The sequence below is a fragment of the Patescibacteria group bacterium genome (assembly GCA_041667185.1).
GTDB lineage: Bacteria > Patescibacteriota > Patescibacteriia > SG8-24 > SG8-24 > JBAYFM01.
Genome location: JBAYFM010000004.1, coordinates 57,672 through 99,527 on the forward strand (window position 1 = coordinate 57,672; position 41,856 = coordinate 99,527).

50 protein-coding genes, 3 tRNA genes and 1 pseudogene (1 of these 54 cut by a window edge) are annotated in these 41,856 nt (G+C 60.5%); 10 read left to right on the plus strand and 44 right to left on the minus strand.

All coding sequences use genetic code 11. From position 1 onward, the window contains the following. The 6 genes from WCT10_02105 to WCT10_02130 form a co-directional block, all read left to right on the plus strand. Window positions 1-824 carry the 3' portion of an LCP family protein gene (locus tag WCT10_02105; protein MFA6603617.1) on the plus strand. Its footprint begins 613 nt before the window's first position, so the window shows 824 of its 1,437 coding nt (coding positions 614-1,437); its start codon lies beyond the left edge, outside the window; its stop codon occupies window positions 822-824. Window positions 825-854: 30 nt separating this feature from the next. Next, complete coding sequence (der, locus tag WCT10_02110) at window positions 855-2,219, plus strand: ribosome biogenesis GTPase Der (GenBank protein ID MFA6603618.1); 1,365 nt, start codon at window positions 855-857, stop codon at window positions 2,217-2,219. A gap of 15 nt (window positions 2,220-2,234) precedes the next feature. After that, on the plus strand, window positions 2,235-2,807 hold the full coding sequence (pth, locus tag WCT10_02115; GenBank protein MFA6603619.1) for an aminoacyl-tRNA hydrolase: 573 nt from the start codon (window positions 2,235-2,237) through the stop codon (window positions 2,805-2,807). 86 nt (window positions 2,808-2,893) lie between these two features. Continuing rightward, window positions 2,894-3,982 (plus strand): DNA-processing protein DprA, encoded by a 1,089-nt coding sequence (gene dprA, locus WCT10_02120; GenBank protein MFA6603620.1) that lies wholly within the window; start codon window positions 2,894-2,896, stop codon window positions 3,980-3,982. A 78-nt stretch (window positions 3,983-4,060) separates the two neighbouring features. Then, entirely contained in the window at window positions 4,061-6,295 is a 2,235-nt protein-coding gene (gene topA / locus WCT10_02125) for a type I DNA topoisomerase (GenBank protein ID MFA6603621.1), read from the plus strand. A 59-nt stretch (window positions 6,296-6,354) separates the two neighbouring features. Further along, entirely contained in the window at window positions 6,355-7,905 is a 1,551-nt protein-coding gene (locus WCT10_02130; GenBank protein MFA6603622.1) for a RelA/SpoT family protein, read from the plus strand. Window positions 7,906-7,975: 70 nt separating this feature from the next. Here the strand turns inward: WCT10_02130 and WCT10_02135 are convergent, their stop codons facing one another. Continuing rightward, window positions 7,976-8,857 (minus strand): ParB/RepB/Spo0J family partition protein, encoded by an 882-nt coding sequence (locus WCT10_02135; protein MFA6603623.1) that lies wholly within the window; start codon window positions 8,855-8,857, stop codon window positions 7,976-7,978. A 7-nt stretch (window positions 8,858-8,864) separates the two neighbouring features. Beyond that, on the minus strand, window positions 8,865-9,635 hold the full coding sequence (locus WCT10_02140) for an AAA family ATPase (protein MFA6603624.1): 771 nt from the start codon (window positions 9,633-9,635) through the stop codon (window positions 8,865-8,867). Window positions 9,636-9,731: 96 nt separating this feature from the next. Here WCT10_02140 and WCT10_02145 point away from each other — a divergent pair. After that, a tRNA-Leu gene (locus tag WCT10_02145) sits at window positions 9,732-9,815 on the plus strand. 440 nt (window positions 9,816-10,255) lie between these two features. Here WCT10_02145 and WCT10_02150 read toward each other — a convergent pair. Next, window positions 10,256-10,741 (minus strand): hypothetical protein, encoded by a 486-nt coding sequence (locus WCT10_02150; GenBank protein MFA6603625.1) that lies wholly within the window; start codon window positions 10,739-10,741, stop codon window positions 10,256-10,258. A 159-nt stretch (window positions 10,742-10,900) separates the two neighbouring features. Further along, on the minus strand, window positions 10,901-11,407 hold the full coding sequence (locus tag WCT10_02155) for a hypothetical protein (protein MFA6603626.1): 507 nt from the start codon (window positions 11,405-11,407) through the stop codon (window positions 10,901-10,903). Between the two features lie 170 nt (window positions 11,408-11,577). On the opposite strand from WCT10_02155, the gene WCT10_02160 reads away from it, so the two are divergent. After that, complete coding sequence (locus tag WCT10_02160) at window positions 11,578-11,799, plus strand: hypothetical protein (GenBank protein ID MFA6603627.1); 222 nt, start codon at window positions 11,578-11,580, stop codon at window positions 11,797-11,799. 158 nt (window positions 11,800-11,957) lie between these two features. Here the strand turns inward: WCT10_02160 and WCT10_02165 are convergent, their stop codons facing one another. Next, window positions 11,958-15,800, minus strand: a complete 3,843-nt coding sequence (locus tag WCT10_02165; GenBank protein MFA6603628.1) for a delta-60 repeat domain-containing protein — start codon at window positions 15,798-15,800, stop codon at window positions 11,958-11,960. On the opposite strand from WCT10_02165, the gene WCT10_02170 reads away from it, so the two are divergent. Continuing rightward, a complete protein-coding gene (locus WCT10_02170; GenBank protein MFA6603629.1) occupies window positions 15,799-15,921 on the plus strand; it encodes a hypothetical protein in 123 nt (40 codons plus the stop codon). The two genes, WCT10_02165 and WCT10_02170, sit on opposite strands and share 2 nt — an antisense overlap. Window positions 15,922-16,647: 726 nt before the next feature. On the opposite strand, the gene WCT10_02175 is transcribed toward WCT10_02170, so the two are convergent. Next, window positions 16,648-16,722 (minus strand) — tRNA-Met (locus WCT10_02175). A gap of 145 nt (window positions 16,723-16,867) precedes the next feature. Between WCT10_02175 and WCT10_02180 the strand changes: the two genes are divergently transcribed. Then, window positions 16,868-17,113: a hypothetical protein gene (locus WCT10_02180; GenBank protein ID MFA6603630.1), complete on the plus strand. Its 246-nt coding sequence runs from the start codon at window positions 16,868-16,870 to the stop codon at window positions 17,111-17,113. Window positions 17,114-17,312: 199 nt separating this feature from the next. On the opposite strand, the gene WCT10_02185 is transcribed toward WCT10_02180, so the two are convergent. From WCT10_02185 to WCT10_02370, 38 genes and pseudogenes are all read right to left on the minus strand, one after another. Next, window positions 17,313-17,387 (minus strand) — tRNA-Met (locus WCT10_02185). Between the two features lie 36 nt (window positions 17,388-17,423). Further along, entirely contained in the window at window positions 17,424-18,650 is a 1,227-nt protein-coding gene (locus WCT10_02190; protein ID MFA6603631.1) for a glycosyltransferase family 1 protein, read from the minus strand. Window positions 18,651-18,653: 3 nt separating this feature from the next. Further along, window positions 18,654-19,160 carry a small multi-drug export protein gene (locus WCT10_02195; protein MFA6603632.1) on the minus strand — a complete coding sequence of 169 codons (507 nt, stop codon included), beginning with the start codon at window positions 19,158-19,160 and terminating at the stop codon, window positions 18,654-18,656. 8 nt (window positions 19,161-19,168) lie between these two features. Then, window positions 19,169-20,119, minus strand: coding sequence for a serine hydrolase (locus WCT10_02200; GenBank protein MFA6603633.1), 951 nt, complete (start codon window positions 20,117-20,119; stop codon window positions 19,169-19,171). A 15-nt stretch (window positions 20,120-20,134) separates the two neighbouring features. After that, a complete protein-coding gene (gene scpB / locus WCT10_02205; protein MFA6603634.1) occupies window positions 20,135-20,803 on the minus strand; it encodes an SMC-Scp complex subunit ScpB in 669 nt (222 codons plus the stop codon). 4 nt (window positions 20,804-20,807) lie between these two features. Continuing rightward, window positions 20,808-21,530 (minus strand): ScpA family protein, encoded by a 723-nt coding sequence (locus tag WCT10_02210; protein MFA6603635.1) that lies wholly within the window; start codon window positions 21,528-21,530, stop codon window positions 20,808-20,810. A 3-nt stretch (window positions 21,531-21,533) separates the two neighbouring features. After that, window positions 21,534-22,118, minus strand: a complete 585-nt coding sequence (locus WCT10_02215; protein ID MFA6603636.1) for a YbaK/EbsC family protein — start codon at window positions 22,116-22,118, stop codon at window positions 21,534-21,536. Window positions 22,119-22,140: 22 nt separating this feature from the next. Then, a complete protein-coding gene (aspS, locus tag WCT10_02220; GenBank protein MFA6603637.1) occupies window positions 22,141-23,526 on the minus strand; it encodes an aspartate--tRNA ligase in 1,386 nt (461 codons plus the stop codon). Window positions 23,527-23,560: 34 nt separating this feature from the next. After that, a complete protein-coding gene (gene asnS / locus WCT10_02225; GenBank protein ID MFA6603638.1) occupies window positions 23,561-24,853 on the minus strand; it encodes an asparagine--tRNA ligase in 1,293 nt (430 codons plus the stop codon). A gap of 200 nt (window positions 24,854-25,053) precedes the next feature. Further along, entirely contained in the window at window positions 25,054-25,812 is a 759-nt protein-coding gene (recO, locus tag WCT10_02230) for a DNA repair protein RecO (protein ID MFA6603639.1), read from the minus strand. A 10-nt stretch (window positions 25,813-25,822) separates the two neighbouring features. After that, window positions 25,823-26,236, minus strand: coding sequence for a Holliday junction resolvase RuvX (gene ruvX / locus WCT10_02235; GenBank protein ID MFA6603640.1), 414 nt, complete (start codon window positions 26,234-26,236; stop codon window positions 25,823-25,825). Window positions 26,237-26,240: 4 nt separating this feature from the next. Continuing rightward, the gene (gene map / locus WCT10_02240; GenBank protein ID MFA6603641.1) at window positions 26,241-27,032 is read right to left on the minus strand and encodes a type I methionyl aminopeptidase; all 792 of its coding nucleotides are present in this window, start codon (window positions 27,030-27,032) and stop codon (window positions 26,241-26,243) included. Between the two features lie 259 nt (window positions 27,033-27,291). Beyond that, complete coding sequence (locus WCT10_02245) at window positions 27,292-27,906, minus strand: hypothetical protein (protein MFA6603642.1); 615 nt, start codon at window positions 27,904-27,906, stop codon at window positions 27,292-27,294. 86 nt (window positions 27,907-27,992) lie between these two features. Then, complete coding sequence (locus WCT10_02250; protein MFA6603643.1) at window positions 27,993-28,649, minus strand: adenylate kinase; 657 nt, start codon at window positions 28,647-28,649, stop codon at window positions 27,993-27,995. Between the two features lie 10 nt (window positions 28,650-28,659). Next, window positions 28,660-29,577 (minus strand): presenilin family intramembrane aspartyl protease, encoded by a 918-nt coding sequence (locus WCT10_02255; GenBank protein MFA6603644.1) that lies wholly within the window; start codon window positions 29,575-29,577, stop codon window positions 28,660-28,662. Continuing rightward, a complete protein-coding gene (locus WCT10_02260; protein MFA6603645.1) occupies window positions 29,522-29,764 on the minus strand; it encodes a hypothetical protein in 243 nt (80 codons plus the stop codon). Before WCT10_02260 ends, WCT10_02255 begins: the two co-directional genes overlap by 56 nt. Window positions 29,765-29,834: 70 nt before the next feature. Further along, entirely contained in the window at window positions 29,835-31,109 is a 1,275-nt protein-coding gene (gene secY, locus WCT10_02265; protein ID MFA6603646.1) for a preprotein translocase subunit SecY, read from the minus strand. Between the two features lie 85 nt (window positions 31,110-31,194). Then, window positions 31,195-31,638 (minus strand): 50S ribosomal protein L15, encoded by a 444-nt coding sequence (gene rplO / locus WCT10_02270; GenBank protein ID MFA6603647.1) that lies wholly within the window; start codon window positions 31,636-31,638, stop codon window positions 31,195-31,197. 11 nt (window positions 31,639-31,649) lie between these two features. Beyond that, entirely contained in the window at window positions 31,650-32,234 is a 585-nt protein-coding gene (gene rpsE / locus WCT10_02275; protein MFA6603648.1) for a 30S ribosomal protein S5, read from the minus strand. A 23-nt stretch (window positions 32,235-32,257) separates the two neighbouring features. Further along, on the minus strand, window positions 32,258-32,650 hold the full coding sequence (gene rplR / locus WCT10_02280) for a 50S ribosomal protein L18 (protein ID MFA6603649.1): 393 nt from the start codon (window positions 32,648-32,650) through the stop codon (window positions 32,258-32,260). 11 nt (window positions 32,651-32,661) lie between these two features. Next, the gene (gene rplF / locus WCT10_02285) at window positions 32,662-33,213 is read right to left on the minus strand and encodes a 50S ribosomal protein L6 (GenBank protein MFA6603650.1); all 552 of its coding nucleotides are present in this window, start codon (window positions 33,211-33,213) and stop codon (window positions 32,662-32,664) included. A gap of 31 nt (window positions 33,214-33,244) precedes the next feature. Further along, a complete protein-coding gene (gene rpsH / locus WCT10_02290) occupies window positions 33,245-33,637 on the minus strand; it encodes a 30S ribosomal protein S8 (protein MFA6603651.1) in 393 nt (130 codons plus the stop codon). A gap of 109 nt (window positions 33,638-33,746) precedes the next feature. Beyond that, a complete protein-coding gene (locus tag WCT10_02295) occupies window positions 33,747-33,932 on the minus strand; it encodes a type Z 30S ribosomal protein S14 (protein ID MFA6603652.1) in 186 nt (61 codons plus the stop codon). Between the two features lie 9 nt (window positions 33,933-33,941). Beyond that, complete coding sequence (rplE, locus tag WCT10_02300; protein MFA6603653.1) at window positions 33,942-34,499, minus strand: 50S ribosomal protein L5; 558 nt, start codon at window positions 34,497-34,499, stop codon at window positions 33,942-33,944. Window positions 34,500-34,508: 9 nt separating this feature from the next. Continuing rightward, complete coding sequence (rplX, locus tag WCT10_02305) at window positions 34,509-34,832, minus strand: 50S ribosomal protein L24 (GenBank protein MFA6603654.1); 324 nt, start codon at window positions 34,830-34,832, stop codon at window positions 34,509-34,511. A gap of 11 nt (window positions 34,833-34,843) precedes the next feature. Next, a complete protein-coding gene (rplN, locus tag WCT10_02310; protein MFA6603655.1) occupies window positions 34,844-35,215 on the minus strand; it encodes a 50S ribosomal protein L14 in 372 nt (123 codons plus the stop codon). A 4-nt stretch (window positions 35,216-35,219) separates the two neighbouring features. Further along, entirely contained in the window at window positions 35,220-35,474 is a 255-nt protein-coding gene (rpsQ, locus tag WCT10_02315; GenBank protein MFA6603656.1) for a 30S ribosomal protein S17, read from the minus strand. Window positions 35,475-35,495: 21 nt separating this feature from the next. Next, window positions 35,496-35,708, minus strand: coding sequence for a 50S ribosomal protein L29 (gene rpmC / locus WCT10_02320; GenBank protein ID MFA6603657.1), 213 nt, complete (start codon window positions 35,706-35,708; stop codon window positions 35,496-35,498). A 21-nt stretch (window positions 35,709-35,729) separates the two neighbouring features. Next, window positions 35,730-36,143: a 50S ribosomal protein L16 gene (gene rplP, locus WCT10_02325; protein MFA6603658.1), complete on the minus strand. Its 414-nt coding sequence runs from the start codon at window positions 36,141-36,143 to the stop codon at window positions 35,730-35,732. Between the two features lie 24 nt (window positions 36,144-36,167). After that, window positions 36,168-36,893: a 30S ribosomal protein S3 gene (rpsC, locus tag WCT10_02330; protein MFA6603659.1), complete on the minus strand. Its 726-nt coding sequence runs from the start codon at window positions 36,891-36,893 to the stop codon at window positions 36,168-36,170. A 135-nt stretch (window positions 36,894-37,028) separates the two neighbouring features. After that, a pseudogene (gene rplV, locus WCT10_02335) lies at window positions 37,029-37,358 on the minus strand (50S ribosomal protein L22). A 12-nt stretch (window positions 37,359-37,370) separates the two neighbouring features. Continuing rightward, a complete protein-coding gene (gene rpsS / locus WCT10_02340; GenBank protein MFA6603660.1) occupies window positions 37,371-37,715 on the minus strand; it encodes a 30S ribosomal protein S19 in 345 nt (114 codons plus the stop codon). Window positions 37,716-37,719: 4 nt separating this feature from the next. After that, a complete protein-coding gene (gene rplB, locus WCT10_02345) occupies window positions 37,720-38,550 on the minus strand; it encodes a 50S ribosomal protein L2 (protein MFA6603661.1) in 831 nt (276 codons plus the stop codon). A gap of 1 nt (window position 38,551) precedes the next feature. Further along, window positions 38,552-38,983 (minus strand): 50S ribosomal protein L23, encoded by a 432-nt coding sequence (rplW, locus tag WCT10_02350; protein MFA6603662.1) that lies wholly within the window; start codon window positions 38,981-38,983, stop codon window positions 38,552-38,554. 13 nt (window positions 38,984-38,996) lie between these two features. Then, window positions 38,997-39,623, minus strand: a complete 627-nt coding sequence (gene rplD / locus WCT10_02355) for a 50S ribosomal protein L4 (protein ID MFA6603663.1) — start codon at window positions 39,621-39,623, stop codon at window positions 38,997-38,999. A gap of 1 nt (window position 39,624) precedes the next feature. Continuing rightward, window positions 39,625-40,257 (minus strand): 50S ribosomal protein L3, encoded by a 633-nt coding sequence (gene rplC / locus WCT10_02360; GenBank protein ID MFA6603664.1) that lies wholly within the window; start codon window positions 40,255-40,257, stop codon window positions 39,625-39,627. Between the two features lie 345 nt (window positions 40,258-40,602). Next, window positions 40,603-40,947 (minus strand): 30S ribosomal protein S10, encoded by a 345-nt coding sequence (rpsJ, locus tag WCT10_02365; protein ID MFA6603665.1) that lies wholly within the window; start codon window positions 40,945-40,947, stop codon window positions 40,603-40,605. Window positions 40,948-40,986: 39 nt separating this feature from the next. After that, window positions 40,987-41,856 (minus strand): elongation factor Tu (locus WCT10_02370; protein ID MFA6603666.1); only part of this gene is annotated, 870 nt, incomplete at its 5' end.

Genomic DNA, 41,856 nt, shown 5'->3' on the forward strand with positions numbered 1-41,856 from the left:
ATTATCCGACGGCCGACCATGGCGTGCAGACGATCTCTTTCACCGCCGGTTGGCAGAACCTGAGCGGCGAAGAGGCTTTGAAATACACCCGCTCGCGGCACGGCAACAATGGCGAAGGTTCGGACTTCGCCCGCGCCAAACGCCAGCAAAAAGTACTGGCCGCCATCAAAGAGAAAGCCATGACCTTCCAGGTGATCAAGAATCCGGCGATGGTCAGCAATCTTCTGGCCAGCCTGCAATCGAACATCGCCACCAATCTCCAGGTCGGAGAGATCCTGCGCTTGGCCAAATTCGGCCGCTCCGTCGATCCCGCGACGATCGTCCACAAAGTCATCGATGATCGTCCGGGTTCGCCGCTCGTCGCCAGCCAGTACGGCGGCGCCTACGTGCTCGTACCCAGGAACGACGATTGGACCGGCCTGCGCGAGCTGGCGGCCGACATCTTCTCTTCCGAGACCGACCTGAAGATCGAGAATCAGCCGGCCCGGACCGCGGCTGCGGCTGACGCGCCGAATGAGGCCAAACCGCGCATCGAGATCCTGAACGGTTCCGGCGAGACCGGACTTGCGCGCGACGTGGCCGGAAAACTGACGGCCCTGGGCTTCACCGTGGTCCGGATCGGCAATGCCGACACCTTCGCTTTCGAGAAGACGCTGGTTTACGACCTGACCGACGGAAAAATGAAAAGTTCGATCACTAATCTCAAAGAAGCGCTGAACAACACGCGGATCGACACCAAGCCCTCGCAGCGCCTGATCCCTGCCGATCGGACCGGCATCGATATTGTCGTCATCCTGGGCAAAACTGACCCTAAGGAAAGTTGATACGAGGCGTTGCGCCTTAACCCCAAGCTTATGGACACCAGACTGAAGATGACGCCCGTCGTAGCTATCGTCGGCCGCCCGAACGTCGGCAAATCGACGCTGTTCAACAAACTCCTCGAGCGGCGGAAAGCCCTGACCTCGCCCGAGGCCGGCACGACGCGCGACCTGAACTACGGCCATTTCCACTGGCGCACTTTGACGATGACCGCCATCGACACCGCCGGCCTCGACCTCACGGACAAAACGTCCACTGAGGAAGGCCTCAAGCGCCAGGCGCGCGCCGCCATGACCAAGGCCGACATCATCATTTTCGTCACCGACGTCACCGACGGCATGCTGCCCCAGGATAAGGCCCTGGCGAAAGAACTGCAGAAGACCAAAAAGACCGTGCTGCTCGCCGCGAACAAAGCCGACAATCCGAGAAAACGCAGCCTGGGCGAGTCGCCGGACTGGCTCAAGCTCGGTTACGGCGCGCCGACGCCGATCTCGGCCGCGAGCGGATCGGGCATCGGCGATCTGCTCGACCTCGTCGTTGACGACCTCAAGGCCCGCGGACTCGAATCGAAGCCGCTGCCGCCGATCGACGCGCGGGTGGCGATCATCGGCCGCCCTAACGTCGGCAAATCCACGCTCCTGAACACGCTCGCCGGCGAAGAGCGGGTGCTCGTGAGCGAAGTCCCGCACACCACGAAAGAACCGCAGGACACGCTGCTCATCTATGAGGACGAGGAACTCGGCCAGCAGAACATCCTGCTCGTCGACACGGTCGGCATCCGCAAGCGCGGCAATGTCGGTCCGGGCATGGAAAAAATCGGCGTCAGCCTGAGCATCGACGAACTGGAAGCCGCTGATGTCGCTCTGCTCGTGATCGACGCGACCCAAGGAGCCAGCCTGCAGGAAAAGAAACTGGCCGGCGTCATCGAGGAGAAGACTCCAGCCATGGTCGTCCTGGTCAACAAGTGGGATCTGGCCGAGAAGCGCAAACTCGGCGATGCCGACGACTACCGCAAATACCTGCAGCGCGAACTCCCCTTCATCGCCTGGGCCCCGATCCTCTTCACTTCGGCCCTGACCGGCAGCAAGACCAGCCGCATCCTGCACGCCGCTCTCCAAGCCTCGATCGAACGCAGCCGCGAGATCGACACGCCGGCGCTCGACGCTTTCGCCGCCCGGCTGAAAAAAGTGCACCACTCCACTTTCGCCCGCGGCGCCAGCCTCCCCAAGGTCTACGGCCTGACCCAGGTCAGCACCCGCCCGCCGACCTTCATGCTCGTGGTCAAAGACAAGGAGACCCTGCATCCGAACTTCGTGCGCTTCGTCGAGAAACTCCTGCGCCAGGAGTTCGGTTTCGCCGGCACGCCGATCCGGGTGCTGGCCCGCCAGATCAGCAAATAAGATCCGCATCCGACTATGGCCAAACTCATCGTCGGCCTGGGCAATCCCGGCGAAAAATACGACCGCACCCGGCATAACGCCGGCTTCCGCGCGGTCCGCGCTTTTCATACCCTGCACGCGCTCGACCTCGGCAACTGGTCGTCGAAATTCGGCGGCCTGGTCGCTGAAGGACGCGTGGGCGGCGAGAAAGTCGTCCTGCTCCTGCCGCAGACCTTCATGAACGAATCGGGGCGGGCGGTCCGGGAAGCGTTCGATTTCTGGCATCTCAAGACCGAGGATCTGATCATCGTTTACGACGACCTGGACCTGCCGCTCGGCGCGCTGCGCCTGCGCGAAGAAGGTTCGGCCGGCGGACACAAAGGCGTCGCTTCGATCATCGAGCATCTGAAAGACCCGCGGCTCGCCCGGGTGCGCATCGGCATCGGCACCGAACGCTCGCAGACCGTGCCGGCGGCGGATTACGTGCTGGAAAAATTCTCCGGAGCCGAGGAGCCGGCGATAGCCGAGGCGATATCGCGCGCCGCGGCGGCTCTCGACCGGATCATCGAACGTGGCATCGTTCCGGCCATGAACGAATTCAACGGCTGATGCGGAGACGCGGCCGGGATCGCCTAACGGAGGCGGTCCTTTTCGATTTGACAGCTTTTCAGACTCCGGCTATCGTGCCGCCCGCTATGGACCGAGCAGCCGCGGGATTCATCGCCGCCGCCATCAGGACCGGATCGCTGAAGCCGCCGGAGCTGTTGACGCTGCTTGTCGGGCTCGACAGCCCCGAAGCACTCTGGTCGGCGGCGCCGGAGCGGATGATTGGACTCGGGATCGCCCCGGCGGCTGCGCTGGCCTTCGCGCGATCGCGGCCAGCGGCTGATCCAAAAAAGGAAGCGGATGAACTCGCCCGACACGATGTCGCAGCGGTCGCTTTCAATGAATCCGAATATCCGTCGCAGCTCCGACAGATCTTCGACCCGCCAGCTATTCTTTTTTACCGCGGCCGGCTGGCGGCTCTCCGCGGTCACCTGCCTGTGGCTGTGGTCGGCACCCGGGGCATGACCGAATACGGAGCCCGAGCGGCGCGGCTGTTCACTCGCCAACTCGCGACCGCCGGCTGCACCATCGTGAGCGGCCTGGCGCTCGGCGTCGACGCGGCCGCACACGAAGCCTGCCTGGAGGCCAACGGCATTACCGTGGCCGTGCTGGCTTCCGGAACGGATCGTCCCAGCGTCGGTCCGCGGACCAATGCCGGACTGGCCGAAAGGATCGTCAAAGCCGACGGCGTCGTGGTCTCCGAATATCCGCCCGGCACGATCTCCTGGAAAGATAATTTCCTCAAACGCAACCGAATCATCGCCGGACTCAGCCGCGGCGTCGTAGTCATTGAGGCGGCGGAGCGGTCCGGAGCGCTCGTCACCGCCCGCCTGGCGCTGGAACAAGGACGCGACGTCTTCGCCGTTCCCGGACCGATCTTCAGCCCTAAGTCCTTAGGCTGCAACCGCCTGATCCAAACCGGCGCCTCGCCATTGATTACGATCGAGGATATTTTCCAAGTCTACGACTTAAAGATAAGTACTCCTGCGGTCGCCAAGCAAACCATCATCGACCCGGCACAAAAGGCGATCTTCACATCCCTGGCGGCGGGGTCGGCCACCACCGACGAACTGGCCGTCAAAACCGGCCTGACGCCACCGGAAGTCCTGGCCGCTGTCTCCGCCCTGGAGCTAGCCGGACTGGTCGCGACGCATTATAATAAGGTAGTTCGCAATTGACAGGTCGGCACCAGGACGGCTACCCTGTCAAAATACTGCGCCGCTTCGCGGCCGCGGCTGAATCATCATGACTCTTTTATGGGAACCAAACTCGTCATCGTCGAGTCGCCGACCAAAGCCAAGACCATCGCCAAATTCCTGGGCAAAGGCTTTAAAGTCCTGTCCTCTTTCGGCCACATCCGCGACCTGCCGAAAAAAGAGATCGGCGTCGACACCGAGAACGGCTTCAAGCCGCGCTACGTCATCCCGACCAAATCGCGGAAGACCGTCAACGAACTGAAGAAAGCCGCGAGCACGGCCGACGAGGTCTTCTTCGCTTCCGACGAAGACCGCGAAGGAGAAGCGATCGCCTGGCATCTTCAGGAAACGCTCAAAGTCGATCCGAAAAAGACGCGGCGCATCAGCTTCCACGAGATCACCGAAGAAGCCCTGACCAAGGCTATGGCCGAGCCGCGGGAGATCGACATGAAGATGGTCGACGCCCAGCAGGCCCGCCGCATCCTCGACCGCCTCGTCGGTTATGAGCTCTCCCCTTTCCTCTGGAAGAAGGTCGCCCGCGGCCTCTCGGCCGGACGCGTCCAATCCGTGGTCGTGCGTCTGCTCGTCGAACGGGAGCGCGAGATCCTGGCTTTCAAGCCGCAGGAATACTGGTCGATCGAAGCCTTGCTCGGGAAGAAAGACGCCGCGGCCGAAGACGGTTTCACGGCCAAATTGCTGCGCCGCGACGGGGAAACGATCGACAAGATGGCCCTGACCGACGCCGCGGGCGCGCAGCAGATCGTCGACGCCGTGACCGGCGCCGCCTGGAAGATCGCTTCGGTCGAGCGCAAGACAACCTTCCGCAGCCCGCCGCCGCCTTACACCACCTCGACCTTGCAGCAGGACGCCAACACCAAGCTCGGCTTCTCGGCCAAACAAACGATGATGCTCGCCCAGCAGCTCTACGAAGGCGTGGAACTCGGCGCCGAGGGTCCGACCGGTCTCATCACCTACATGCGCACCGACTCGGTCAACCTGGCCGATAAATTCATCGAGGAGGCCCGGTCGTTCATCGGCCGGACGCTCGGAGCCGACCTGGTGCCGGAAACGCCCCGGAAATACAAAGCCAAGTCCAAACTCGCCCAGGAAGCGCACGAAGCCATCCGCCCGACCGACGCCGGACGCCGGCCGGAGGACCTGGACGGCAAGCTTGACGACCGCCAACTGAAACTCTACGAACTGATCTGGCGGCGCGCCGTAGCCTCGCAGATGACCGACGCCGAACTCGCCATAGTGGCGGTGGACATCGACGTCGCCGGTCCGGCGGTCTACACTTTCCGCTCGAACGGCACGACGGTCACGAAGAAAAGCTTCATGATGCTCTACGACTCCGAGGTCAAAGAAGCGCGGCTGCCCGAACTAACCGAAGGTGAAACGCTCGTACCGCGCGAGATCACGCCGAAGCAGCATTTCACCGAACCGCCGCCTTTCTACTCCGAGGCCGCCCTGGTCAAGACTCTCGAAGAGAACGGCATCGGCCGCCCTTCGACATACGCTCCGACCATCTCGACGGTCATCGACCGCGGCTACGTCCAAAAAGACGGCAAGCGCCTACGCCCGACCGAACTGGCACTGCTCGTGAATGACCTGCTCGTGAAACATTTCCCGGACATCGTCGACTACAAATTCACGGCGAAAATGGAAGACAACCTCGACGAGATCGCCGAGGGCGGCAAGGACTGGGCGCCGATCATCGCCGACTTCTACGGTCCGTTCAAAGCCAACCTGAAGGTCAAAGAGACCGAGATCTCCAAGAAAGATGTCGCTGAACAGACGACCGACGAGAAATGCGAGAAATGCGGTAAACCGATGATCATCAAGTACGGCCGCTTCGGCCGCTTCCTGGCCTGCACCGGCTTCCCGGCCTGCCGCAACTCTAAACCGCTTCCCGGCACTGAACCGGGCTCGACCGAGAAACGGACCATCGACGAGAAATGCCCGAATTGCGGGCTGGAGATGGTCTTCCGCCGCGGCCGCTTCGGCGAATTCATCAGCTGTTCCAACTATCCGACCTGCAAGACGACCAAGACCATCCTGAAGAAGATCGGGGTGACCTGCCCGGGCTGCGGCCAGGGCGACATGGTCGAAAAGAAGACCCGGACCGGCAAGACCTTCTACGCCTGCTCGCGCTATCCAGAGTGCAAACACGCCATGTGGTCGCGGCCGACCGGCGAGGCGTGTCCGAAATGCAAGGCCCTGCTGGTCTTCGCCAAAGCCGATGTCATCCGCTGCTCGAACAAGGAATGCGATTTTGAAAAGAAAGCCGAAAAATAGCCTGCTGACGCCCGGACGCGACGCTCGCGCCCGCGACGCCGCCGGCCCGAGGCGGCCCTATGCGCATCAGTCCCGACAACCTGATCAACCGGATCAAAGCCTATAATCCGCAAGCCGACGTTGACATGGTCCGGCTGGCTTTCGAATACGCCGAAGCCGCCCACGCCGGCCAGAAACGCCTCTCGAACGAACCCTACATCCTCCATTCGCTCCGCACGGCCGAGATCCTGGGCGACATGAAGCTGCCCGTGCCGATCGTGATCGCCGGTCTCCTGCATGACGTGCCGGAAGACACCGAAGTCACGCTCGCGGATATCCAGAAGAACTTCGGCGACGACGTCGCGTCGATGGTCGCCGGCATCACCAAGCTCGGCAAGATCAAGTACCGCGGCATCGACCGCTACGTGGAGAACCTGCGCAAGATGTTCGTGGCCATGGCTTCGGACGTGCGGGTCATCCTGATCAAATTCGCGGACCGCATCCACAACCTGGAGACCCTCGCCGCCCTGCCGCCGGCCAAGCGCCTGCGGATCGCGCTCGAGTCGCTCGAGATCTACTCCCCCATCGCCGGCCGGCTCGGCATGTACCAGATCAAGAGCCGCATCGAGGACCTGGCTTTCAAGCACGCTATGCCCAAGGAATACGAGTGGGTCCGCGATCTCACCCAGCGCGCGATCAAGATCAGGAAGAACTACATCGAGAAGATCCGCCTGCTCATGGCCGACGAACTGAAAAAAGCCAACGTGCCGGTCCTGAGCATCGAGGGCCGGGTCAAGCACCCCTATAGCCTCTACCTCAAGCTGCTCAAATACGACCGCGACATCGCCCGGATCCACGATCTCATCGCGCTCCGGATCATCCTGCCGGTCGTCGGCGACTGCTACGCCGCGCTCGGCATCATCCACCAGCTCTGGAAACCGCTCAAAGGACGGATCAAGGATTACATCGCCGTCCCGAAACCGAACGGCTACAAGTCGCTGCACACCACCGTCTTCTGCGAGGACGGCGAAATCGTCGAATTCCAGATCCGCACCCAGCAGATGCACGACGAAGCGGAACGCGGCATCTACGCCCACTGGCAGTATGACGAGGACGGCAAGCGGGCTTCGGCCGCCGTGCGCCGCCAGCTCGCCTGGGTCCAGGAACTGGCCGGTCTGCAGACGGACGTGGACGGCGAGGACGCCCCGCTCGAGTCCCTCGAATCGCTGAAGATCGACGTCTTCCAGAACCGCATCTTCGTCTTCACGCCCAGCGGCGACGTCATCGATCTGCCGGAAGGCGCCACGCCGGTCGATTTCGCCTACGCTATCCACTCGCAGATCGGCGACACCTGCGTCGGCGCGCGCATCAACGACCAGATCATCAGCCTCGACACCCGACTGTCCTCCGGCGACGTCTGCGAGATCATCACCGACAAGAACCGCAAGAGCCCGAATCCGGACTGGCTCAGTTTCGTGAAGACCGGCTGCGCCCGGAACCATATCCGCAGCATGGCCAAAACCAAACTGGCCCGCTGGCTCAAAGAGACCAGCCATGAAAACGAGGCCGAGGAAGCCCACGACCAGTCCAAAAAAACGCCGCCGAAGTCCGCCTCGTCCAAGAACCGCTGAAACTTTTACGCCGCCGATTTAAAAAATATCCCGCCTGGTTCAGGCGGGATATTTCGTATGTGATCGATCTTCAGCGGCGGCCCTGCAACTTTTCCACCAAAGCCTGATATTCCTCTTCGGAGTAGAAAGACATCATGATCGAACCCTTGGCGCCGCGCTTCTTGATCTCGACCTTGGCCCCCAGGACGTTCCGGATCTGTTCCTCGGCCGCGGCGATCGCGGGATCCTGGCGCTGGCCGCCGCCGGAACTCTTGCGGACCCCGGCCTCAGCCTCGCGCGTCGTCGTCTTCTTGCCCATGATCTTGCGGAAATACGCCAGACGGGCCTTGTCGTCCTTGAGTCCGAGAATGGCGCGGGCATTGCCGGCCGACAGCTCCCCGGTGCCGATGGCTTGCTGGATCTCCGGCGGCAATTCGAGCAGGCGCAGAGTGTTCGCGACCGTGGACCTGGCCTTGCCGACCTTCTGGGCGATCCCTTCCTGGGTAAGCCCGAATTCCTCGGCCAGCTTGGAATAAGCGACCGCCTCTTCGATCGCACTCAGATCCTGGCGCTGGACGTTCTCGATCAGGGCCAATAACAGTTTTTCCCGGGCCGCGGCCGAACGGACGATGACCGGCACGAAAGGCAGATTGAGGAGTTTGGCCGCGCGCAAACGCCGCTCGCCGGCGATGAGTTCGTAACCGCCGCCGCTCAGGGGCGAAACCACGAGCGGCTGGATGATACCGTGCTCGCGGATCGAATTGGTCAGTTCCTCAAGTTCGCGGTGCCGGAAGACCGACCGCGGCTGCTGCGGGTTGGCGACGATCTGCGAGACCGGCACATGCAGGATCTGATTCTCGCCGCGCGGTCCGGACGATGAAGATATGACGGCTGTTTCCGCCGCTGGCCGCTCGATCTTGGGCGGAATCAATGACCCCAAGCCGCGTCCGAGTCCGGATGATTTCTTGCTCATACTCTGATCAGATCGAAGACTCTAATTCCAGGACCTCCTGGGCGAGACTTTCATAGGCCTTGGCCCCTTTGGACCAGGGATCGTAATGCGCGATGGGCTGGCCATAGCTCGGCGCCTCGGCCAGGCGGACGTTGCGCGGGATGACGGAACGGAAAATCTTGTTGGGAAAAAATTTCTGCAATTCGCCCAGGACATCATTAGCCAGTTTGTTGCGCGGATCGAACATCGTGAGGACCGCGCCCATGACCTCGAGATCCGGACGCAGACTGTTCCGGACGAGATCGATGGTGCCCAAGAGCTGGCTCAGACCTTCCAGAGCGTAATATTCCGCCTGCACCGGGATCAGCACCCGATCAGCGGCGGTGAGTCCGTTCACCGTCAGCAAACCCAGGGACGGCGGACAATCGATGATGACGTAATCGTAATCGTTACGCACGGCCAAAAGCGCGTCAGCCAGACGGAATTCGCGGCGCTCGAGGTCGACGAGTTCGACAGCTGCTCCAGCCAGATTCGCCGTTGACGGCGCCATTTTAAGACCCTCGGTTTTGGTTGGCACGACCACATCCTTGAACACCGCCGTGCCGATCAAGGCCTCGTAGATCCCGCGCTCCAGCGACCGATGTTCGACGCCCAAACCAGAGGTCGCGTTCGATTGCGGGTCCAGATCCACGAGAAGGACGAACTTGCCGCGAAGCGCCAAATAAGCCGCCAGATTGACCGCGGTCGTCGTCTTGCCGACACCACCTTTTTGATTGACCACTGATATGATGTAGGCCATAGCGCTATTACTTTACCCGCCAAAAACCATTTTGACAATATGGTCCGATATATTATAATGGCACAGCCTTAAGCTTGTCGTTTTAGCTTAAAATAGGCCGCGGTGGCGGAATGGCAGACGCACGCGACTCAAAATCGCGCGGGGCAACTCATGAGGGTTCGACTCCCTCCCGCGGCACCATCTAAAAATCGTCTGGGCTTTTACCCAGGCGATTTTTAGCATCCGTGTCTACGAGCGGGAGGGAGTCGAAGGGTACGGCGAGGCTTGCCTAGTATGGCAAGCCGAGACGACCCGGGCGGCGAAGGAGGCGGCGCACATGAGGACTTTTCCAGCGCCGCCGGGTGAGCCGGACTCCCTCCCGCGGCACCATCCCCCGTCGCTCGAGACAAGCTCGAGCTATGGGGGATCGTTTTATAAGAGCACCGAACCAACCCCCTCGAAGCTCGCCGGAAGCGAGCGGAGTGGGGTCCCGCGGCACCATCCCCCGTCGCTCGAGACAAGCTCGAGCTATGAGGGATCGTTTTATCCGAGTACCAAGCCAGCCCCTCGAAGCTCCATGCAGCGGAAACGAATCAAGACCGTCTCTCGTGAACAAAAAAAGAGCCCCTCAGACGAAAGGCTCAAGAACCGACGATGGCCGCGAGCAGCGACCTGATCACATCCGTGACGCCGAGATAGATCGACACCCAAACTGCGGTCGTGAACAGTGTGGCCAGGAACGAATACATCCAGGCCCGTCTTTCGGCCAAGCCCAGGAATCTGCTGACGACGGCGGCGAATAAAGGCCCGAAGACCAGCGACGAGACAGTCACCAGCGCGAACGCGCCGCGTTGCCGCACGCGCATCCAGAAACCGCCGGAAAACTTCCTCTCATCGACGGTCAGAAAACGTTCCAGACACGGAAGCACGACATGCGGTTTGCTCTTCGGCGGCGCGAGAACGATGAAAAACAAGCCGACGAGCGCCATGTAAGCTCCGAAATAGGCCGGATAGGCCCACAGTCGGAGACTGTGAACAGTGGCGATGATGAAGCCGGAAACGGCGAAATTCGCAATGATCGCGGCCACAGCCAAAACACCATAAATGATCTTGAGGGCTGATCTCATTATCGTCCCCTGTCTGTAAAGAGCGCTTCTTGCCGGTCATCCTACCCCCTTCCGACAAAACCGCAAGTCAGCGACTGCCCAGAACGGCTGATCCGCTATTCGACAAAAAAAGATCCGGCATCCGGATCTCAAACCGCACAGGCCCGCAGCGGACCGCGGCTAAAGGATGAGCTTCACGAGAACGACGAGCAGCCCCGTCTGAAAAGCGATCCCGGAATACAGCGGGATATCCCGCTCCAGCCGGCGCAGGCGCTTGATCAAAAAATGATGGTTCCGCATGTGAAACTGCTCGAATTTTTCCAGACGCCAGGCCAGACCGCGGTTCTTGCGCGGCTTGAAGATCTTCGAAAGGCCCACCAACAAATCGGGCAACAGTCCGCCGACGACGCCGAGCGAGACATTGACCGGCGAGAAAAAATCCTGCTGCAAGAAGAAAACAGCGATCAAAACGACCGTCACGACCGCGTCGATGGCCACATACAGCACTGGTTTGAACCGCTGGCCGTTGTTGAATCCGTGGTAAAGCTTCTCGTCGCCATGCGGCACCATGTCCAAAAAGAAATGCGAAACCAGGCCCAAAATGAAGGCCGAGCTGGGATGCCCGACCGCATTTCCGGCTAAAGCTCCGACGGCAGCATGAACGGCTAAAAACATATCTGCGGCCATAATAACAAAACCTGATATTTAAGGCAAATTACTGCTTATTAAGCTCAAAAAATTACTCCCTGGCTCGACAAAAACTGCCTGGTTTTTCAGGTATAGGGGGCTTGATTTCCTCAGTTAATTATGCTAAGGTTGCCACGAAAAGGAGGATAACCTCAATTTTTAGCCAGAATATGCGAAAAAAGAAGCACAACGCCGACGAGATCCGTTACTGCCAATCGCGTCTGCATCGCCAACTCTACGAGTTCGGCGATGGCGAAACTTCTTTCCTGGTCACTGTTGACTGGGAGAATAATCAGCCCCTGCGCATGGTGGTCTGCAAAGACTGCTACCAGACCAACTTAGGCACGTTGATCAAAGAGATCACTATCGAGAAACAGCGAGTTTTCGCCTAACGAATGAAGACTCCCCCAGGCTCCGGCCTGGGGGTTTTTCGATCGAGCCGCATCGCCAACAAACGACGAGGCAGAGACAACAAAAAAACCGCCGAGTTGAACTCAGCGGTTTTTGTTATCGATAGCCCGACCGGATCTGTTCAACGATCCGACGGCGTTCAGTGCGACCGACCTCGATGATCTGCAGTGAACCGGTGCGCGGTATAATTTTTGAGGTACACGGAATCATCATCGGCATGTACGGTCACTTGGATGAACTTAGTCGCTAACTGGCCAAGACTCACCCGACCGGTAGAAACGCCGGCGTACGCCCCGGTCTCCGGATCCTGAACGATCGCCAAGTAATCCATCGTCGGTCGTATGCCCAGAACGGACACCCCGGACGAATCGGTCGTCGCGGAGGTGAACGGCGCACAATTGTCATAGACCACGCCATAATTGTGCGGATTCGTTCCGATCGCGACCACACAGGCGTCATTCTTGGCGAAGAGCTTCACTGTCGCGCCGACAACAGCTTCTTTTGCGTCACCCGAATATGACCTATCTTTGAGTGTCTGACGTTGGACAGTCACCTGCACGGCGCTCGGGCAACCCTGCCAGGCAACCCTGCCGGGTGTCACCGGGCACGCATCAAACTCATCCTCGGCGCCATCGCCATCATCATCGCTGCCAGCCTCGACGACCGTATTGTGGAGACCAGTGAGCGTGACGACGCTGTTCGCGGCGTCCACCGCGATAGTCTTGCCTGGCGCATATTCCACGCTCGTACCCGGAGCCGGAATGAGCACGCGCAGAGACGGGAGACAGCCGGTGCCGGTGGAAAACTCGGCTTCAGGAGAATCATCGACACAGGCGTAATTGCCGGAACCGCGCGGAATCTGAACGGTCTTGGTCTGACCCGGCGGAAGTTGGGCCTCGATCTGGATCTTCGGTTTGTTCACGTTGCCGCTCCGGACATCCAGTTCGATGGACGCATTCGGCGAGAGCGGCGTTGTTCCGGCCGGGAACATCACGCCGTAGGAGGCACCATTGTTCCCGGTTATCGTGCAAGCGAACGAACCGTCCGGATTCATCACGCAGCTGACCAGCGCCCCGCCGGAAACGGCCACTGGAGGCACGACCGTGGAGAGCGTCCAATCATAGACCGCGGGCGTCGAATCGGTATTACCGGCGAGATCCGTCGCGCGAACAGCGAAACTGTGCGCGCCGTCCGCCAGACCGACATAAGAAACACCGCTGACGCAGGCCGCATACGCCCCGCCATCAAGACTGCACTCGAAAGCGCTCGGTGTCTCGCTGGAAACGAACTGAAACACGACAGTGGAGGCCGACGAGGGCGGAGTCGCGGTGATCGTCGTCTCCGGAGCCATGGTATCGCGGATGACCGCGACCGAGTCCGAACCGATGCCGCCGCCATTGGCAGCCGATCGAGTAATGACATTCTCACCCTCGATCAACAGCTGTTCGGTCAACTCCGATGTCTGAACGACGCCATTCACGGTCCAGGCGACCGAGATCGTTGTCTGGTTCGTAAGCAAGCCGTCAGCCGGCTCTGTGATCACGACAGTCGGCGGCAGCGTCCGGCACAGGTTCATATCATAGGCAACCGTAACATAATCCTGCTCGCCGCCGATGCGACCGAAGCCGGCAACCACGATATTTCCATCATTCCGGATAACGACCGCATACGCCCGATCATCGCCAGCGGCGACATCCGTCATTACTTTACCATCATCGCTGAACGAGAGATCAAGCGTACCGTTGGCGTTATAGATCGCGAGGGCGACATCGTTGCTGGCACCGTTGTAAACATAACCAGCGACCACAATCTTGCCGTCAAGCCGCACCGCGACCGCTCGCGCTTGTTCGTTACCAGTTCCCGTCCCCATGGTCGTGACGGTCCAGCCATTATTCCCAAAAGAGAGGTCAAGCGAACCGTCGGCGTTGTAGCGCGCGAGGCCAAAACCGCTGTAATTTCCCAGATAAGCGCCGCCAACGGCGATGATCTTACCATCAGGCTGAACCGCCACGGCGTAGGCGTCATCGCTTCCGAAATAACCCGTGCCGAGATTCGTCATGACGATACCGGCTTTCCCGTCCAGATCAGCGCCGCTGCCGAACGAGGCGTCGAGCGAGCCGTCGGCGTTGTAGCGCGCGAGGGCGAAATAATCAGCCATGTATCCTTGCGTGAAGCCCGCAGCAACGATCTTCCCATCAGGCTGGATCGTCACGGCATACGCGCCGTCGCTGTAATTCGTCCAGGCGGTGGTGCCGACATCAGTTATCACTTTGCCGTCGCCATCGAACGAGGCATCGAGCGAGCCGTCGGCGTTGTAGCGCGCGAGAGCGAAATCCTGGCCAAGATTATTTGCCACGGCACCCGCAACCACGATCTTGCCATCGGCTTGAATCGCAACAGCATACCCGCGATCAACATTCGCGACCATATCCGTGGTCACTTTACCGTCGCCGTCGAACGTAGTATCGAGCGAGCCGTCGGCGTTATAGCGGACCACGGCAAAATCATGACCAATATCGGAATAAGCAGTGCCTGCGGCCACGATCTTCCCATCGGCTTGGATCGCAACGCTATTCGCCTGCGCCTGCCGACTGCTCCCCACTGGCGTGACCACCTGGCCACCGACGCCGAACGTGGTATCGAGCGAGCCGTCGGCATTCTGCCGGGCGACGGCGAAATGCCGCACGCCGGCAAACTCCACGCTCCCTGCAAGGACCGTCTTGCCATCAGGCTGCAAAGCGATCGCGTTCGCCTGGGCCACGCCATGTCCGACCGACGTGGTCACTTTGCCATCGCCGTCGAACGAGGCGTCGAGCGAGCCGTCGGCGTTGTAGCGCGCGAGAGCGAAATTCTCGGCCGCATTGGTGGTAGTGATCATGGCATAGCCAACCAGGATGATCTTGTCGGCGCCCCAGGATACGATCGCGCGACCCTGCTCCCCTGCCGTGCCGATACCCGTGGTCAATATGCCATCGCCATCGAACGAGGCATCGAGCGAGCCGTCGGCGTTGTAGCGCGCGAGGGCAAAATCATAGGTCGTGGTGCTGTTCACGTAGGCCGAACCGCCCGCGATGATCTTGCCGTCGGTCTGGATCATGATCGAGTAAGCCTGCGCCGACAGACTGATCGCTGTGGTCAGCTTGCCATCGCCATCGAACGCAGTATCAAGCGAGCCGTCGGCGTTGTAGCGCGCGAGGGCGAACATGTATGAGCCATTGGCCCCGAAATACGCGGAACCGCCCGCGATTATCTTGCCGTCGGCTTGTACGGCCACGGAGTTGACCGCATCATAATTGGTCCCGAAATCCAGGGTCGCTTTGCCATCGCCATCGAACGCAGTATCAAGCGAGCCGTCGGCGTTGTAGCGGACCAGGGCGAAATCGGAATTACCGCTCAGCGTGGAGTTGCCAGCGACGACGATCGCACCGTCAGGTTGGATGGCCAAAGAATTGGCCCGATCAGTGCCGCCGAGATCCGTGATCGCCTTGCCGCCGACGCCGAACGTGGTGTCGAGCGAGCCGTCGGCGTTGTAGCGGACCAGGGCGAAATCCTCAGTGCTGCCGATCATGGCGCGGCCGGCGACCACGATCTTCCCGTCGACCTGTACAGCCATGGCTGCAGCATAATCCTGGCCACCTCTAATATCTGTCATCACCTTGCCGCCGACGCCGAACGTGGTGTCGAGCGAGCCGTCGGCGTTGTAGCGGACCAGGGCGAAATCATTGGTTCCGGAAGCGGACGGATATGCATATCCAGCCGCCACGATCTTCCCATCAGCCTGCACGGCCGCGGCAACCGCATAGTCATAGGCGATCCCGATCGGCGTCGTCACCTGCCCGTTCCTGCCGAACGAGGTGTCGAGCGAACCATCAACATTGTAGCGCGCGATGGCGAAATCGGTATAAACGCCGGTATTGGCATTGCCCACGGCGATGATCTTCCCGTCGGCTTGCACAGCCGCGGCGTACGCGAAGTTCTGCATGTTTCCGATCGGCATCGCCGTGACCTCGCCGACGCACTGCGCCAAAGCCAAACCAGGCTGCAAAAGGAATAAAGAAAAGATCGCCGCTGTTAAGCCAGCGAACCGTCCGACCGAATGCTGACCTGAAGATATGCCGCGTAACGCCATAGTTAGGCTAATTAAAATAATAAATTCATATTATTAAAACACATTTTGCCGAAAAAAGCAACCCTCTGAGGGTCCAAGGCCGTCGTGGCGGCCCGACCTCAGAAAATTGACGCGGCCGGCGTTATTCCAACCTATCACCTGGGCCAGACATAAGCACTCAGATCACTAATGTGGACTTTAATCTTAGCTAAAAAACCCTATTAGCACCACAACAGACAGTGAGGATGGAAATCCAGCTTGCCTGCTGGTTTGCCGACTTGTGTCGGCAATAGCGGCTCCTTCGCCGCCCGGGACCTTCAAATGTGCCATACTAAGCATGTTTTCAGGTTCCCTTCGATCCCCACAATTCATCTTACAAAAAGGACCCGACAAAGTCGGGTCCTTTTGGTAGCGAGGGTGGGGATCGAACCCACGACCCAAGGCTTAGGCGGGGCCGCCGTTAGGCGGCAATTATGACAACCGCCTCCGCTCGCCCAAGACTTGGGCAATAACAGAAGGACGGTCCTATCAAGATAAGACCGTCCATACTGGTAGCGAGGGTGGGGATCCGGCTCACCCGCCTAGTTGCCGACTCGCGTCGGCAACAGCGGCTCCTTCGCCGCCCGGGACTTTTCAGGGTGCCATACTAGGCACTCTGAAAAGTTCCCTTCGATCCCCACAATTCATCTTACAAAAAGGACCCGACAAAGTCGGGTCCTTTTGGTAGCGAGGGTGGGGATCGAACCCACGACCCAAGGCTTATGAGTCCTTTGCTCTACCACTGAGCTACCTCGCCGTGTCCAGCTATAATAGCCTTATTTTTACTCCGCAGGCAAGAGATTAACACGATATTCCTGAGCTGGCAAGGATTGACAAGAGACCTAAAATGTGCTATATTTCTCTGTTCGAGTCAAACAAAAACGAAACGAAAGGAGCTGATCATGAAGATCAAGGGACACTCGCACAAGGCGACCCATAAGCACCTTCGCAGCAAGTCCAAGAAAACCTCAGCGCCCGGCATCACGATCTACTGCCAAACCTGCGACACCAAATGGCAACAGATCCCTCGCAAAGAGCTCGCCGTCGACCGAAACAACAATGCTCTCTATTTCGAGTGCTGGAAATGCGACAACAAAGTTCGCATCGTCCACGTGGCGAAAGACTGCTATGAACAGCTGGCAGCCTGAACCCGAAACCATCCACCGAGACCCGCCTCCTCAGGCGGGTTTCTCATTTACCACAAATTCTGGGTCCCCGGTCGCGGCCGGGGACAACAAAAGCACCCGTCAAAATGACGGGTGCTCTTATAGGCTTCTTCGAATCCTACCCAGCCATTTTCACGTCTTCCCAAGAAAAAGCCCCCATCCTTGGATGAGGGACTTTTCTTGGTTGCGGGGGTAGGATTCGAACCTACGGTCTCGAGGTTATGGGCCTCGCGAGATGCCACTTCTCCACCCCGCTGTGCGTTCCTTAATATAGTCCCGTCTGGGGCGGCAGTCAAGCCCCGTTTACCGCTTTGGCATAGGCCTGAACCGTCTCCCGCGCCGTCCGGCTCCAGTTGAATTCTTTCGACCGCTGGCGGCCGGCCGCGGACAAACCACGCGCCAACGCCGGATCATCGTACAATTTCTTCATCGCCAGGGTGATCTCGCCGACGTTCTCAGGATCGACCAAAAGCGCCGCCTCGCCGCAGATCTCCGGCAGCGACGCCCGCCGACTGGCGATGACTGGCACGCCCAGACTCATCGCTTCAATGACCGGCAAACCGAAACCTTCGTACAAAGACGGAAAAACGAACATCGCGGCGTTAGCGACGACCTGAACCTTGTCCTCCGGCGACAGGTAACCGACATAACGGATCCGTTCGCGCGGCTCGTCATGGGCTTTCACGGCCGCTTGGGCCAAGTCGGAATTGGCCTTTTCCAGAGCCTGGATGATCTGATCGGCGTGCCAGCCTTTGCGGCCGGCCACGATGAGATCGAGACCGCGATATTCATGGTAGTCAGAACCGGCCAGAGCTACGAACGCTTCGAAAGAACGCTCCAGATTCTTGCGGGGCTCCAGCGTTCCGAGCTGCAGGCAATAACGGCGCCCCATGAGCCGCAAGCGTTTCAGGACTGCCGCTGCACCGGCGGCCGCAAAAGTCTCCGGCTGCGGCTCGGCGCCTTCATAGATCACGTCGATCTTGTCGTCCGGCGCGCTGAAGATCCGCATCAGATCGGCTTTGGTCTGGCCGGAAACCGCCAATACGCGGCGCGCTGCGCTGACCGAATGCGGCACAACGATGCGCTCGGAGAACGACAGGGCCGCACCGGCGTATTTCATCGGGAACCATTCCGGATGGTCGTAAACAGCGAGGTCGTGGACGGTCACAACCGCCGGTCGGCGATAAAACATCGGCAGGGCGTTGGCCGGGGCGTGGAGCAGGTCGAGTTTCGCTTTCTCGAACATCGACGAGATGACCATGTGGCCGTAGACGAACGGCAGGCAGCGTTTCAGGGCTTGGAAGGGAAAATTACGGACCGAGACCGTGGCCTTGGCGGAATCCAGAAGTTCCTCTTTGACGCGCTGATCAATCATCTTGTCGAGGAACAGGACGTACTCGTTGGCCGTGTCCTCGCGCACCAGATGTTTGACCAGATAATAAGTATAGTGGCCGATACCGGCCGACTCCCCTCCCTTGCGCCAATCCAGCATGGTCCGACAGTCGATGCCGATACGCATAGATCAAAAGCTCTTCGTGGCCCAGGAAAAACCGACCACGGCCCCGGAGGTGATTGCAGCGACGATCAGGGCGGCAATGACGATGCCCAGGAAAATCGGCCAAAAAGCTTTCCGGAGCGGGATACCGAAGATGAAACCGGCGAGCGATCCGGTCCAGGCGCCGGTCATCGGCAGCGGAATGGCCACGAACAGGCACAGGGCGACCAGTCCGTACTTAAGATACTGCCCGTTAAATTTCAACCGGGTGCGGTGCAGGACGCGGTCGGTGAGCCGCTGCCAGAAACCTTTGCGCCGCTCGACCAGGCGTAGCCACCAATTCCCGAGTCCGTAGATCAAGAAAATGGCCGCGGTGTTGCCGATGATCGACCAGATCGTGGCTTCGACGACCGGCATCTTCAGGACCGCGACGCCGAACGGGATCGAACCGCGCACCTCAAGAATCGGCGAGGCTCCGAAGAGCATGACGAGGAGCGGGTCAGTGACGGCGCGCGGCAGGCCAGCGAGGAACATAGGTAGTATCAGCGGACAGCCTGGTCTGACCAGGTGAACGCGTCAAAGACCCAATAAATGAGTTTCTTCACTGAACTGAAGCGCTCGTCCTTGGTGTCGGCGCCGAGTACGACGGCGATCACGCGATGTCCGCTGCCGTCGGCCGCGGCGGCGCCGAAGCAATAACCAGCCTCCTGGAGATAGCCGGTTTTCCCACCCAAAAGCGAGAACGGCGGCTTGCTGATGAAACTGTCGAGCAACAGATCCGTGCTACGCGCGCGGCGGCGGACGCCCTCGCGAGGCTCGTAGACATATTCCTTCTTGACGACCGTCTCCGCGATGATCGGAACGGCCACGGACGCTTTGACGAGCCGGGCGACATCGCGGGCGCTGGCGCGATTATCCGGATCCAGACCAGTCGGCTCGACGAACCGACCCGACGCCAGACCGAGCTCTTGCGCTTTAAGATTCATTTGCGCCACGAATTCCGGCTCCGTGAGCCCGGTGCTCCGGGCCAGGGCCGCAGCGGCTTCGTTCGACGAAGCGATCAGGCTGAGATTGAACAAGTCGCGCACGGTCGCGGTTTCGCCGGAAAAAAGATATTCGCCGCGCGCGGCGCGGATGTCCGCGGCGCCGATCTCCAACCGTTCGTCCCAGTCGAGATCCTGGTCAAGAGCGGTCAGCACGGTCACAAGCTTGGTAAGCGAGGCGATGGGGCGCGCCGCGTCCGGATCTTTTTCGAAAAGCCAGGCGTCGCTGTCCCAGTCAAGGACGGCGGCGCTGGCAGCGTTGATCTCCACGCCCAGCCGGCGCGGATCTTTCTTGAGCGGCGCGGAGACCGGCAACGCCAGCGGCTGCTCGATCACGACCTTTGCGACGGCGGCGGCCGGCAAAAAGGCGCGATAAGCGCTAAAGGCGTCCGCAGCCTGAGCCGGAGCGGCGGCCAGATATAAAGCCAATGCCACGATGAGCGAAAACATGGGAGCGAATCAAGATCAGGTGTTAGCGACCAATGTTTCTGAGGCGGAAGATTCTTCTGGCGGCAGGTCGGAAACCGGAACCGCAACCGGCTCCTGATCCGCGACAGCGTCGGCTACGGCGGGTTCAACCGCGGCGGCGGCAGTCTGAGTCTGTTCGATCTGCAGGATCTTCACGACATTCTCATGCGACCGCAATTTCTCATAATCCGGAAGTTCCTCGACGGAAGCGACGCCCAGAAAACGCAGGAAATCCAGTGTGACCCGATACCTAGCCTGAGGCTGACCAGCCTCGCCCTCGACCTCGATGAGCCCGCGCATCAGCAGGTTGCGCAGGATGAGGCTGCAATTGACCCCGCGGATCTGTTCCAGCTCCGCCTTGGAGACGGGACCGCGATAAGCCACGATGGTCAAAGCCTCGAGCGAGGGTTTGGTGAGTTCACCAGTGGTCTCGTCCTTGATGAAATCCTGAATGACTTTGGAATTGTCCGGCGCGGTGCTGAGCTGGACTTCGCCGCCGTGGCGCATCAGACGAATGCCGCGGCTCGACTCGTTGTAATGCGCCGCGAGCTCGTCGAGCGCTTTGTCGACCTCGGTCCGCTCGGCTTCCAAAAGTTCCGCGAGCTTCTTGACGCTCATCGGTTTCGCGGCGATGAAGAGAATGCTTTCGATCCTGGAGGTCAGCATAGGTTTAGGCGGGTAAGGAAACGGTTTCAGTTTCGGTCTTCTCGATGGTTATGTCGTCAAAGAGCCGGTCCTGATTCACGACCACGGCCCGCTCGCGGATGAGTTCGAGGAGCGCGAGGAAACTCACCACCACTTCGATCCGCGACTCGGCCGAAGCGACCAGGGCGCGGAAACTGGACTTGGCGGTCCGCGCCAGGAACGATTGGATCTGGCGGATCTTCTCGTGAATGGAAACGGTCTTCTCGATGATCGCTTGCGGCACCCGGACGACGATATCGAGCCGACGCAGCACGCCGCCCATGATTTCGGCCATCTGGGCCGCGGTCAGTTTTTTCGGCGGCGCGAAACCGATCTCGATCTGCGGCAGCCGGTCGTGCACGAACAGGAAGCGCCGCTTGCCGATGAGCGCCGAGATCGCTTTCGAAGCGTCGAGATATTCCTTATAGATGCGCAATTGCGACTCCAGGTCGCCGATCTCCTCCTGAGCGTCGGCGGCCAGGAACGGCAGCAGGATGCGCGATTTGAGATACAGCAGCTTGGCCGCCACGACCAAAAAATCCGCCATCTCTTCCGGCGGAATCTGCGGGTTGGCGCTCAGACGCTGCAAATAAGCATCCGTGACCCGCGCCAATGAGACCTCGGAAATGTCGAGTTTGGCGGCCTCAATAAGCTCCAGCAACAGACTGAGCGGACCCTCGAACCTCTCCAGTTTCACGGCGAACTCCATAAGTTAGCGGCGCTTCTTGGACTTCGAAAGTTTCTTCTTGTTCGACGGGCGCTTGGCCGGCTTCTTGGCCTTGGCCGGAGCCTTCTTCTGCAGCTTGACGCCGCTCTTCTTGCCGATCGCGCCGACGACCGGATTCTCCAGGGCCATCAGGTCCTTGACCTTGAGGCGCAGCGACTCGGTGAAACTCTCCGCGCCGACGATCGCCTCTTTGGTTTTGACCAGTCCCTTGTCGAGGACGACGCCAAGGCCGCGCAGGCTGCCGAACGGAGTCAAAGCGCCGGGGCGCAGTCCCAGCTTGGCCATGATCTTCTCCGGAACGAGCGCGATCTTCTTCGCTTTCAGGACCTTCTTCAGATTAGCGAGGTCGACGTAATAAGAAGCCGGCACGACGGCGACGAAATAATTCTTGCCTTTCTTGTGCAGCTCCGGCAAATCGACTTCGACCAGCAGCGTCTTGGCGATGGAGTCGAGCTTCTCGCCGAGCGTCTGCGCCAGGTCATAGGCCGTGTAGACCTTCTTGTGCTTCACGATCTCGAATTTCACTTTCCGTTTGCCCAAATGGAGCAGGATCTTTTTGGAGGCGGTCATAACATTAGTGGTTCAAGGCGTCTTATTTGAGTTTGGCGATGTTCGCTTCCTTGAGTTGCGCTTCCGGCAGATCGGACGGCGCGCCCATCATCAGATCGCGGGCGTCGCCGGTCTTGGGGATGGCGATGATCTCGCGGATGTTCGGCTCGCCGGCGAGGAGCATCACGAGCCGGTCGAAACCGAAAGCCAGACCGCCGTGCGGCGGCGCGCCGAACTCGAAAGCCTCGAGCATGTGGCCGAAGCGCGTGCTGATCTGCTCTTCGTCCAAAGCCATGATCTCGAAGACTTTGCGCAGCGCTTCGGACCGGTGGTTGCGAATGCTGCCGCCGGCGATCTCATAACCATTAAGCACCAGATCGTACTGGGTCGTGAGGATGCCGCCGATGTCCGTCTTGGACATGAGATTGTCGCGGTACTTCGGCTGCGGCGCACTGAACGGATTGTGCGTAAAGGTCCAACCGCCTTCGTCGGTCTTTTCGAAGAACGGAAAATCAACGACCCAGCAGAAAGCCAGCTCGTTCGGATCATCCTTGTTGACGCGCAGGTCCGGCTTGTCGTTGCCATACTTCGCCACGGCCTCGGCGTAAGTGAGGCGCGGGAACGGCGTCTGAGTGATCTTCTTCTCGGGCGTGACGGTCCGAACGACGTCGAGTGCCAACTCTTCGACCAGGCGCATCACGTCCTCCTGCTCGACGAACGACATCTCGAGATCCACCTGGGTGAACTCAGGCTGGCGGTCGCCGCGCTGATCCTCGTCGCGGAAACAGCGCGCCACCTGGAAATAACGTTCCAGGCCGGCGACCATCAGGAGCTGCTTGAACTGCTGCGGCGACTGCGGCAAGACGTAATATTTTCCGGCGTGCAAGCGCGATGGCACGATGTATTCGCGCGAACCTTCCGGCGTGCCCTTGGTCAGGCATGGTGTCTCGACCTCGATGAAATTATTCTTGTGCAAAAAATCGCGGAACTGAGTCGTGACCTTGTCGCGCAGGATCAGGTTGCGCTGCATCCGCTCGGTGCGCAGGTCGAGATAGCGGTACTTGAGCCGCAGTTCCTCGCTCACCGGCATTGTGTCCTTGTCCAGCTCGAACGGCGGCGTCTTGGACTCGTTCAGGATCTCGAGATCGGCGGCGGATAATTCGATGCCGCCGGTGGCCAGCTTCGGATTACGCATCTTCTCCGGCCGCTCACTGACCTTGCCTTTGATGGTCACGACGAATTCCGGGCGCAAGGCGTTGGCTTTGGCCACGACATCCTTGCTCCAGAAGACGACCTGTAAAAGGCCGGTCCGGTCGCGCAGGTCGATGAAGATGAGCTTGCCCATGTCGCGCCGGGCATGCACCCAGCCGGAGACCTCGACCTCCTGGCCGACCCGATTCACCAATTCGCCGATCATTGTTCTTGCCATAGTTCGTGCGCTTCGCTTAGAAGGGAAATATCCGTTACGGCTGCAGACGGCTCAGCATCCGGGGGAACGGCGTCGTTTCGCGCACGTGCTCCAGGCCGCAGATCCAAGCCACGGTCCGTTCGAGACCGATGCCGAAACCGGAATGCGGCACGGAACCGTAACGGCGGATGTCCAGGTACCAGCTGAAAGCCTCTTTCGGCAGCTTGTGTTCTTCGATGCGAGCCTCCAGCAGTTTCAGATCGTCGATGCGCTGCGAACCGCCGATGACCTCGCCATAGCCCTCCGGCGCCAACATGTCGTTATTGAGCGCGCGATCCGGCTCGTTCGGATCCGGTTTCATGTAGAACGCCTTGATCTCGGTCGGGTAATGATGGACGAAGATCGGCTTGTCGAATTTCTTGGTGAGGATGGTCTCGTCGTCGCCGCCGAAATCGTCGCGCTCCTTGATGTCGGAACCGGCCTCCTGCAGGATCTTCACGGCCTCGCTGTGATGCAGGCGCGGGAAGCCGCCCTCGGCCGCTTTCTGGAGCGGCTCCAGATTGCGTTCCAGCGTCTTGAGTTCCTGCTGGCAATGTTCGAGGACGCGGCGCACGACATGCACGACCATGTCCTCCTGCAGCTGGATGTTCTCAAGCCAATCCATGTAAGAAGCCTCTGCTTCCAACATCCAGAACTCGGTCAGATGGCGGCGGGTCTTCGACTTCTCCGAACGGAAAGCCGGACCGAAACAGTAAGTCTTTCCGAGCGCGGCCGAAGTGGCTTCGAGATACAGCTGGCCGGACTGCGACAGGTAGGCTTTGTCGTCGAAATATTTAACTTCGAAGAGATCGGTCGTGCCCTCGCAGGCGCTCGGCGTGAAGACCGGCGAATCGGTCAGGGTGAAACCGCGAAGTTTCATGAACTCGCGCAGGCCGAAAACAATCTCGTCGCGGACGCGCAGGATCGCCTCCTGGCGGGCCGAGCGGATCCAGAGATGCCGCAGGTCCATGAGGAAATCCACGCCGTGTTCTTTCTTGCCGATGGGATATTCCGGAGCCGCGCCGACGAGCACGACCTCCTTGGCTGCGAGTTCGACGCCGGAAGCCGAGCGCTTGTCCTCTTTGACCGTGCCACGGACGATGCAGGAAGCTTCGACCGTGAGCGCCTTGGCCGCCTCCCAGGTCTCAGGCGAAACATCGGCTTTGGAAACGACGGCCTGGATGCGGCCGGTGCCGTCGCGCAACTGCAAAAAAGCGATGGAACCGGAAGAGCGGCTGTTGAAATTCCAGCCGCGCAATTCAACCTCCTGACCCAGATGTTTCGGGGCGTCCTTGATCTCGATGATCATACTTTTTAAGCGATAATAAGCGGAAAATGGCGCCAAAAAATGCGCCTAAACACCGCTTCATGATGCCTTTTTCGGCTTAAAAAATCAAGCCGACGATAGGCTTGACCTGTGGCTAAGTGGAGTGACGGAGTCAGGGAGTGACGAAGAGACGGAGTCAACGAAAATTTAATCATCTCATCTCTCTCGCGAACACCACCCCCCTACGCCAACTGCCGCATGAAACGCAGCGCGCGGATGCCTTCTTCCAAATGTCCGACCAGCAAGGCCTCGATGAGTTCGCTAGTCGGCGAGGCGACCTCAGCCGGCACGTCTGCCTGCTGAAGCGAAGTCAAATGACTCCGGCGCATCAGACGCAGCGCCTCGATGACGCCGGACGACACGGTTTCTTTCGAATAGGGACGACAGGTGGAGCATTCGATGCCGCCACGAAGCGCGTTCAGAGCGTTGCCGGAAACCGACAATTTACCGCGGCAGCGGACGCAGGCGTCGAACTCCGGCGCGAACCCCAGGATATCCAGAAGCTTCAGCGCGGCGCCGTCATAGACCGGATGATGGCCGCCGCGGACGAACTCCGGCGCCGACCAGCGGTCCAAAGCCTCGAAAAAATCGACGAGCAGCTCGAAGATCCGTTCCTCGGGCAGCTCGCGTTTGGTCAGGGAATCCACGGTCAGCAAAAAACTCTGCGCCGTGATGGTCTTCGGGAGAGAATCCGGAAGACTGGAAAAACGCCGGGCCAGGCAGGCCCCGGCCAGACGGTCGATACGCCGGCCTTTCGCCACCATGATCTCGACGACGCCGAAGCTGCTGAGATGCGGCGACAGTTTGCTCTTGCCGCGACGCGTGCCCTGGGCCAGCACCGTGATCTTGCCATGGTTGGCAGTATAAATAGTGTAGGTCCGATCCGCGTCACGGACCGGCCGAGTCTTCAGAACAATGCCCTGATCGCGATAGGTCGGCATAGGACAGCGGCTAGCTCGGCCTCCGATCGAGCCAGGATTGCAAAATGACCGCGGCCGCGGCCGCATCCTTGTCGACGTCGCCAGCCTTGGCTCCGACCGAGCGGCGGGCACTTTCCACGATACCGCTCGAGAAACGCTCGTCCTCGGTCTCGACCGCGAGTCCCCCGCGCTCCGCGAGCGCCGCCGCGAAAACCGCGACCTGCCGCGCCCAGTCGCTCGCGGCGCCGGCGTCCTTAAGGCTGCGCGGCAAACCGATCACCGCCAGCGTCGCCCCCTCCCGGGCGGCGACCTTGGCCACGGCTAAAACATCCGCCTCCAAACTCTGGGCAGCGACCGTTTCGAGCGGCACGGCTACCGGCGCATCCGTATCAGCGAGCGCCAGGCCGATGCGTCTGGTGCCGTAATCGACTCCGATCAATCTCATAAAACTAAAATTCCAGACCGATCCCCTCTTGCGGCGTCAGTATCTCCAGGCCCTTGGCGGTCACGGCGACTGTGACCTCGAAATGAGCCGATGGCTGGCCATCCGCGGTCGCGATCGTCCAGCCGTCGCGCTTCACCCGGACCTCGTCGCGGCCGGCGTTCACCATGGGTTCGATCGCGATGACCATGCCGGGGACAAGACGGACCGGTTCCAGGCTTCGGTCGAAATAATTCGGAATCGGCGGCTCTTCGTGGACCGCGCGGCCGACGCCGTGACCGGTCAGGTCTTTGACCGTCGAATAACCCAGCCGCCGGACATGACGATCAATGGCTTTGCCGATGTCGCTCACCCAGGCTCCGGGACGAACCTGTTTGAGGCCGATGTTCAAAGACGCGCGCGTGGCTTCGAGCAGCTTCAATCGCTCCGGCGCGACCTCGCCGACCGCGACCGTGAGCGCCGTATCCGTGAAAAACCCGCGGTACTTGAGACCGACATCCAATTTCAGAAGATCGCCGCTCGCGACCGGCCGCGACGGCAAAGCCATGCCGTGGACGACCTCGTCGTTCAGCGAACTGCAGATGGCGGTCGGAAAAGCCGTCCGGCTGCCTTCGGGTCGGTACCCCTGGAAGGCTGGTTCACCGCCCGCCGCCCGCATCAATTTCTGCGCCAACGCTTCAAGCTCGCCAGTGGTGACGCCGGGCTTCGCCTCCGCCGCGAGGCGCGCCAAAATATCGGCCAGAATCCGGCCGCCGGCGCGAATGATCTCTATCTCTGGTCCGGTCTTCAGGTCGATCATAAGTTCACTCCCCAGTTTAGAACAAAAGGCGCGTTCGGCAAAGCAGGCAAAGACTCCCTCGGGCTGGAAGCCCGGGATTTTTGATATTCCAACCGCTTTCATTCGCCGTAGCCTATCCCCCTTCCCCCGCACTAGACAGTGCGGGGTGCGGGGGATTCGCGTCTTTTATTCAACCTCGGCTGACGCCGAGGCTTTCTGATAGTGGCGAAAATAAAAGGACGCCGATGTCGGCGTCCTGAGCGCTGCTGAACCTTCCGGTTCACTTCTTGAGAAGCCGGTCGACAAGAGCGTCGATCCAGGCCTGGTACTCCTCGAGAGTGCCCTGATTGTTGTAGAGGTTCTCCCACGGCACGAGCGCCAGGGTGCGGTCGACCTGCTGGCCGTGCAGCGGCTGGCCGATGCCGCGATCGTCATCGTCGAGCTTGGTGAAACCGGCCATGTCGACCGGATCGCCGGGACGCCGGCGGCTCAGAAGACGCGCGGCCCTGACGTGGGTCGGCGCGACTATGCCGATCATGACGAAACAGCCGCCAAGCAATTTCTGCAGGCCTTTGACCTCGTCGGGGTGGCGCATGCCGTTCACGATGATCCGGCGATGACCCTGAGACTTGAGCGTCGCGACGACGCGCTTGGCCCAATAAGCCATACCTTCGGGCTGCTCGCGGCCCCAGTTACCGATTTCGATCAGCTGATCGACGGTCGGTTTCTCGATGCCCCGGCGCTTGGCCTCCTCGCGGATCTCGTCGGAACAGCGGCGGGTCACGAAACCGTGCGCAGTCAGACGCTCGGACAACTCATCCTTGCCGGCCGCCTTGAGGCCGGTGAGTCCGATGACCAGATCGAAATCCTTTGAACGTGTTTGGCGCTTCTTCATGGCGACCTCCGTTAACGCAGACAAAGAACAAGTCTGCGCACTTTTTACACCAACGGCCGGACAACGTCAAAGCCGGACGCGATCAACTAGACTCCCAAAGCGGCGGCGATCGCGGCCTCGACCTCGGCGATCGGACGGGTGCCATCGATCCGCCTCACGAGACCGCGGGCCGAATAGAAATCAATGAGCGGCTGGGTGTCGTGATGATAAAGGCTCAGGCGCTGGCGGATGACCTCCGGGGTGTCGTCCGCGCGCTGGATGAGCGGGCTGCCGCAACGGTCGCATTTGTCCGGCGAACCCTTCGGTGGATTGAACTCGATATGATAATTGAGCTCGCAATCCTGATTCGAGCAGACCCGGCGGCCGGACAACCGTCGCACCGCTTCGTCGTCGGCGATATCAAGACTGATGACGTGGGTCACCTGGCGGTTGATCTTCGTCATAAGTTCGTCCAACGCCTCAGCCTGATCCTTCGTGCGCGGATAACCGTCCACGATGAAGCCGCCGACGGTATCTTCTTCCGTGAGGCGTTCGGCCATGACCTGATTGACCAGATCGGTCGGCACGAGTTCGCCGCGCTCGATGTAACCGGCCAGGTCGCGGCCCAGACCCGTGTTGCGTTCGATCTCGGCGCGGAACAGCTTGCCGAGAGAGATGGTCGGGATACCGAGTTTCTCGGACATCTTTTCGGACTGCGTGCCTTTGCCGGAGCCTTGCGGCCCGATCATGATGATATTGAACATAGTCTTCGGGTCAGGATGCTAAGAGCGTGATTAGATAACCGACGATGGAACCGAGAGCGATCGGCGGCAGGGCCGGCATCGGCCGGTGAGTACGCTGGGCCGCGAAGATCAGGCTCGTGGCCAGGAGTCCGGCGAGCGCCCCGATGGCGACCGGGACGGCGGCGGACGAACCACGGACCGCGAGCGACGCGACGAGCATGGCTGGCAGGACCATGTCGCCCGTGCCTAGGAAAAAGAAACCACCGTCAGCCGAGACCTCCTTCAGACGCTTGAAAAAACCTGCGCTGGTTGACGGTATAATGATGGCAAAAATAGCCCGCTGCCGCAACAGAGAAGCCGCCGCTTCGGCCAGATGCCGGGTCACGTAAACCGCGAACAGGTCATAGAACGACAGCCCGGCCAGGATCACGACCACGACCAGCGGCCGCATGGCTTCGCCCAGACCCAGGGCCAGACCGGCCATGCCGAAGACCAGGATCAGGTCGTAGGTCGCGACGCGGCTCACGGCGTAGTGCAGCAGGACCGCCGCCGCGACAGCGATGATCGCCGGTCCGGTCCCGAACGCCGTCTCGAACCAGGCGCCGACGCCGACGAACACGGCCAGGGTGAAAAGCAGGGTGAAGACCAGGGCTCCGCGCCTGGTCCGCGCCAGTATCACGAGGAGCGCGGTCGCGGCCGCGAAAGCCGTGATGAAACTCCAGATGGTCAGTTCCGGAGCGGCCGCCGCGGCAACGGTCCCTGGCTTGGCGAACGCGGCCAATCGGCCGACCAGAAGCACCAGCAGCAGGACCGATCCTAAAAGAAAGATCTCCAGTGCGGACGCAAAAACCAGCCGCGCCGCGCGAGCCGCGGCCGGAATCTCTTCCTGGCGCTCAGGCGCCGAAGATGGCGGCTTCGACATTTTGTCGATCGATCTCGGAGATGACATACGTCTGCTGTAATTTCATGAGCGCCAGATGCAACTCACGCGGATAGATCAAACCGGAGTGAGTGTCATGAAGACGGACCAGCAGCTGGCGGACAGCCTCGCGTTGATGCTGATCAAGACTGGAGATGCCGAAAGTCAGCTCCTTGATCTCTTCTTTGGCCAGCCGCACAGGCGTTGATCCTTCCATAGGTCTTAATTATACCAAAAAGGCGCGTTGGACGCGCCCTTTGGTCGATTATTTGGCTTGGTTGCGCTATTTACAGCGACTCGTAATCACGCATCGTCATCTGCGAATCAACCTGTTTGACGATCTCAATGACCACGGAAACGACGATGAGCAAGCTGGTGCCACCGACGACGAGCGACTGGGTGCCGGTCATATGCTGGACGATCAGCGGCAGGACGGCGATGGCCGCGAGGAAGAACGCGCCCGCCGGCATGATCCGGCTCACGGTCTTGCTGATATATTCAGCGGTCGGATTTCCAGGCCGGATGCCGGGAATGAACCCGCCCTGTTTCTGCAGATTCTCGGCCACGCGATCAGGATGGAAAACGACGGCGGTGTAGAAGTAGGTGAACACGAAGACCAGGAGGAAATAAAGGATGCCGTAGATCCACTTGTCCTGGAAGAACATGATGGTCTTCTGCGCGCCGGCCGCGAGCCAGGCCGTCTTGGCCTTCAGGAAGAACTGGGCGATCATCGGCGGGAACAGGATGATGGAGACCGCGAAGATGATCGGGATGACGCCGGCCATGTTGACGCGGAGCGGCAGGAACGTTTCGGCGCCGCCGAAGAGTTTGCCGCCGCGCATGCGCTTGGCGTAGACGACCGGAATGTTGCGCTGACCCTCAGTGATGAAGACCACGCCAGCGACCGTCAGCAGGCCGATGACCGCGAAAGCCGCCCAATTCAGGAGCTTCGACGGTTCATAGGTCAGGATGGCTTGCTGCACGGCGGTCGGCAGGCGGTCGACGATGTTGGCGAAGATCAGGATGGAAATGCCGTTGCCGATCTTGCGCTCGGAGATGAGCTCGCCGATCCACATGAGCCAGATCGTGCCGGCGGTCATCGCCAGGACGATCACGGCTTTCTGGACGACCGAGATATCGCCGACGATCCCCTGGCCGGAAGAGGTCAGGATGGAGAGCATGGCGTAGGCCTGCAAGAGCGCGAGCGGCACCGTGGCCAACCGGGTGTAATAATTGATGCGCTCCTGTCCGCCGGCGCCGTCTTTCTGGATCTCCTCCAGCCGCGGGATGATCATGGCGAGGAGCTGGAAGATGATGGACGAGGTGATGTACGGGCCGACGCCGAGCGCGACCACGGAGAAGTTCTGCATGCTGCCGCCGGAGAACAGGTCGAGCATGCCGAGCACCTGGTTCGACTGGAAGAAATCGCGCAGGTTGGCGGCATTGACGCCGGGAACCGGCACGTGGGTGGCGACGCGGTAAACGACGAGCATCAGCAGCACGAAAATGATGCTGTTGCGCAGGTCGGCGGCTTTCCAAATTTGTCGGATCTTATTCCACATAACTTCGGTATTAGCGTGCTTGGCATCCGACGCGGCTGGGGCGACAAGCGCCCCGGAACCGTACCGGCTAGAACACAGCTGTATTTTACCGGACTTCGCCGCGAGCGGCCACTATCTTCTCTTTGGCCGATTCGGAAACGCGGCAACCGGTCACGATCAGCCGCTTTTTAAGCTCACCAGCGCCCAGGATCTTGACGTTGACGGTGCCGACCTTGATGAGGCCGTTCTTGATCATGGTCTTCGGATTGACGATGCCGCCTTCCTTGAAAGCCTCGGCGATCTGCTCGAGATTGACGGCCACAGGCGGGGTCCGGAGAGCGCGAAAACCGCGCAGCTTCGGGGTCGCGAGGATCGTGCGCCGGAGGCCGAGGATGAGCAGTTTATTGCGGCCGCCGGTCCTGGCGCGCTGGCCCTTGGTGCCGCGGCCGGCCGTCGTACCCTTGCCGGAAGCATTGCCGCGGCCGACGCGCTTGTAGTGCTGTTTGGCGCCGTGCGCGGGCTTCAGGGTGCTAAGCGAAAGTGGAGACATAACTGGAGGGATTACTTCTGGGCGGCCTCGGTCTCGACAGCGGCCTTTTTCGGTTTGGCCGGGCTGAGCCGGAGCTGTTGCAAAGCCAACATCGTCGCCTTGGTATTATTGATCTTGTTGTTCGAGCCCAGGATCTTGGCCGAGGCGTTCGGCACGCCGGCGAGTTCCAGGACCACGCGGATCGCGCCGCCGGCCTTGATACCGGTTCCTTTCGGAGCCGGCATGAGCAGCACCGAAGCGGCGGCGAACTTCTGTTCGACGCGGTGCGGGATCGATCCCTGGACCATGGGCACGGTCAGCAGGCGCTTCTTGGCCTGAGTGACGGCCTTGGCGACGCTGCCGGCGACATCAGCGCCCTTGGCGATGCCGAAACCGACGCGGCCCTTGCGGTCGCCGATGATGACGCAGGCGCGGAACCGCATGCGCTTGCCGCCCTTGGTGACGCGGGTGACGCGCGAGAGTTCCAGGATGCGCTGATCGAACTCTTTCTGTTCATCCTGACCGCGGCGGAACGGACGACCGCCGCCGGGCGGACGACGTCCGCTGTCTTTGCGCGGACCTTTATCGGTGATGGGTTGGACGATGATCTTCTCCATAATGATATGCGTTCAAGGCGGCCTTAGAACTTCAGGCCGTTATCCCTGGCGCCGGCGGCCAAAGCGGCGATCCGACCGGTGAAGGCGAAACCATTGCGGTCAAAAACGACCTGGCTCAGTCCGGCTTTCACGGCTTTCTCGGCGACCAGTTTGCCGACCGCGTAAGCGACGGCGACCTTGGCTTGGCGGTCCGACTCGCCCTTGGCGAGCTTGGCAGCCTCTTTCTTGTCGACGACGGTATCATCGGCCGCGGCGAGGGTCTTACCGGCCGCATCATCGATCACCTGGGCGTAGATATGCTTGGCGCTGCGGAAAACCGACAGACGCGGTTTCGCGGCAGTGCCCTGGACCCGGGCGCGGACCCGCCGCTGGCGGCGCAGCCGGGATTGATTCTTTGATTGCACGCTGGCTTTCATAACTTCAATGGTTACGCCGCGGCTCCGGCCTTGGCAGCTTTGCCGGCCTTGCGGTGAATGACCTCATCGACGTACTTGATGCCCTTGCCCTTATACGGTTCCGGAGGCCAGACATGGCGGATCTGAGCGGCGATCTCCCCCACCTGCTGCAGGTCAATGCCGGAAACAGTGATGACATTCTTGTCCACGCCGACCTCGATGCCCGGCGGGATGGGAAAATCAACGTCGTGGGAGAAGCCGACCTCGAGCTTGAGCACTTTGCCCTGGACGCCGGCCTTGAAACCGACGCCGTTGATCTCGAGCTGGCGCTTGTAGCCGACCGTGACGCCGGTGACCATGTTGCCGATGAGCCTGCGGAACAGACCCCAAAGCGAGCGGTCTTTCACGTTCTCATGGTCCTTGACGTCGATCGTGAGCTCCGCGCCCTCGATGACGACTTCCACGTGCGGATGTAATTCGAGCTTCAGTTCGCCCTTGGGACCCTTGACGTTCACGACACGGCCATCGAGTTTGATCTCGACGCCCTTCGGGATGGCCAGGAGTTTTTTTCCGACTCGGGACATATGTTTCAGTGGTTAGCTAAGGCGGTCAAGATCAATAGATCTCGCACAGGATCTCGCCACCCAGCTTGCGCCGACGCGCTTCTTTGTTGGTCATGACGCCCTGCGAGGTCGAAACAATGGCGATGCCCTTGTCGGAGAGGACGCGCGGCAGGTCCTGGTAGCCGTTATAAACGCGGCGGCCCGGGGTCGAAACGCGCTTCAGGCTGCGGATGTAGGGCTGGCGGCCGTCGTACTTGAGCTCCAGACGGAGCTCCACGCCGGTGCCGCTGCCCTCTTTGCCGACCGTGGTCACATAGCCTTCTTCGGCCAGGATCTTGGCGACAGCGAGTTTCATCTTGGAATACGGGATCCTGACCTCCGGTTTTCTGACCTGAGAGGCGTTGCGGATCCGCGTAAGCATGTCTGAGATTGGATCGGTCATCATAATGATGTGGTTTGCATAAACTATCGTGTCGCTGATCCCTGGTCCGGCGCCCGGCCTTGACCACTGTGGTGTCGGCGCCGAGCTTGCGACCAGCGAAACGCAGCTGTATTTACCATGACGACTTCCGGATACCCGGGATCTCGCCCCGGTTGGCTAATTCGCGGAAACAGATGCGGCACAGTTTGAAGTCGCGGATCAGGCCGCGATTGCGGCCGCAGCGCCAGCACCGGCGGACGATGCGCGAGGAAAATTTCGGTTTCTTGGCTGATTTGGCGATTTGACCTTGGGTAGCCATAGTTCCTGATTATTTAACGTCCTCCCTGAACGGGAAGCCGGCGGCGCGGAGCAGTTCCAAGCCGCGAGCCTTGGTGCGAGCCGTGGTGACGATGGTCATCTCCAGGCCGTGCACGAGATCGGTATCCTCCGGGCGGATCTCCGGGAACGAGACGAACTCTTTCATGCCGATGGAGAAATTGCCGTGGGCGTCGATCGACTTGGGCGACACGCCGCGGAAATCGCGGACGCGCGGCAGGGTGGAATTGATCAGCTTGTCGATGAAATCGAACATCCGGCGGCCGCGCAGCGTGACCATCATGCCGACGACCATGCCCTGGCGGATCTTGAAGTTCGAGATGGATTTCTTGGCCAGCGTCTTGACCGGCTTCTGGCCGCTGATCCTGGTCAGCGTCCGCTCGGCCGCCTCGACGTACTTGGGATCCTTGAGACCCTGCTTCAAGCCGACGTTCAGGACGACCTTAACGAACCGCGGCACGGCCATGACGTTCTTCACGCCCAATTTGGCCTTGAGCTGCGGCGCGATCTCTTTCTCGAACAGGATTTGGAACCGTGTTTTGGCGTTCATAATCTTGCGCTATTCAATGGCTTCCTTGCACTTGCGGCAGATGCGGACCTTGCGTTCCTTGCCGTCCGGCTGCGCCAGCATCTTGACGCCGAGCCGGGTCGGCTGGGCGCACTTCGGACAGATTGCCATGACGTTCGCGGCCGCGAGCGGCGCGGCGAACTCGACTTTCTGGCCCGGCTGTCCCTGCTGGCGGGTCTTCAGATACTTGACCATGACATTCACGCCCTCGACCACGACCTTGCCGAGCTTCGGGAAGACCTGAATGACCTTGCCGCTCTTACCCTTGTCCTTGCCGACGGCCACTTTGACGTTGTCGCCTTTCTTGATGTTCATAAGGTTGCGGCTTAGACGACCTCGGGGGCCAAAGAAATGATCTTGGCGAAACCCAGGGTGCGCAGCTCGCGGGCCACGGGTCCGAAGATGCGGGTGCCTTTGGGCTCCTTGGATTTCTCATCGATGATGACGGCGGCGTTGTCGTCGAAACGGACGTAAGTGCCGTCCTTGCGGCGAGTCTCCTTGCGGATGCGGACGATGACCGCGTGGACGACCTGGCTTTTCGCGACCGTGCTGTGCGGCACGGCCAGCTTGACGACGGCGGTGACGATATCGCCCAAGCCGGCATGGCGATGCTGATAGCCGCCATGCAGCCGGATGACCTGCAGTTTCTTGGCGCCGGTGTTGTCGGCGACGCCGATCATTGAACGATGCTGCAACATACCTTTACTTGGTCACCTTTCCGACGACCCGCCAGCGCTTGTCTTTCGACAGCGGCCGCGTCTCGACGAAACGGACGACGTCCCCGACCTTGTACTCCCCCTTCTCGTCATGGACCTTGTACTTCCGGGACTGCCGGTATTGTTTGTTATATTTCGGGTGGGTCTTCTGGCGATCGATCCGGACCACGATGGTCTTGGCCATCTTGTCCGAGACGACCAACCCCTCGAAAACCCGCTGCGTCTTGTTCTTGGCTTCCATATGAAGAAAAAACTACGGGGTTCAACCGCGGGCGGCCGGCTTGGTTCCGGCGGCCTGGGATTTTCTTAGGGTCAGGATCCTGGCGACGGTCTTCTTGATCTCGCGGATCTCGCGGACGTCGGCCATTTTCTTGGCCGCCACCTTGAAGCGAAACTCGCGGATCTTGTTCCGGGAATCCCGGAGCAGCCGGTCCAGCTCGGCGTCGGATTTTTCGCGCAATTCCTTGATGTCCATAAATCCTTGCTGGTTAAGCGGCTAATTCTTGACGAGAAACTTGGATTTCATCGGCAGCTTGTAGCCGGCGAGCTCCATCGCTTCGCGAGCCGCTTCCTCGGTCACGCCATCCATCTCGAAGAGCACGGTGCCGGGGCGGATGACGGCCACATAGTGGTCGACGGCGCCCTTGCCGCCGCCCATGGTCGACTCGTTGCCATGGTTCGTGATCGGCTTGTCCGGGAAAATGCGGATCCAGATCTTGCCGCCGCGCTTGATGAAGCGGGTCATGGCGCGACGAGCGGCCTCGATCTGCCGGGAGGTCACCCAGGCGGCGCCGAGCGCCTTCAGACCGTAGGTGCCGAAGCTGATCTCGGTCTTGGTGGTCGCCACGCGCGTATTGCGGGCGCGACCCTTGTGCATTTTGCGGTGTTTGACTTTGGCTGGTAACAACATATGCGTCTTGCGTGAGGACCCGGGCTACTGCCTGGGACCGCGGCCGCGGAAAGCCGGACGGCGTTCGGCCGGAGCAGCGGGCTGCTGGGCCTCGACCGCATCGCCGAAAACGATGCCGCGGAAGATCCAGACCTTGATGCCGATCGTGCAGAACAGGGTGCTCGCGAAACCGGAAGCGAAATCGACATCCGCGCGCAGGGTGTGAAGCGGAACGCTGCCCCAGGCGAGTTTTTCCTCGCGGGCGATCTCGGCGCCGTTCAGGCGGCCTTTGATCTGCAGCTTGGCGCCCTTGGCGCCGGCTTTCTGCATGCGATCCATGTGCTGCTTGAGCACGCGGCGGAACGGCAGGCGAGCCTCGATATCCTTGATCATCGACTGCAGGACGATGTTCGCGGAGAGCGACGGATTCCTGATCTCGATGACGTTCAGATTGATGTTCAGCTTGTCCTTGCCGGTCAGTTTGCGGCCAATCTTGGCCACCAGTTCTTTCTTGAGATCCTCGACGCCGGAACCGCCGCGGCCGATGATCATGGCCGGCTTGGCGGAGTGGACAGTGACGGTCAGAGCCCGCACGGTCCGCTCGATGTCGATGCGATCAACCTGAGCCTCCTTCAATTTGGCGCGGAGAAACTCCTTGATCTTCATGTCTTCCTTAAGCAGAGCGGCGAAGTCGCGCTTGGAGAACCACTTGGAGCTCCACGTATAGACAGTGCCGATGCGGAAGATCTTCGGATGTACTTTATTGCCCATAGTGGTTTACTCCTTCTTCTTAGCCTTGACCGTCTTTTTGGCGGCGGACTTCTTTTCAGCCTTGGCCTCCTTGGCGGCGGTCTTGGCGGACTTCTTCACCACCGCGGCGGCGGCGCCTTTCGGGGCGCTCACCCGGCGCTCGTCGAGCACCACGGTGATGTGACAGCTGCGCTTGCGGATCGGCGCCGCGCGGCCGAAAGCCCGGGCGCGCCACCGATCGAGGACCGGGCCGGCGTCGGCGTAGATCTGTTTGATGTAAAGATTGTCGGCGTCCAGCTTGAAATTATGTTCGGCGTTGGCGACGGCCGACTTGACCAGTTTCGTGACCGGGCGCGAGGCGGCTTTGCTGTAATAGCTCAGCTGAGCCAGAGCCGGGGCAATGTCCATGCCGCGGATGAGGCCGATGACCAGCCTGACCTTGCGAGCGGACATCCCGATATTCCTTGCTTTAGCGATGACTTCCATAAGCTCGTCAGGTTATTTCTTGGCCGCAGCGGCTGGGGCCTGAGCGGCCTGACTCGCGGCCTTATCCGCCTCGGCGCGCTTGGTCTCGAGCTCCTTCTGCATCTTGCCGCCGTGCCGGAGGAACTTGCGGGTCGGAGCGAACTCGCCGAGTTTGTGGCCGACCATGTTCTCGATGATGAGGATCGGGGTGTGCTGGCGGCCGTTGTGGACGCCGATGACGAAGCCGACCATCTCCGGAGTGATGGCGCACCAGCGGGACCAGGTCTTGACGATGGTCTTGTCGCCAGGCTTCATCTTGGAGATCTTCTTCAGGAGCTTCGGATCCAGAGCCGGACCCTTTTTGAGGCTGCGTGACATAGGATTACTTGCGTCGCGAGACGATGAATTTCCAGGAAGCCTTTTTCTTGTTCCGGGTCTTGACGCCCAGCGCCGGCTTGCCCCACTTGGTCTTCGGATTCTTGAGACCGATCGGGTTCTTGCCTTCGCCGCCGCCATGCGGGTGATCCACCGGATTCATGACTTTGCCGCGGACCTCCGGACGGCGTCCGCGATGGCGGGTGCGGCCGGCCTTGCCCCAGCGGATGAGGCGATAATCAGGATTGCCGACCATGCCGACGGTGGCCATGCAGTTCTTGCTGAACCTGCGGACCTCGCCGGACGGCAGGCGGACCTGCGCGAAATCGCCCTCGACAGCCATGAGCTGAGCGCCGAGACCGGCGCCGCGGACGACCGTGCCGCCCTGGCCGGGATGGAGCTCGATGCTATGGATCTGGATGCCGACCGGCATCTGCGAGATCGGCATGCGGTTGCCGGGTTTGATCTCGATCTGGGATTTGGAGGACAAGATGACGTCGCCGACGCCCAAATTCTGAGGGGCGACCATGTAGGCCTTCACGCCGTCCTTGTAATGGAGCAAGGCGAGGCGGGCGCCGCGGTTCGGATCATACTCGATGGCCGAAACCGTGGCCGGGATATCGTAACGATCGCGCCGAAAATCAACGATGCGGACGTAACGATCGGCTCCGCCGCCGCGATGGCGAACGGTGATCTTACCCTGGATGTTGCGGCCGCCGGTCTTGCGCTTCGGCAGGATCAGCGTCCGTTCGGGCTCGGTCTTGGTGATGTCGGTGAAGGCATCAACGCTGGAGATCCGGCGGCCCAAAGTCACTGGTTTGTAAAGCTTGATCGGCATATTAGACTCCCTCCATGGCGGTTATGGTCTCGCCAGCCTTCAGGGTGACGATGGCCTTCTTCTGATCCTTGCGCTTGCCGAGCACCCGGCCGGAGCGGACGTGTTTGCCTTTGACGGCAACAATGCGCACCGAGACCGGTTTGACGCCGTAGAGATCGCGGACGGCCTGGGCCACCGCATTCTTGTTGGCGTCCGGAGCGACGACGAAAGTGTACTTGCCGAGAGATTGCTGGCGATCGGCTTTCTCGGTGAGGACCGGAGTCAGGAGGATGCGATAAGCATCGCCGCCGTGCTCCTTGGCGAGCGGGCCGCGTTTGACCGGTTCGCTGGCAGCCGATTTTTTATCGGACGCCGGTTTCTTCTCCTCGGCCGCCTCTTCCTGCTTGGCCGGGGCCAGATTCTGCTTTTTGGAAACTTTACCGAAAATACCCATATTTCAGAGGAGATTAACCGTTGGCTTTCTCGAGCTTTTCGGCGGCTTCGACCGTCATGATGACGGCATCAGCCTTGAGCACATCGATGAGTCCGACGTTGCCCACGCCCTCAAGACGGACTTTGGGCAGGTTCTTCGTGCTGCGGACCACAGCCTCATCGCGCTTCGGCATGATGATGATCACCTTGCCCTTGGCCGGCAGTTTCTTCAGGATCATGGCCGCCTCTTTGGTCTTGCCGCCCTTGACCTCGAAGCTGTCGAGCAGCACGAAGTTGTCGGAAGCGACCTTGTCGGAGAGGACCATGCGGAAAGCGAGCTGGCGGGTCTTCTTGTTGATCTTGCGGGTGTAATCGCGTTCGCTGCGCGGACCGAAAGTGATGCCGCCGCCGACCCAGATCGGGGAACGGCTGGAACCATGGCGAGCGCGGCCGGTGCCTTTCTGTTTCCACGGCTTCTTACCGCCGCCGCGGACGTCGCCGCGCGTCTTGGTGTGAGCCAGAGGCTGGCGAGCGCTCGTGAGGATGTTGGTCGCGACCTCGTGAACGATCTCGGGACGGACCTTGACGCCGAACACTTCGGCTTTCAGATTCTTCTCGCCGACGATGTTGCCGGCGGAATTGTAAAGTTTAACCTTCGGCATACTAGTTCCAAGACTGCTTAGCTTCGTGGCCGCCCTCAACGAGCAGGACCGCGCCGCGAGCTCCCGGAACGGCACCTTTGACCGCCAGAATATTGTTAGCCGCGTCAACTTCGATGACCTCCAGATTCTTGACCGTCACGGAATCGCTGCCCATGTGGCCGCCCATCCGCAGACCTTTCAAGACGCGCTGCATGCCGCCGGAACCGATGGAACCAGGCATGCGCAGGTTATCTTTGTGGCCGTGGGAAGCGGGGCCGCCGCGGAAATGATGGCGCTTGACGACGCCCTGGAAGCCCTTGCCTTTGGAAACGCCGCTCACGCCGACGAATTCGCCGGCGTTGAACTGCGCGGCGTCAACCTTGGCGCCGACCGTGAGTTCGGTCGGACCGTCGACGCGGAATTCGCGGATGATCTTGCACATCTCGCCGGCCGGCTTCATATGGCCGGACTGCGGCTTGTTCGGATCCTTATCTTTACCCAAACCTAACTGCACGGCGGTGTAGCCGTCCTTCTCCTGGGTCTTGACCTGGGTCACGACGCAAGGGCCGGCCTGCAGCAAAGTGACCGGAACGACGGTACCGTCGGCCCGGAAGCGCTGCGACATCTCGATTTTCTTAGCGATGATGAATTTCATAGTTCCCTGATCGTCGGCCGCCGGCGCTGTTTGCCGCGGTATAAACGAAAAGCCAGAAGTTTTTCCATCTCCCGCGCGGTGCGGAAGGACGAACAAACTTCCAGCCTCTCGAAGACCGTTGGTCCATTCATCAAGCTCCACGGTGGATGGACTCGGCAACACAACCCCGTACGGGTCGGTTAAGGCTCTAAGTTTTCGCGTTAGCGATAAGGTTGTTAATCCTCCTGTGTCGTTCCGGGAGATGGCGGAGGTTTTGCCGGGGGCTTGCGCCCCCGGCATCTTTCTCCGTTTCTCCGATCCGACATGCGAATTTCTTCGTCCGTTTTTTGCTTATTGGATCCGATCCTACATCTTGATCTCCACGTCCACGCCGGCCGGAAGATTCAGATTCGTCAGAGCCTCGATGGTCTTCGGCGTCGGCTCGTAGATGTCGACCAGCCGCTTGTGAACCCTCATCTCGTACTGCTCGCGGGCGTCCTTGTGGACGAACGTGGAGCGGTTGACGGTGTACTTGGTCTTCTCCGTCGGCAACGGCACCGGGCCGCGGACGGAAGCTCCTGTGCGCTGCGCCGTCTCAATGATCGTCCGCGTGGACTGGTCGATGATCTTGTGATCATACGCCCGGATCTTGATGCGGATGCGCTGGCGAGTCTCCTCATCCTTCTTCGTTTTCTTCAGTTCGGTAGCCATTGCCTTGGGAATTAAGGTTAAAAGATCGTTGGATCAGGATTACTTGGTGATCTTCAGCACCGTGCCGGCGCCGACTGTCTTGCCGCCCTCGCGGATGGCGAAACGCATCTTCTCCTCGAGAGCGACCGGGGTGATGAGCTTGATCGACAGCGTGGCGGTGTCGCCAGGCATGACCATCTCCGTGCCCGGGGCCAATTCAACCTCGCCCGTGACATCGGTGGTGCGGATGTAGAACTGCGGCTTGTAGCCCTTGAAGAACGGCTTGTGGCGGCCGCCTTCCTCCTTGGTCAGAGCGTAAACCTGGCCCTGGAACTCGGTGTGAGGCGTGACGGAACCCGGCTTGACGAGGACCATGCCGCGCTCGACATCCTCTTTCTTGATGCCGCGGAGCAAGAGGCCGGCGTTGTCGCCAGCGCGACCCTCTTCCAGCTGCTTGTTGAACATTTCAATGCCGGTGACGACGGTCTTCTTGGTCTCGCCCAAGCCGACGATCTCGACCTCTTCATTGATATGGATGACGCCGCGATCGATGCGGCCGGTGACGACGGTGCCGCGGCCCTCGATGCTGAACACGTCCTCAATGGCCATCAGGAACGGCTTGTCGGTCTCGCGCTGCGGCTCCGGAATGTAGGTGTCCAAGGCCTCGATGAGATCGAGGATCGGCTTGGCTTCCGGACCGGTCGGGTTGGCGAGAGCTTTGGTGGCGGAACCGCGGATGATCGGGACTTCCTTGCCCGGGAATTCGTACTTAGTCAGCAGGTCGCGGACCTCTTCTTCGACGAGATCGATGAGTTCCGGATCCTCGACCTGATCAACCTTGTTCAGGAAAACGACCATGTACGGGACGCCGACCTGGTGGGCGAGCAGGATGTGCTCGCGAGTCTGCGGCATGGGGCCGTCAGCGGCGGA

Excerpts from the sequence above, each read along its gene's own strand:
- WCT10_02150 (MFA6603625.1), bottom strand. The coding sequence starts at position 10,741 with ATGAGATCAGCCCTCAAGATCATTTATGGTGTTTTGGCTGTGGCCGCG.
- rplW (MFA6603662.1), bottom strand. The coding sequence starts at position 38,983 with ATGGGTATTTTCGGTAAAGTTTCCAAAAAGCAGAATCTGGCCCCGGCC.
- dprA (MFA6603620.1), top strand. The coding sequence starts at position 2,894 with ATGGACCGAGCAGCCGCGGGATTCATCGCCGCCGCCATCAGGACCGGA.
- WCT10_02245 (MFA6603642.1), bottom strand. The coding sequence starts at position 27,906 with ATGAAGAAGCGCCAAACACGTTCAAAGGATTTCGATCTGGTCATCGGA.
- secY (MFA6603646.1), bottom strand. The coding sequence starts at position 31,109 with ATGTGGAATAAGATCCGACAAATTTGGAAAGCCGCCGACCTGCGCAAC.
- WCT10_02200 (MFA6603633.1), bottom strand. The coding sequence starts at position 20,119 with ATGTTTTCGCTCATCGTGGCATTGGCTTTATATCTGGCCGCCGCTCCG.
- der (MFA6603618.1), top strand. The coding sequence starts at position 855 with ATGGACACCAGACTGAAGATGACGCCCGTCGTAGCTATCGTCGGCCGC.
- WCT10_02260 (MFA6603645.1), bottom strand. The coding sequence starts at position 29,764 with ATGGAAGGATCAACGCCTGTGCGGCTGGCCAAAGAAGAGATCAAGGAG.
- rpsS (MFA6603660.1), bottom strand. The coding sequence starts at position 37,715 with ATGTCACGCAGCCTCAAAAAGGGTCCGGCTCTGGATCCGAAGCTCCTG.
- rpsQ (MFA6603656.1), bottom strand. The coding sequence starts at position 35,474 with ATGGAAGCCAAGAACAAGACGCAGCGGGTTTTCGAGGGGTTGGTCGTC.
- WCT10_02250 (MFA6603643.1), bottom strand. The coding sequence starts at position 28,649 with ATGTTCAATATCATCATGATCGGGCCGCAAGGCTCCGGCAAAGGCACG.
- rpsJ (MFA6603665.1), bottom strand. The coding sequence starts at position 40,947 with ATGGCTACCGAACTGAAGAAAACGAAGAAGGATGAGGAGACTCGCCAG.
- pth (MFA6603619.1), top strand. The coding sequence starts at position 2,235 with ATGGCCAAACTCATCGTCGGCCTGGGCAATCCCGGCGAAAAATACGAC.
- asnS (MFA6603638.1), bottom strand. The coding sequence starts at position 24,853 with ATGATCATCGAGATCAAGGACGCCCCGAAACATCTGGGTCAGGAGGTT.
- WCT10_02295 (MFA6603652.1), bottom strand. The coding sequence starts at position 33,932 with ATGGCTACCCAAGGTCAAATCGCCAAATCAGCCAAGAAACCGAAATTT.
- scpB (MFA6603634.1), bottom strand. The coding sequence starts at position 20,803 with ATGCTGACCTCCAGGATCGAAAGCATTCTCTTCATCGCCGCGAAACCG.
- WCT10_02255 (MFA6603644.1), bottom strand. The coding sequence starts at position 29,577 with ATGTCATCTCCGAGATCGATCGACAAAATGTCGAAGCCGCCATCTTCG.
- WCT10_02160 (MFA6603627.1), top strand. The coding sequence starts at position 11,578 with ATGCGAAAAAAGAAGCACAACGCCGACGAGATCCGTTACTGCCAATCG.
- rplD (MFA6603663.1), bottom strand. The coding sequence starts at position 39,623 with ATGCCGAAGGTTAAACTTTACAATTCCGCCGGCAACATCGTCGGCGAG.
- topA (MFA6603621.1), top strand. The coding sequence starts at position 4,061 with ATGGGAACCAAACTCGTCATCGTCGAGTCGCCGACCAAAGCCAAGACC.
- WCT10_02215 (MFA6603636.1), bottom strand. The coding sequence starts at position 22,118 with ATGACCGCCTCCAAAAAGATCCTGCTCCATTTGGGCAAACGGAAAGTG.
- WCT10_02135 (MFA6603623.1), bottom strand. The coding sequence starts at position 8,857 with ATGAGCAAGAAATCATCCGGACTCGGACGCGGCTTGGGGTCATTGATT.
- rpsE (MFA6603648.1), bottom strand. The coding sequence starts at position 32,234 with ATGGAGAAGATCATCGTCCAACCCATCACCGATAAAGGTCCGCGCAAA.
- rplR (MFA6603649.1), bottom strand. The coding sequence starts at position 32,650 with ATGAAAGCCAGCGTGCAATCAAAGAATCAATCCCGGCTGCGCCGCCAG.
- WCT10_02195 (MFA6603632.1), bottom strand. The coding sequence starts at position 19,160 with ATGTTCCTCGCTGGCCTGCCGCGCGCCGTCACTGACCCGCTCCTCGTC.
- WCT10_02210 (MFA6603635.1), bottom strand. The coding sequence starts at position 21,530 with ATGGAGTTCGCCGTGAAACTGGAGAGGTTCGAGGGTCCGCTCAGTCTG.
- ruvX (MFA6603640.1), bottom strand. The coding sequence starts at position 26,236 with ATGAGATTGATCGGAGTCGATTACGGCACCAGACGCATCGGCCTGGCG.
- rplC (MFA6603664.1), bottom strand. The coding sequence starts at position 40,257 with ATGAAATTCATCATCGCTAAGAAAATCGAGATGTCGCAGCGCTTCCGG.
- rpsH (MFA6603651.1), bottom strand. The coding sequence starts at position 33,637 with ATGATGACCGATCCAATCTCAGACATGCTTACGCGGATCCGCAACGCC.
- rplP (MFA6603658.1), bottom strand. The coding sequence starts at position 36,143 with ATGTTGTTACCAGCCAAAGTCAAACACCGCAAAATGCACAAGGGTCGC.
- WCT10_02140 (MFA6603624.1), bottom strand. The coding sequence starts at position 9,635 with ATGGCCTACATCATATCAGTGGTCAATCAAAAAGGTGGTGTCGGCAAG.
- WCT10_02165 (MFA6603628.1), bottom strand. The coding sequence starts at position 15,800 with ATGCAGAACTTCGCGTACGCCGCGGCTGTGCAAGCCGACGGGAAGATC.
- rplO (MFA6603647.1), bottom strand. The coding sequence starts at position 31,638 with ATGTCTCCACTTTCGCTTAGCACCCTGAAGCCCGCGCACGGCGCCAAA.
- aspS (MFA6603637.1), bottom strand. The coding sequence starts at position 23,526 with ATGGCAAGAACAATGATCGGCGAATTGGTGAATCGGGTCGGCCAGGAG.
- rplF (MFA6603650.1), bottom strand. The coding sequence starts at position 33,213 with ATGTCCCGAGTCGGAAAAAAACTCCTGGCCATCCCGAAGGGCGTCGAG.
- WCT10_02190 (MFA6603631.1), bottom strand. The coding sequence starts at position 18,650 with ATGCGTATCGGCATCGACTGTCGGACCATGCTGGATTGGCGCAAGGGA.
- rplN (MFA6603655.1), bottom strand. The coding sequence starts at position 35,215 with ATGTTGCAGCATCGTTCAATGATCGGCGTCGCCGACAACACCGGCGCC.
- WCT10_02180 (MFA6603630.1), top strand. The coding sequence starts at position 16,868 with ATGAAGATCAAGGGACACTCGCACAAGGCGACCCATAAGCACCTTCGC.
- rplX (MFA6603654.1), bottom strand. The coding sequence starts at position 34,832 with ATGAACATCAAGAAAGGCGACAACGTCAAAGTGGCCGTCGGCAAGGAC.
- rplB (MFA6603661.1), bottom strand. The coding sequence starts at position 38,550 with ATGCCGATCAAGCTTTACAAACCAGTGACTTTGGGCCGCCGGATCTCC.
- recO (MFA6603639.1), bottom strand. The coding sequence starts at position 25,812 with ATGCCGACCTATCGCGATCAGGGCATTGTTCTGAAGACTCGGCCGGTC.
- map (MFA6603641.1), bottom strand. The coding sequence starts at position 27,032 with ATGATCGACCTGAAGACCGGACCAGAGATAGAGATCATTCGCGCCGGC.
- rpsC (MFA6603659.1), bottom strand. The coding sequence starts at position 36,893 with ATGGGCAATAAAGTACATCCGAAGATCTTCCGCATCGGCACTGTCTAT.
- rpmC (MFA6603657.1), bottom strand. The coding sequence starts at position 35,708 with ATGGACATCAAGGAATTGCGCGAAAAATCCGACGCCGAGCTGGACCGG.
- WCT10_02130 (MFA6603622.1), top strand. The coding sequence starts at position 6,355 with ATGCGCATCAGTCCCGACAACCTGATCAACCGGATCAAAGCCTATAAT.
- rplE (MFA6603653.1), bottom strand. The coding sequence starts at position 34,499 with ATGAACGCCAAAACACGGTTCCAAATCCTGTTCGAGAAAGAGATCGCG.
- WCT10_02155 (MFA6603626.1), bottom strand. The coding sequence starts at position 11,407 with ATGGCCGCAGATATGTTTTTAGCCGTTCATGCTGCCGTCGGAGCTTTA.
- WCT10_02170 (MFA6603629.1), top strand. The coding sequence starts at position 15,799 with ATGTTTCCGATCGGCATCGCCGTGACCTCGCCGACGCACTGCGCCAAA.